The organism is Agrobacterium albertimagni AOL15, from assembly GCF_000300855.1.
In the GTDB taxonomy this organism is placed as follows: domain Bacteria; phylum Pseudomonadota; class Alphaproteobacteria; order Rhizobiales; family Rhizobiaceae; genus Allorhizobium; species Allorhizobium albertimagni.
Genome location: NZ_ALJF01000004.1, coordinates 333,394 through 390,917 on the forward strand (window position 1 = coordinate 333,394; position 57,524 = coordinate 390,917).

Here is a 57,524-nt window from a genome sequence, read left to right on the forward strand (position 1 = left end):
GTCACATCCATGCCCGGCTCGAAGCGGCGATCCCGCTTCCAGGTCGCGGCAAAGCCCTTCTGGTCAGGCCAGAGGCCGGCGCGGGAGCCGGCAAGCCAGGCGGCTCCGAGAACCGTTGTTTCCAGCACGACAGGACGATCGACGGGGGCGGCCAGGATGTCGGCGAGGCGTTGCATCGTCCAGTCGGACGCGACCATGCCGCCATCGACACGGAGCACCGTCTTTGACGCGCTGCCGTTCCAGTCCTTCTTCATCGCTTCCAGGAGATCGTGGGTCTGGTAGGCGACGCTCTCGAGCACGGCGCGGGCAAATTCGGCCGGACCCGTACCACGCGTCAGGCCGAAGATCGCGCCGCGGGCATCGGCATCCCAATGCGGCGCACCAAGACCGGTGAAGGCCGGGACCAGATAGACGCGCTGATGCGGATCGGCCTTGCTGGCGAGCGCATCCGTCTCCGAGGCGACCTTTACGAAGCCCATCTGGTCGCGCAGCCACTGGACGGCGGCACCGGCGATGAAGATCGAGCCTTCGAGGGCGTAGGTGGTCTCACCATTCATGCGGTAGGCGATGGTGGTCAGCAGGCGGTTGGACGAGGCGACGCGATCGCGACCGGTGTTGAGAAGCGCGAAGCAGCCTGTGCCATAGGTCGATTTCATCATCCCCGGCTCAAAGCAGGCATTGCCGATGACGGCAGCCTGCTGGTCGCCGGCAACGCCGAGGATTGGGATTTCGGCGCCGAGCACGGACGCATCGGTGATGCCGAAATCGTCGGCGCAATCCTTGACCTCCGGCAGCATGGCGCGCGGGATTTCCAGGATCGAGAGGAGTTCGTCGTCGAATCTGTTATCGCCGATGTCATAGATCAGCGTGCGAGAGGCATTGGTCGCGTCGGTAGCATGGACCTTGCCGCCGGTCAGCTTGTAGATGAGCCAGCTATCGACCGTGCCGAAGCAGATCTGGCCATTTTCGGCGCGGGCCTTCAGGCCATCAACGTTCTTCAGGAGCCATGAGAGCTTGGTGCCGGAAAAATAGGGGTCGAGCAGCAGGCCGGTCTTCTCGGTGAAGAGCGGTTCCAGGCCCTTATGCTTCAGTTCATCGCAGAAACGGGCCGTGCGGCGGTCCTGCCAGACGATGGCACGGTGAACAGGCTGCCCGGTCTCGCGGTCCCAGACGACGACGGTTTCGCGCTGGTTCGTAATACCGATTGCCGCTACGTCGCCGATCTTGATCTCGGCGGCAGAGACTGCCTTCTCGATGGTCGCCAGCACAGTCTGCCAGATCTCGTCCGCATCATGCTCGACCCAGCCGGAATCCGGGAAATGCTGGGTGAACTCCTGCTGGGCGACGCCGACGATATGCATCTCGTGATCGAAGATCATCGAGCGCGTCGAGGTCGTTCCTTGGTCGATGGCCAGAATGTAACCGCTCATTACGGCGAAACTCCTTAAGTGAAGAAGCCGGGGCGTAGTTGGCGCCCCGGCGATTGTCAATTCAGCGGCGATCGCCGGTCGTTACTGCCAGCTCTTGACGAGCTCGTCGTAGTTGACCGTCATCGGCTGTTCTTTTTCGTTCTCGATCTTCAGCTGCGGGGCGATATTGCCCTTAGCAACAGCATCGGCATTCCACTCTTCGAGGGTCTTTTCCTCGGCAAGCTTCGGACCGATATCGCCCTGAACGCCAGCGCGTTCGAGACGCTCAAGCACCTTTTCCTGCTCGGCGCAGAGCGAGTCCATGGCTTCCTGGGCAGTCTTGGCGCCCGAAGAAGCGTCACCGATCGCCTGCCACCAGAGCTGAGCCAGCTTCGGATAGTCAGGAACGTTGGTGCCAGTCGGCGACCACTGCAGGCGAGCCGGCGAGCGGTAGAATTCGACCAGACCGCCAAGCTTTGGAGCGCGCTCGGTGAATGACTGATGGTCGAGCGTGGACTGACGGATGAAGGTCAGGCCAACATGGCTCTTCTTCACGTCGATGGTCTTGGAGGTGACGAACTGTGCGTAGAGCCAGGCGGCCTTTGCACGGTCTTCCGGAGTGGACTTCATCAGCGTCCAGGAACCTGCGTCCTGATAGCCGAGCTTCATGCCGTCCTTCCAGTAGACGCCATGCGGGCTCGGAGCAAAGCGCCACTTCGGCGTGCCGTCCTCGTTGACAACAGGCAGGCCTTCCTTGACGAAGTCGGCGGTGAAGGCGGTGTAGGTGAACATCTGCTGGGCGATTTCACCCTGAGACGGTACCGGACCGGATTCCGAGAAGGTCATGCCCTGGGCGGCCGGAGGGGCATACTTCTTCATCCACTCGAGATATTTCTCGATGGCATAGACGGAGGCCGGGCCGTTGGTATCACCACCGCGGGCGACGCAGGAGCCGACCGGGCGGGAGTTTTCGTCGACCTTGATGCCCCATTCGTCGACCGGAAGGCCGTTCGGGATGCCCTTGTCGCCGTTGCCGGCCATGGAGAGCCAGGCATCGGTGAAGCGCCAGCCGAGCGACGGGTCCTTCTTGCCGTAGTCCATGTGGCCGAAGACCTTCTTGCCGTCGATTTCGCGACCGGTGAAGAATTCGGCGATATCCTCGTAAGCCGACCAGTTGACCGGAACGCCGAGGTCGTAGCCGTACTTCTCCTTGAAGTCGGCCTTGTTCTTCTCGTCGTTGAACCAGTCGTAGCGGAAGAAGTAGAGGTTCGCGAACTGCTGGGTCGGCAGCTGGTAGAGCTTGCCATCCGGAGCGGTCGTGAACGACTTGCCGATGAAGTCTTCGATGTCGAGACCGGGGTTGGTGACATCCTTGCCTTCGTTCGCCATCCAGTCGGTCAGGTTGCGAACCTGCTGATAGCGCCAGTGGGTGCCGATCAGGTCAGAGTCGTTGATGTAGGCATCGTAGATGTTTTCGCCCGACTGCATCTGCGTCTGCAGCTTTTCAACGACGTCACCTTCACCAATCAGGTCATGGGTGATCTTGATGCCGGTGATGGCGGTGAAGGCCGGAGCGAGGACCTTCGATTCATATTCATGCGTGGTGATGGTCTCAGAAACGACCTTGATCTCCATGCCGGCGAATGGCTTCGCGGCATCGATGAACCACTGCATTTCGGCTTCCTGGCCGGCACGATCGAGTGCCGACATGTCGCCGACCTCGGCGTCCAGGAACTTCTTCGCCGCTTCCATGTCGGCGAAGGCTGCGCCCGTCATGGCCAGAAGCATGGCGGCCGTTGTCGTCAAAAGGTGCTTTCGCATTATGTCCTCCCTAAGGTTGCGATTGCATTCGGTTTGCAGTCTCGAGAATGGCGACCTCCCGCCGCCACCCCGTCTTGTCTGCTCTAGACGTAGCGGAAAACGCCGACGGCGTAGACTACGGAGAGAGCAAGAGCCCACCACAGGTTCGGTCCAACAAGACCGAGCCAAGCGAGATTGATGAAAGCCGACCCGAGCAGCGACACGAAGAGACGGTCGCCACGGGTGGTTTCGAAGCGCAGGATGCCGGTCCGCGGATTGCCGCCCGGGACGAGGTATTCCCAGACCGCCATCGACAGGATCAGACCGAAGATCACAATGAAGAAGACCGCGGTCGGCGTGGTCCATGCCATCCATGAGAAATTCATCACACCCTCCTCAGACGCGGCCCAGGGCAAAGCCCTTGGCGATGTAATTGCGGACGAAATAGATCACGAGCGCCCCGGGGATAATCGTCAGCACGCCGGCGGCTGCGAGCACGCCCCAATCCATGCCGGAGGCCGAGACCGTGCGCGTCATGATGGCGGCGATCGGCTTGGCATCCGTTGTGGTCAGCGTGCGGGCAATCAGAAGCTCGACCCAGGAAAACATGAAGCAGAAGAAGGCGGCGACACCGATGCCGGATGCGATCAGCGGCATGAAGATCTTCACGAAGAACTTCGGGAAGGAATAGCCGTCGATATAGGCGGTCTCGTCGATCTCCTTCGGCACGCCCGACATGAAGCCTTCGAGGATCCACACAGCCAGCGGCACGTTGAACAGGCAGTGTGCGATGGCGACCGCGATATGCGTGTCGATCAGGCCGAAGGCGGAATAGAGCTGGAAGAAGGGCAATGCAAAGACGGCTGGCGGTGCCATACGGTTGGTCAGCAGCCAGAAGAACAGATGCTTGTCACCGAGGAACCTGTAGCGCGAGAAGGCGTAGGCTGCCGGAAGGGCAACAGCAACCGCGATCACGGTGTTCATGCACACATAGATGATCGAGTTGATGTAGCCCTTGTACCACGACGGGTCGGTGAAAATCACCGCATAGTTGGCAAGTGTCGGGTTGACGGGCCAAAGCGAGAAGGCCCCGGTGATCTCCGCATTCGTCTTGAAGCTCATGTTGACGAGCCAGTAGATCGGCAGCAGCAGGAAGATGATATAGATCGTCGGGACCAGAAAGCCGAGGCTGGTACGATTATCAGTGCTTTTCATCGGTATCTCCCTCAGCCCTTCGCGTCACTGTTGGTCATGACGGTGTAGAAAACCCAGGACAGCGCCAGGATGATCAGGAAGTAGATGATCGACATCGCCGCCGCCGGACCAAGGTCGAACTGGCCGACCGCCATCTTGACGAGATCGATCGACAAGAAGGTGGTCGAATTGCCCGGGCCGCCGCCTGTCAGGACGAAGGGCTCGGTGTAGATCATGAAACTGTCCATGAAGCGCAGAAGGACTGCGATCAAAAGGACGCGCTTCATCTTCGGCAGCTGAATGAAGCGGAACACGGACCAGCGCGATGCGCCGTCTATTTTGGCGGCCTGATAATAAGCATCCGGGATCGAGACGAGGCCGGCATAGCAGAGAAGCACGACAAGGCTCGTCCAGTGCCAGACATCCATCACGATGATGGTGACCCAGGCGTGCATCGGGTTCTGCGTGTAATTGTAGTCGAAGCCGAGCGCGTTGAGCGAATAGCCGAGAAGACCGATGTCGACGCGGCCGAAGACCTGCCAGATGGTGCCAACGACGTTCCACGGGATGAGCAGTGGCAGGGCCATCAGAACGAGGCAGACCGGAACGCCGAGTCCGGTTTTCGGCATGTTGAGCGCGATGAAGATGCCAAGCGGCACCTGGATCGCCAGAATGATCATGGAGAAGATCAGGTTGCGGCCGAGTGCGTTCCAGAAACGGTCGGACGACAGGATGTCGGCAAACCAGTCGGTGCCGGCCCAGAAGAACTGGTTGTTGCCGAAGGTGTCCTGAACGGAATAGTTGACGACGGTCATCAGCGGGATGACAGCCGAGAAGGCCACCAGCACCAAGACCGGGACGACCATAAACCAAGCCTTGTTGTTCCAGGTTTTTTCCATCGGTCAGCCCTCCATGCCTACGCGCCAGGAATCGGCAAAAATGCCGAGACCTTCGGGGACGAATGTGATGCGGGGATCGGCAGGAATGTCTGCATCTTCGGACACGACGATCGACAGAGATTGATCGGCAAAGCGAGCGCGCACGATCTTCTGGCGACCGATGTCCTCGACCTTGGCGATGGAGACCGGCATGCCTTCCCGCCCGAGCCGGACAAATTCGGGCCGGACACCGAGCTCAATCTTGCTCTGACCCGAGAGCTTCGGGGCGCCGGGCAGATTGATCGTCTGGTCGCCGATCACGGCGGTTGCGCCGCTCACCTTTGCTGGCATGACATTCATGCCCGGGGAGCCGATGAAATAGCCGACGAATGTGTGGCTGGGACGCTCGAAGAGTTCGGCCGGCGTGCCGATCTGAACGATCTGGCCATCATACATCACGACGACCTTGTCGGCGAAGGTGAGCGCTTCGGTCTGGTCATGGGTGACATAGACCATGGTGAAGCCGGACTGGCGGTGCAGGCGCTTGAGCTGCGAGCGCAGGACCCACTTCATATGGGGGTCGATCACCGTCAGTGGCTCGTCGAAGAGGATCGCATTGACGTCGGAGCGGACGAGGCCACGGCCGAGCGAGATCTTTTGCTTCTGGTCCGCCGTCAGGCCTTGCGCCTGCTTGCGGGCCATGGGCTGCAGGTCGATCATGTCGAGGATCTCGTTGACCCGCTTGTTCACCTGATCTTCCGGGACATGGCGGTTGCGCAGCGGAAAGGCCAGATTGTCGTAGACGGTCATCGTGTCGTAGACGACAGGGAACTGGAAGACCTGGGCAATGTTGCGGGCAGCCGTCGGCAGGTTGGTGACGTCTACGCCGTCGAACTCGATGCGGCCGTCGGACGGGTGCAGCAGGCCCGAGATGATGTTGAGCAAGGTGGTCTTGCCACAGCCGGACGGTCCGAGCAGCGCATAGGCACCGCCATCGTCCCATTCGTGATGGACTTCTTTCAGGGCGTAATCGCCCGCCGCGCGGGCAGCGGGGGAGTAGGCGTGGCGGATGTGGTCGAGGTTGATGCGAGCCATGACGTTCCTCCTCACGCAGCCAGTTCGACGGGGGCGCCGAGCGCTCCGCCATCGGCGCCGAACGCCATCAGGTGACGGGTGTCGATGAAGACATCGATCTCACGATCGGGATCGATATCGTGGATGCCATGGGCCAGGCACACCCAGCGGGCGGTGCCGTATTCGACGTGGATGAAGCTTTCGGAGCCTGCGATTTCGGAGACCAGCGTCCGCGAGCGCATGGGTGTGGCGCCCGGCAGTGCGGCGAGCGACAGGTGATGCGGGTGGAAGGCGACCGTGACCGGACCGTCTGCGATCGTGGCCAGATGAGCCGGCACCGTCAGAACGGGCTGACCGTTCAGTTCGAAGCTTCCACCCCGCTTGACGAGCGCGATGGTGTTGAGCGGCGGATCGGCGAAGGTTTTGGCGGTCAGGAGATCCAGCGGGCGGCGATAGACGTCGATGGTCCGACCAAACTGGGTGATCCGACCTTCTGACAGAGTCGCGGTATTGCCGCCGAGCAGCAAAGCTTCAGAGGGTTCGGTTGTCGCGTAGACGAAAATTGCGCCGGATTCGGCGAAGATCTTCGGGAGTTCTTCGCGCAGTTCCTCGCGCAGCTTGTAGTCGAGGTTGGCGAGCGGTTCATCCAGCAGCACAAGGGTGGCGTTCTTGACGATAGCGCGGGCCAGCGCCGTACGCTGTTGCTGTCCACCGGACAGATTGAGTGGTGTGCGATCGAGATAGGGCGTCAGGCGCAAGAGGTCGGCCGCCTTGCGGACCTCGCGATCGATGGTGGCCGCATCCTTGCCCGCAACCCGCATCGGCGAGGCGATGTTTTCGTAGACGGTCAGTGCCGGGTAATTGATGAACTGCTGGTAGACCATCGCGACATTGCGCTTCTGGACCGGCATGCCGGTGACGTCCTGCCCGTCGAAATGCACGGTACCGGAGGTCGGCTTGTCGAGGCCTGCCATCAGGCGCATCAGGGACGTCTTGCCCGAAAGAGTGGGCCCGAGCAGGACGTTCAGCGTACCCCGCTGCAACGTCAGGTCGGTTGGATGGATGTGATATCCACCGCCCGCCATCTTCGAGACTTTACGCAGTTCCAACATATGTCCTCGGGCCTCCTCCAAACCGTCGGTCTTTTATCCGTGAGATGGGCGATCAGGCCGCCGCCAGCATCCCCAAATAGGCATCCAGCCCCTTCGCCTCCTCCGGCGTCAGGAACAGACCCTGTTTCGTTCGGCGCCACAGCACGTCTTCGGCCGTAACCGCCCATTCCATTTCGACCAGCCAGCGAACCTCCGCCTCGTATAGCGTGCCGCCGAAGTGGCGACCGAGATCTGCTGCCGACCGGGCCTTACCCAGAATCGATTTCGAATCCGTCCCGTAGCAGCGGATCAAACGCTCGGCGTGTCCACGCTCCAGGAAGGGGTAGCCCTTCAGGAGATCGGCGACCGTTGGTTCAAATGCCGTCGCGGCGAAGTCGCCGCCGGGCAGGCGACTGCCCGCCGTCCAGGGCGTGCCCTTCTGCCCGATCGCCTCACCGATTTTTTCAAGCGCATGTTCGGCCAAACGGCGATAGGTCGTCAGCTTGCCACCGAAGACGTTGAGCAACGGGGCCTCTTCACTCGTCCCTTCGATCTTGAGCACGTAGTCGCGGGTCGCTTCCTGGGCCTTTGATGCGCCGTCGTCGAAAAGCGGCCGAACGGCGGAATAGCTCCAGACGATATCCTCGGGGCGGATCGGTTCCTGGAAATACTCGCTCGCGGCACCGCAGAGGTAGTTCACTTCCTCGGGGCTGATCCGGACGTCCTTGGGATCTTCGGTGAAGTCCCGATCCGTAGTGCCGATCAGGGTGAACTCACCCTCGTATGGGATGGCGAAAATGATCCGGTTGTCGGGGTTCTGGAAGAAGTAGGCGCGCGGGTCGGTGAACTTCTTGCGCACCACGATATGGCTGCCCTGGACGAGGCGAACATTGTGCACATTGTTTCGGCCGAAGGCGCCCGCCAGCACTTGGTCGACCCAGGGGCCGGCCGCGTTGACCAGCATGCGGGCCTTGTGGGTTACTGTCGAGCCATCGCGCTGCGACTTCGTCGTGACGACCCAGTGGCCGTCTTCTCGATGGGCCGAGACAACACGGTTACGGCTCAGGATCGTTGCGCCGCGGATCTGTGCATCGCGAGCATTGAGAACGACCATGCGCGCGTCATCGACCCAGCCGTCCGAATATTCGAAGGCCTTGGAGAAGACCGGCTTCAGAGGCTTTCCGGCCGGGTCGCGGCGCAGATCGAGCGTCTTGGTCGGCGGAAGCAGCTTTCGGCCACCGAGATTGTCGTACAGGAAAAGGCCGAGGCGAATGAGCCAGGCCGGACGAATGCCGCCCTTCTGGAAGGGCAGGACAAAGCGCAGGGGCCAGATGACATGCGGGGCCATGGCCCAGAGGACTTCGCGCTCCATCAGCGCTTCGCGCACGAGGCGAAATTCGTAGTGCTCGAGATAACGAAGGCCGCCATGGATGAGCTTGGTAGCGCCCGACGACGTACCGGAGGCGAAATCGTTCATTTCAGCCAAGGCGACCGAGTAACCACGGCCGGCCGCGTCGCGCGCGATCCCAGTCCCGTTGATCCCGCCGCCGATCACAAAAAGATCGTAAATTGGCTGCCCCGACATCGTTCCTCCGCATGTTCGCACCTGCAGCATTTGCTGCTATTGCGAAAGTAGGATTATCTTTTTCGAAATTTAAACGAATGTCAAACGAAAGTTATTCAGCGGCTACATCGCGGTCGACCGGCGCCGTTTCGATGATCCTGACATCGCGCTCGGCGCAGATGTCGCGGATGCTGCTCGAAGGACAGTGATCGGTGATAAAGGTCTGAACCTGCGAGATATGTCCGATACGGACCGGCGCGGTGCGCTCGAATTTCGAAGCGTCGGAAACAAGGATCACATGCCGGGCATTGGCGATGATGGCCTGGGCGACTTTCACTTCGCGAAAATCGAAATCGAGCAGTGCACCATCCTCATCGATCGCGGAGACGCCGATAACAGCGAAATCCACCTTGAACTGCCGGATGAAATCCACGGCTGCCTCGCCGACGATCCCGCCGTCAGAACCACGCACCACACCGCCGGCGATGACCACCTCGATCGAGGGATAGACGCGCAAGCGATTGGCAACGTTGATGTTGTTGGTGATGACCATCAATTCCCTGTGGTCAACAAGCGCTTCGCCCACAGCTTCCGTCGTGGTGCCGATGTTGATGAAGAGGGAGGAATTGTCCGGGATCAGGTTGGCTGCAGCGCGGCCGATCGCCTGCTTTTCGCCGGCCGCCATCGAACGGCGCGCTTCGTATTTGACGTTTTCGTTTCCGCTCGGAAAGACGGCACCGCCGTGGATACGGTTGAGGGCGCGTGCGTCGCACAGGTCGTTGAGGTCCTTGCGAATCGTTTGCGGTGTGACTGCGAAGCGCGCGGCGAGTTCGTCCACCAGAACGCGGCCCTGTTCCTTGGCCAGAGTCATGATCTCGGCCTGTCTCGCGGAGAACATCATGCCGCCCCCTCCCCTTATTTCGTTTTTTCTTCAGTCTAGGCAAAAACGAAACAGGGGCAATAGGCAGGCGCCAACTATCGCCGTCGCAGGAGAAGAATGAAAGCAAGCCCGCCCACAAGCCCGGTAATTACCCCGATCGGGACATCCTCAGGCGCCATGATCGTGCGCGACACGATATCGGCCAGAATGAGGATGACGGCGCCGGCCAATGCCGAAAGGGGAATGACCCTGATATTGTCGCTGCCGGCGGTCAGGCGGACGAAATGCGGAACCAGAAGGCCCACAAAACCGATGGCACCCGAAAAGGCGACCATCACACCTGTCAGCAGCGCGGTGATCACAAAGAGCTCCGCGCGGAATCGGGCGACGGGAATACCAAGCGTTGCTGCCGTTTCGTCGCCCATGGCCATGGCGTTGATTTCCCGGGCGCGAACGACAAGGAAGACGAGGCAAACTGAAAGCACCGCCACCGGATAGAGAAGATGCGACCATTGGGCGAGGCCAAGCCCTCCCAGCATCCAGAAGACCACCGTATGAGCGGCGCGTGGATCTCCGAGGAAGATCGCGAGATTGCCAAGCGAGGTCGCCACGAAAGCGATGGCCACACCGGTCAATACGAGGCGATCGGCACCTGCGCCGGTGAAGCGCGTAACGGTGACGACCGCGAGCGTCGCCATCAGGGAACCCACGAAGGCAAAGAGCGGCACCGTGACCAGGCCGAAGATCAGACCGGTATGGAGAAGCGCGATTATCGCACCGAGGGCACCGCCGGAGGAGACGCCGAGCAGATGCGGATCGGCCAGTGGATTGCGCGTCACCGCTTGCAGGACAGCCCCCACCGTTGCGAGGCCGGCACCCACGAGGCCAGCCAGGATGACGCGCGGGAAGCGAACGTCCCAGACGATGCTCTCGCGACCGGGCGACCATGTCACTTCAAATGTACCGGGTGCGAGTTTGCTGGCCACGATCGACCAGGCAGTGCTGACCGGAATGGGAGCCGAACCCAGGGACACGCCAGCGGTGAGGCAGAGGGCCAGCAGCACGATAGCCAGACCCATCCAGAGAAACATGCGACCGTGCATCATTCTGCCTCGAATTTCGTGCCGGGCGGGACCGGTTCGCGGTCCCGCCTTGCGGATTACATGTTGCGCGGATGGAAGGTGTTTGCGAGCCGCTCGATTGCCTGGACATTGCGCGGCCCCGGTGTTGCCTCAACATATTCCAGCACCACGAAGCGATCCTGCTTGACGGCATCGAGATTCTTGAAGGCCGGGTTTTCCTTCATGAAAGCGATCTTCTGTTCGGCCGTTACATCGCCGTAGTTGACGATGACGACGACTTCCGGATTGCGCTCGATGACCGGCTCCCAGGACACTTCCGTCCAGCTCTTATCGACGTCTTCCATGATGTTCACGCCGCCTGCGGCTTCGATCATCGCGGTCGGAATGCCGAAGCGACCCGAGGTGAAGGGCTTTTCGGTGCCGGAATCATAGACAAAGACGCGGACCGGCTTTTCGATGCCGCCGATGCGGGTGGTGATGTCGTCCAGTTGCTTGCGGTAGCCAGCCACCAGGGCCTCGGCGCGGTCCTCGACGTCAAAGATCTTGCCGAGGTTCAGCAGGTCGACGAACATGTCGTCCATCGTCGGCTTGTTCTTCGCCATGATATGGATGCAGGACTCCGTCAGCTCGTAGACCTTGATCTTGAAGGGCTCGAGCGTTTCGGGCGTCACCTCGCCGCCGACCTTCATGCCGTAGTTCCAGCCGGCGAAGTAGAAATCGGCATCGGCGTTCAGCAGCACTTCCTTCGTCGGGTATTTCGGCGAAAGCTCCGGCAACTCCTTCACACCTTCCCGCAGCCCCTCATCCAGCGTCTTCCAACCGGAGATCCCGGTGTAACCGACCATGCGGTCCTGCAGTTTCAGGGCCAGCATCATCTCGGTCAGGTTGACGTCATTGGAGATCGCACGTGCCGGAGGGGCGTCGAACGTGACCTCGCGATCGCAGCTCTTGACCGTGACAGGATAGGCGAAGGCCGAGGAGGCGGCGAAGACCGAGGCAAAGAGCGTAGCAGACAATAGAAGACGGGAAGCCATATGGGCGGATCCTTTCAAAATCAGGTCAAGGCAAGGGAAAAGGAAAAACGATGGGATCGAGCGCCCTCCGCCTGTTGACGCGCGGCGAGGACACCGAAGGTTCCGGACAGGGCCTGTTCGGTCAGAACAGCTTCCGGTGGGCCGAACTCATTCATCCGGCCGCCCTGCATCAGGGCAATATGCGTTGCAAACTCGGCGGCGAGGTTAATGTCGTGCAGGGTCGTGATGATCGTCAGGTTCAAAGCGCCGAGCAGATCGAGGATCTCGAGCTGGTGGCGGATATCCAGATGGTTGGTCGGCTCGTCGAGAATGAGGATTTCAGGCTTCTGGGCCAGTGCCCGGGCAACGAGAACGCGTTGCTTCTCACCGCCCGACAAGGTCGAGAACTGGCGGGTCGCCAGTGGCAGCAGATCGAGATGGTCGAGCGCGTGCTCTGCTTCTGCCCGGTCTTCGTCGCTCCAGCCCGCAAGGCCTTCTCGCCAGGGGACGCGACCCATCATAACAACGTCGCGGACGGTGAACGGAAAATCGCCCGGCATCTCCTGCAGAACGACGGCCACCCGACGGGCAACCTGACGGGCGCTCAAGCGCCAGATGTCCTGACCGTCGACTTCGACGCGACCCTCCAGCGGGCTCACACCGCGATAGAGACAACGCAGAAGCGTGGTCTTGCCGGCCCCGTTCGGCCCGACGATCGCCAGTCGGTCACCAGCATCCAGGGAAAAGGAAACGCCACGGACCAAATACTGGGATGGCTTTGGCCCCCAACCGATATCGGTGACCCGGATCGGGCAGCCCTTGCTGGTACAACTCATAGGCTGGCCCCCTCGAATGAGGAGGCGCCAAGCCTTACCCTTTCGACAGCAGCAATCGCCGCTCCCTCCGCGTCATGATCTGGAAGATAATGCATGCCGGTCCTCCGCAGGATTTCTCCGGAGGCAAAATGGCATGTGGTCGGCGCGCCAGGAGGCGCAGCGCAAAAGCCAGTTCGTATCCATCGGAACACCCCGTCCGCTTCGTTCTCTTCACTTGACGGCAGGTCTCCTGGCTCACGGATATGCGCTCTCCATTTGCCTTCCCACGGTGACCCGCAGTGGCCCGGCGCTTTCACGCCGCGAGAATGGACAGCAATCCGCTTACAGTTGCGGGGGCAGCCACGGTCTTGGTCCCTATTGGGTCGTCCTCACCGTGTTCCCTATTAATCCCCTCGGAGTCATCCGGCGGGGAACCGTCACTGCTTGCATAGGACCTGCAGCCCCTGGCGGTCAAGCCTCGATCTTCTTAGTTATGTAATATCGTAACATCTATAGATCTGGGATCGGGTTGTCTACCGTGAAACCGCGTCTGCCCTCAGCTGGCCAACGAAAGGCGCTATTTGTCAGGGGCGATGAAGTTTTCGTCGATCAGGCGCGCGCCTCTCTGCCGGGTGGTGTAACGCCAGATCCACTGAACGCTCACCAGCAGGCGTTTCTCGAAATTGACCAGCAGATAGACATGGACGATGGCCCAGAGCAGCCAGGCAAAGCGGCCTTTGAGCTGCCAGGTGCCGAAGTCGAAAATGGCTGCGTTTCTGCCGATGACCGCCGTATTGCCGCGGTTGTGGAAGCGGAAGTTCGGCACTGCCGCACCCTTTAGGAGGCTGGATTTGAGCGCTTTGCCGAGGAATGTGCCCTGCTGTTTGGCCACCTGAGCGAGCGCGGGCAATGCTTCGCCATCCTCGTCCAAAGCCAGCGCGGTATCACCGATGGCGTAGACCCCCTCTAAGCCATCCACCGAAAGGTCCCGCGCCACCGGCAGGCGCCCGCCCGGGCCCGGCGAGATGCCAAGCCAGTCAGCGGCCGGTGATGCCTTCACGCCTGCTCCCCAGACGATGCAGCTTGCCGGCAGGAATCCGTCCTTCACCTGCACGCCCTCGGCGGTGACGTCTTCCACGGGCGTGTTCAGCCTGATATCCACGCCGATGTTCCGGAGATAGTCGGCCGCGTAATTCGAGAGGTTCTCGGGGAAGGTTGCCAGAATGCGCGGACCGGCCTCGACGAGGACAACATGAAGTTGCTCCGGTCGCAGAGTGCGGAAATCGCGCTCGATCATGAAGCGACCGAGTTCTGAAATGGCGCCGGCCATCTCGACGCCGGTCGGCCCACCACCGATGACCACGCTGGTCAAGAGGCGGCGCTGCTCTGCCTCGTCCTGGCTTCGCTCGGCCTGTTCGAAGGCGAGGAGGAGGCGGTGACGGATCTGCCGGGCTTCGTGGATCGATTTCAGCCCCGGCGCATGTTTCTGCCAGTCCTCATTGCCGAAATAGTTGTATTTCGAGCCCGTCGCGAGGACGAGGCGATCGTAGGGAATTGCGGCGCCATCGGCGAGGGAAACCGTGCGAGCGTTCGGATCGATCGATACCACCTCTCCCATCAGCACGTGGATATTGTCCGAGCGTCCCAATGTGCGGCGGATCGGTTCCGAGATATCCGCAGGCGAAAGTGCGGCCGTCGCAACCTGATAGAGCAATGGCTGAAACAGATTGTGGTTGCGCCGGTCGATCACCGTCACATCGACCTCGGTATCGGCCAGAGCCTTTGCGCAGGCAAGGCCTCCGAAACCTGCGCCGACGATCACGACGCGTGGCCGGCTCCCGACATTGGATAGTTCTTCCATCATCACCTCACTGTCTGCGCGAATTGTTCCGGGACAACCAGAAGGCGTCCGAAAATGTTCCTGGGGAACGGTTCGGAGGCGGGACGGTTGGTCAAGGGTAGTCAGTCGAGAGGAGACCCGAGATGGGCATGAACGCACCGCAAGACGGCAAGCCGGGCACGACGGATCAATCACCGCGATGGGAAGGACCGCAGGAAAACCGGCCTACCGGATATCTGCCAGCCAAGGACAATCCCGATGTCGATCGGGATGCCACCGGAGAGAACCTTCAGGATCCGAGAAAACGGGATCTCAGCGATTCGCTGAAGACACGGGACGATATGTAGCCCCGCCAGAGTTGCAAGATCGCGCCGGAACGAGCCGGAACGAGCCGGAACGAGCCGGAACGAGCCGGAACGAGCCGGAAGCGCTCTTGTCAAACAGCCGTCCAACGCGAGGAAAGATGCGATGTTTTACACCGACAACAAACTTCAATACCCCGTTCGAGTGGAGACCCCTGACCCTCTGTTTGCCCGAGCCTTGCAGCAGGCGATCGGAGGCGTGGAAGGGGAAATCCGCGTTGCCATGCAGTATTTCTTCCAGGCCTGCGGCGCCCGGGGCAATCCGAATTTTCGCGACCTGCTGATGAACACAGCGGCGGAGGAACTGGGGCATATCGAGATGCTGGCAACGGCAGTTGCCATGAACCTGGAAGGCGCTCCCCTGTCACTCAAGGAGGAAATCGCAGCCGACCCGGTCGGTGGCGGGGTGCTCGGCGGCATCAACCTCAAGAATCTTCTGTCAGCAGGGCTCTCTGCCATGCCGGTCGATTCAGACGGTGTGCCCTTCGACATGTCGCACATCTATGCGAGCGGCAATATCGCGGCCGACATGACCGCCAATGTTGCAGCCGAGTCGACAGGTCGTGTCCTTGCAACACGTCTCTACACCATGACGAACGATCCGGGCATGAAGGACATGCTGTCCTATCTCATTGCCCGTGACACCATGCACCAGAACCAGTGGATGGCAGCCCTCGAGGAGCTCGGTGGCGCCACCGGCGCATTCCCGATCCCGAACAGTTTTCCGCAGGAAGAGGAAAACCAGGAATTCAGCTACGCCTATCTTGGCTTTCAGCAGGACGGCAGCGCGCCCGCAGCCGGACGGTGGTCCGAAGGGCAGTCGATCGACGGAAAGGGAGAGTTCGTTTCCCAGCCGATGCAGCCGCTCGGCGAGAAGCCGGATCTCGGGCCGGCGAAGCCCAACAGCGGCGCTCAAGCGGAACAGCTCTGATCAGATAATGTCAGGGCAAATATTTCTTTGTTCCATCGTTGGAACAAAGCTTCGCCTTACCGGTTCATGAGAGAGATCATTGTTCCCTCCCCCGAACCTCCCCCGGCCGCCCCAAGGGCGCCTACCTGAACCCCGCTTCGGCGGGGTTCTTTTTCGTTTGATGGACAGACAGACTCATCAGGACGCATCGCCTGCTGGCAAACCTGCCTGTAGCAGCCGAGAAGTGAAGCGAGGCCCCTACTGTTGCAGACTGTGCGGAGGGGGGTTTTTGCTGGCTTCGTTGCTGGGGCCACGAGGGTGTAGAATGCCCCTGCGAGAATGACGAGCAACACGACCAGAGCAAGATTTCGGAACATGGGAGACATGGCAGCACTCCTTCGAATGCGTTGAAATTCTAAGGTCATCGCCGCGAAGCAGCTTGGTGATAGACCATGGGCGGATGCGGTTTCGCGCCCCACATTGTCGGATCACCGGACCGAGTCCGCGACTGGCAAGGCTTCAAAGTGGGACGGTTCGTGAGCGCCCCGCCCAAGTTCCTCAAGGATTGGTTTGGGATTGTGCTCTGACCTTGTGCATACGAACGAGCGGGTAATTGGCAATCGCATAGGTTTTCAGGCTTCCGGCCGGTCCATGATCGGCATAGGCGCCCAGCAGCCTGATGGCCTGGTCACTCGCCTTCATCTGGGAGGACATATAGGCGGCGTCGAACTGGCTCTCCTCGGCCTGCTCCAGCGCAGTGAGGGTCTGCTTCTGCTCCATCGACAGGTCCAAAACGAGCGCGATCGAATCGGCCTCGGCAGCCTCGGTCAACTGTCCCTGGGCACGCTTGTAGTCGTCCAGCATGGTACGTGCGAACTCCCTCACCTGCTCATTCTGGCTTCTCTTCAAAGCGAGTTCCGCGGACAGGATTTCGAACTCGTTGGTCGCGGCGGCCTGCTTTACGAACTCAGCCGGGCCCAATGCCATGGTTTCGGCCGAAGCCTCTGGAGTCGGCAATTGCTGGATTGGCGCTGTCTGCTGGGCCATCGCCGTGGAGCAAAGGCCGAGGGCAGTTGCGGCTGCGAGCGAGATGGAGCGTATCATGATGGTTCTCCTTGAATAACGGGTTGTTAGCTCAACCCGTCAGCCTTCGAACCGTTCCAATGGAGGGACGAGCGCAGAACCCGGATTTGACAGGAGAGGGCAAAATTGGCAGCAGTGTTCCAGACGGAGAGGAGACTGCATGGCACGGCGTGGCGAGGGGCAGACGAGACTGGACGATGCGGCGCGGGCCGGATGGCTCTACTATGTCGCCGGCAAGACTCAGGACGAGATCGCGGCTGCGATGGGCATATCCCGGCAGAGCGCTCAGCGCCTCGTTTCGCTGTCGGTCGCAGAAAAGCTGATCAAGGTCCGGCTCGATCATCCCATCGCGGCATGTCTGGAGCTTGCCGAAGCCGTGAAGCACAAGTTCGGCCTGAAGGCGGTGGAGATCGTTCCCACCGATCCCGGATCCGAGTCCGCGGCAGTGGGAGTTGCGGAAGCCGGCGCAGCACAGCTGGAGCGCTGGCTGAAGCAGTCCGAGCCACTGGTCATTGCGATGGGAACGGGTCGAACGCTCCGCTCGATGATCGATCAGTTGTCTCCGATGGAATGTCCGCAGCACAAGATCGTCTCGCTTACGGGCAATATCAGCCCTGACGGATCTGCTGCCTATTTCAACGTCATCTTCTCCATGGCCGATGCGGTCAAGGCACCCCACTTCCCAATGCCGCTGCCGGTTATCGTCTCGTCTCCCGCCGAGCGGCAGTTGCTCCACGACCAGCCTCTGGTCGCGCCGACAATCGCGCTCGCACAGCGGGCGGACGTCACCTTTGTCGGCATCGGCGAGATGAACATGCGCGCTCCGCTGCTCGTCGATGGCTTTTTGAACGCCGACGAGATGGAAGGTCTCCTTCAGGCCGGCGCGGTTGGAGAGATCTGCGGCTGGATCTTTGGGGACGACGGAAAGTTGCTGACCCATCCGGTCAATGAGCGGGTCGCCAGCCTGCAAATACCTTCCCGGGAAACCTCGACCGTCATCGGTCTCGCACGGGGTCGGCGCAAGCATCCGGCCATCCTGGCGGCCGTCCGGGGCGGGCACATCAATGGCCTGATCACGGATGAAGACGCTGCGCGCCATCTTCTGGCGAGCTAGGCTTCTATAAAATTTCAATTTCAGAACAGGCGTTTAGTCATTTCATGCGGCAGCGCAGCATGAAATGCGGATTGACATTTTTTGCTCTACGATTGAGTAATTGCCCATGAGCAAAGCGAATGCTCATTTTTCTTCTGGGAGGAAGACATGACATTGAAGACGATTTTGCTGGGCGCCTGCTCAGCGCTGGCATTTGCCGGCATGGCCTCGGCTGAAACCCTCACGATCGCGACCGTCAACAACGGCGACATGATCCGCATGCAGGGCCTGACCTCGGAATTCACCTCGGCCAATCCCGATATCCAGGTGGAATGGGTCACACTCGAGGAAAACGTCCTGCGCGAACGCGTGACGACTGATATCGCCACCAAGGGCGGCCAGTACGACATCATGACGATCGGCACCTATGAAGTTCCGATCTGGTCCAAGCAGGGCTGGCTGCTGCCGCTCGAAAACCTCGGCGCGGACTATGATGTCGACGATTTGCTGCCGGCGATCCGTTCGGGTCTGACCGGCGAAGACGGCAAGCTGTATGCCGCGCCGTTCTACGGCGAGTCCTCCTTCATCATGTACCGCAAGGACCTGATGGAAAAGGCCGGGCTTACCATGCCCGACGCTCCGACCTGGGAATTCGTCGCGGATGCCGCCCGCAAGATGACCGACCGCGCCAACGACATCAACGGCATCTGCCTGCGCGGCAAGGCCGGCTGGGGCGAGAACATGGCCTTCCTGACGGCCACCTCCAACGCCTTCGGCGCCCGCTGGTTCGACGAAAACTGGAAGCCCCAGTTCGACCAGCCGGAATGGAAGAACACGCTCGACTTCTACGTCACGCTGATGAACGATGCCGGCCCGCAGGGTGCGTCTTCCAATGGCTTCAACGAAAACCTGGCACTGTTCCAACAGGGCAAGTGCGGTATGTGGATCGACGCCACGGTTGCTGCCTCCTTCGTCACCAATCCGACCGACTCGACGGTTGCCGACAAGGTTGGTTTCGCGCTCGCGCCTGACACCGGTCTCGGCAAGCGCGGCAACTGGCTCTGGGCCTGGAACCTCGCGATCCCGGCTGGCTCACAGAAGGCGGAATCGGCCGAGAAGTTTATCTCCTGGGCAACCAGCAAGGCCTATGCCGAGCTCGTCGCCTCCAAGGAAGGTTGGGCCAATGTTCCTCCGGGCACGCGGACCTCTCTCTATGAGAACCCGGAATATCAGAAGGCAGCGCCGTTCGCGAAAATGACAATCGACTCGATCAACGCGGCCGACCCGAAGGCCCCTACGGTCAAGCCGGTGCCCTATGTCGGCGTGCAGTTCGTGGCGATCCCCGAGTTCCAGAGCCTCGGCACCTCGGTGGGCCAGCTCTTCTCGGCAGCGCTTGCAGGCCAGATGTCGGTCGATGATGCGCTTGCCCAGGCTCAGAGCCTGACCGAGCGCGAAATGACCCGCGGCGGCTACATCAAGTAATCCACCCTCCCGAACCACCTGCCCGGATTGCGATCCGGGCAGGACAGGCTTCGACCGTTTGCGGCCAATGCCGGTCGTCGTCACCCAGCCTCCAACGGGCCTGCGGACCTCGTCTCCGACATGGCCATCAGGCGAGCTTCATCATGGCTACTCAAAACACACGCACCCTGGCCCGTCTGATGATGGCGCCTTCTGTCGGGCTCCTGCTGATCTGGATGATCGTGCCACTGTCGATGACGCTGTGGTTCTCGTTCCAGAACTACAATCTGCTCAATCCTGCCAATGTCAGCTTCGCCGGCCTGTTCAATTACCGCTATTTCTATACGGATCCGGCCTTCTTCCAGTCGATCTGGAACACCATGCTGATCGTCGGTGGCGTGCTGTTCATCACCATTTTCGGCGGCACGCTGCTGGCGCTGCTGCTCGACCAGCCGATCTTCGGCCAGGGAATTGTACGTATCCTCATTATCTCGCCCTTCTTCGTCATGCCGCCGGTCGCTGCATTGATCTGGAAAAACATGATCATGCACCCAGGCTATGGCGTGCTGGCCGACATCAACCGGGCGCTCGGCTTGAGGCCTGTCGACTGGTTCGCGCAATATCCGCTGTTGTCGATCGTTATCATCGTTGCCTGGCAGTGGCTGCCGTTTGCGACGCTCATCCTGCTCACTGCGCTGCAGTCACTCGATGGCGAGCAGCAGGAAGCGGCCGAGATGGACGGTGCGCGCTTCATCGACAAATTCATCTATCTGACGCTTCCGCATCTCGCCCGCGCGATAACCGTGGTCATCCTGATCCAGACCATCTTCCTGCTCGGGGTCTATGCGGAGATCCTGGTTACCACCAATGGCGGCCCGGGCTATGCCTCGACCAATCTCGTCTTCCTGATCTACCGCACGGCCCTCTTGGGTTACGACGTCGGCGGCGCTTCGGCAGGCGGCATCATCGCAATCATTCTCGCCAATATCGTCGCCATCTTCCTGATGCGCGCCGTCGGCAAGAACCTCGACCGGTAAGGACAAGGCCATGGCTCGCAACGTCACAACCCGGCGCAAGATCATCTTTACGGCGATCGCCTGGACGCTCGCCTTCGTGATCTTCTTCCCGATCCTCTACACGCTGATCACCAGCGTGAAGACGGAGACGGAAGCGATCCAGGGCTTCGACCTGATCCCGACCTTTACCCTCGAGAACTACGTCACGGTCCAGACACAGCGCGACTACATGAAACCGTTCATGAACTCGGTCATCCTGTCGGTGGGCTCGACGATCCTGGCACTTTTCGTCGGCATCCCGGCCGCCTGGGCCATGGCGTTTTCGCCGACCAAGCGGACCAAGGACATCCTGATGTGGATGCTCTCGACCAAGATGATGCCGGCGGTCGCCGTGCTCGTGCCGATCTACCTGCTGTTCCGCGATTTCGGCCTCCTCGACACTCGGATTGGTCTGACGATCATGCTGACGCTGATCAACCTGCCGATCGTCATCTGGATGCTCTACACCTATTTCCGCGAGATCCCGGGCGAGATCCTCGAAGCTGCGCGGATGGACGGCGCATCGCTGTTCAACGAGATCGTCTATGTACTCACGCCCATGGCCCTGCCGGGCATCGCTTCGACGCTTCTCCTCAACATCATTCTCGCCTGGAACGAAGCCTTCTGGACCATCCGTCTCACCACCACCAATGCAGCACCGCTGACCGCCTTCATCGCCTCCTTCTCCAGTCCGCAGGGGTTGTTCTGGGCGAAGCTTTCGGCGGCCTCGACGATGGCGATCGCGCCGATCGTGATCCTCGGCTGGTTCAGCCAGAAACAACTCGTGCGCGGCCTCACCTTTGGCGCCGTCAAGTAAGGAAACCCGACCATGGGCAGCATCAAACTCGAACAGCTCTCCAAGTCCTTCGGCGAGCATGCGGTCATCCCGGGGATCGACCTTGAAATCAATGACGGCGAATTTGTCGTCTTCGTCGGACCGTCCGGCTGCGGCAAGTCCACGTTGCTGCGCCTGATCGCAGGCCTCGAAGACGCGACCGGCGGGCGCATCGTGATCGACGGGAAGGATCAAACGCATACGGCGCCGGCACAGCGCGGACTGGCGATGGTGTTCCAGTCCTATGCGCTTTATCCGCATATGAGCGTGCGTTCGAATATCGGCTTTCCGCTGAAGATGGCGAAGGTCGATCCGGCCGAAATCAACCGCAAAGTCGAGGAGGCTGCACGCATCCTGAACCTCACCGACTATCTGGAACGCCGGCCCGGACAACTTTCCGGCGGCCAGCGTCAGCGCGTCGCAATCGGCCGCGCCATCGTGCGCAATCCGCGTTGCTTCCTCTTCGACGAGCCGCTCTCGAACCTTGATGCGGCGCTTCGCGTCGCCATGCGTCTCGAGATCACCGAACTGCATCAGAAGCTCAAGGCAACCTCGATCTATGTGACCCACGACCAGGTGGAAGCCATGACCATGGCCGACAAGATCGTGGTTCTCAACAAGGGCCGTATCGAGCAGGTGGGATCGCCGCTCGACCTCTATCGCAGCCCGGCCAATCTCTTCGTCGCGGGCTTCATCGGTTCGCCGAAGATGAACCTGATTTCCGGCCAGGCTGCTTCCGCCCATGGCGCCCACACGATCGGCATCCGGCCGGAGCATATTACGCTCTCGCTCGACAGCGGCATGTGGCGCGGTCTGGTGACAGTCGCCGAACATCTCGGCTCCGACACCTTCCTGCATGTCGAGGTAGACGGTGTCGGCACGATCACTACGCGCACCGGCGGGGAATTCCCGGTCCGTCACGGCGACACTGTTTATGTGACACCGGATCTTAATCGACTGCACAAATTCAATGACAAGGGACTGGCAGCATGACCGGCAGATTGAGCGGCAAATCGGCAATGATCACGGGTTCGGCCCGCGGCATCGGTCGCGCCTTTGCGGAAGCCTATCTTCGCGAGGGTGCAAAGGCAGTCGCGATCGCCGATATTGATTTCGACCGCGCATCGGTAACGGCAGCGGAGATCGGACCTGCGGCCTATGCCGTCCGGATCGACATCTCCGATCAGGCATCGATCGACGCAGCGATTGCTGCCTGTGTCGAACGCGCCGGCGGCATCGACATCCTCGTCAACAACGCTGCTATCTTCGATCTCGCCCCGATCGTCCAGATTTCCCGCAAGAGCTATCAGCGCGTTTTCGACATCAATGTCGGCGGAACGCTGTTTACGATGCAGGCTGTGGCCAAGCAGATGATCGCGCAAGGGCGTGGTGGCAAGATCATCAACATGGCGAGCCAGGCCGGACGACGCGGCGAACCGCTGGTCGGCGTCTACTGCGCCTCCAAGGCTGCCGTCATTTCGCTCACCCAATCGGCTGGCCTTGACCTCATCAAGCACGGGATCAACGTCAACGGCATCGCGCCCGGCGTGGTCGGCAGCGAGATGTGGGACGAGGTCGACGCGCTCTTTGCAAAATACGAAAACCGTCCGCTTGGCGAAAAGAAGAAACTCGTCGGCGAGGCGGTCCCCTTCGGCCGCATGGGCCGGGCGGAAGATCTGACCGGCATGGCAGTCTTCCTCGCCTCGGCGGAAGCCGACTACATCGTCGCCCAGACTTACAATGTCGACGGCGGAAACTGGATGAGCTGACGGCTCGTTCGGCCCCCAGCCAAGGAATGCACCCATGACGATCAAACTCTCGCTTGCAACTCTGGCAGATATCGGTGACCGGGCGTCCCTGCCCTCCTATCGCCGCGAGGACATCCGTCCCGGGATCCTGCATTTCGGCGTCGGCAATTTCCACCGCGCCCATATGGCGATCTACCTGCACGAACTCTTCAACAGCGGTCGCGATCTCGATTGGGGCATTATCGGCGCGGGTGTCATGGCTTCCGATCAGCGGATGCGTGACACGCTGAAAGCCCAGGATTTCCTGACGACGGTGGTCGAGCAGGACATTGATCGCTCGGCAGCGACGATCACAGGGCCGATGTTGGATGTCATCACGGCACCGGATTTCGACCGGATCATCGCGACGCTCGCCTCCCCCAATATCCGGATCGTTTCGATGACGATCACGGAGGGTGGATATTTCATCGATGCGGCCACCGGCAAGTTCGATCCCACGCACCCGGCGATCGTTGACGACGCGAAGAACCCGGCTGCGCCGAAGACGGTCTTCGGACTGATCATCGCCGGCCTCAAGGCGCGCCGCGCTGCGGGCATTCCACCCTTTACCGTGATGTGCTGCGACAATATCCCCGGCAATGGCGAGGTGACGGAAGCGACGATCTGCGGTCTCGCCCGGCTGTCTGATCCCGAGATCGCAGACTGGATCCACCACAACGTCGCCTTTCCGAATTCCATGGTGGACCGCATCACGCCTGCGACCGGACAGCGCGAAATCGATATCACGCGCGAGAATTACGGGATCGAAGACGGCTGGCCTGTCTTCTGCGAGGGCTTCAAGCAGTGGGTGCTCGAAGACAAGTTCCCGCTGGGACGCCCTGCCCTGGAAGATGTGGGCGTGACCTTTGTTCCGGATGTGGCGCCCTACGAACTGATGAAGCTCAGGATCCTGAATGGCGGCCATGCGGCAATCGCCTATCCGGCGGCGCTGATGGACATTCATTTCGTGCATGAATCCATGGAGAACCCGCTGATCCGGGCCTTCCTGGCGAAGCTCGAAAACGACGAAATCATCCCGGTCGTGCCGCCTGTGCCGAATACCAGCTTGCAGGACTATTTCGCGCTCATCGAGAACCGATTCACCAATCCGAAGATCGGCGACACCATTCCGCGCCTAGCGCAGGACGGCTCGAACCGTCAGCCCAAGTTCATTCTGCCCTCGACGGCCGATCGGTTGGCCCAGGATCTGGACGTGCAAGGCCTCGCACTCGTCTCGGCCCTGTGGTCCCGATACTTCGAAGGCACGAGCGATGGCGGGAAGCCGATCGCTTTCAACGATCCAAGCGCGGATCGGCTGCACGCGGCAGCGCTTGCCTCCCGGAATGATCCCATGGCTTTCATCGGGATCACCGACATTTTCGGTTCCGTTGGAGCCAATCCGCAGTTCCAAAAGCGATTCGGTGAAGCGATCGCCAGCTTGCGGAGCCAAGGTGCTGCCGCTACGCTCCAGCGCTATCTCGACGGAACCCTTGCAAGCTGAGTGACCATGGACCCGCAGCCGATCCGCCTGGTGATCTTCGACTGTGACGGGGTCCTCGTCGACAGCGAAGGCATCGCGCTTGAGGTTCTGGTCGAAGCGCTGGCGAAAAAGGGCGTTCTGCTGACGACCGACGAGGCGGCGGACCGCTTTCTCGGGCGAAGTCTCGGTTCTCTGGCAGAGGCGGTGCGATCCGAATTCGGCGTGGAAATCGACCCTCCTTTTCTGGCGGGCATGCGCGACGAACTCTACGCTCGGTTTCGTGCGGAATTGGAACCTCTCCCGGGGGTCGCGACTGCCATCGAATCGCTGAAGGCCATGCAGGTCTCCTGCTGTGTGGCCTCGTCCAGCCAACGGGAGCGGATCGAACTTTCCCTCTCTGTCACCGGGCTTCTTTCCCGTCTCAGTCCGCATATCTTCAGCGCCACGATGGTCGAACGCGGCAAACCCGCGCCGGACCTTTTTCTGCACGCGGCCGCCGAAATGGGGATCTCGCCGTCACAGTGTCTCGTGATCGAGGACAGCCCTGCGGGGATCCGTGCGGCGCAAGCAGCCGGCATGAAGGTCATCGCCTTTACCGGCGGATCCCACACCGGCCATGCCTGTTATAAAAAAGCTCTCACGCATCTGGCGCCGGACGGGCAGTTTGACGCGATGGAGAATTTGCTCCACTTTGTTCTCGGAGCGAGGAGACCGGAAGATCTGACTGATGCGTGAGCACCTCTTGGCCGTGGATGTCGGCACTGGCAGTGCACGGGCCGGGGTGTTTGATCTCAGCGGTCGGCAACTTGCCCGCTGCGTCGTGCCGATCAGCGTTCACCAGCCTCTGCCCAAACACATGGAGCAAGACAGCGAGGAGATCTGGTCTGCGGTCTGCGGCACTGTGAAGGCAGCCCTTGCCGAAAGCGGAATTACAGCTGCCCAAGTCCTTGCCATCGGGTTCGATGCGACATGCTCGCTCGTCGTGCGTGATCGTCATGGACGCCCGCTTTCCGTCTCCGAGACACGCTCCCCGACCCTCGACACCATCTTGTGGATGGACCATCGCGCGCTCGAGGAAACCGAATACTGCAACGCGATTGCCGATCCGCTGCTTGAACGCTTTGGCGGACGGCTATCGGTCGAAATGCAGATCCCGAAACTTCTCTGGCTCAAAAGGCACAGACCGGAGCTCTGGGCCGAAAGCGCGCACATCTTCGATCTCTGCGATTTCCTGACCTGGCGCGCGACCGGCTCTGAGAAACGCAGCCATTCGGCGCTCGCCTCGAAATGGGGCTATACGCCAGAAGCGCCCGGCGCGCCGCCGATCGACTATTATCGGAAAGTCGGACTCGGCGACGTCACGGATCGAGCAGGGCTGCCGGCGCTTTCGCAGCAGCCAGATCAAGCGATTGGCCGCCTCTCCCGAATTAGTGCCCAGGAACTCGGTCTCGACGAACAATGTCTTGTCGCTCCCGGGCTGATCGATGCCTATGCGGGCACCACCGGCCTGTTTGCAGCCGGGGAACGGCCGAACGTCAAGCTCGATGCCGAAGCCGTTCTGATTGCAGGCACTTCGAGCTGCATCGTGCGGCTTTCGAGCGAGCCTGTGTCCGGGCCCGGCTGCTGGGGCGCTTTCCGTGATGCTGCGATTCCCGGCCTCTGGCTGACGGAGGCAGGGCAGTCCGCATCGGGTGCCTTCCTCGACTATATCGTGACGCAGCATCCGGCCGGCGGAATTCCGATGAAGGCGCGCCATCGGGCAATCCTCGACGGGATCGCCGAGTGTCTGGCGAGTGAAGGACCAGACTTCGGTCTGCCGATCAGCATCCTTCCGGACCTGCACGGTACGCGCTCACCCGTATCCGATCCGATGCTGACCGGCACGATCGCGGGGCTCGATCTCGATCGGAGCGAGCGCTCCCTCCTCAGGCTCTACTGGCGAAGCTGTGTGGCACTCGCCTGCAGTATCCGCCATATCATCGAGCATCCGCCGCGTCGGGCGGGAGCGCCGAAACAACTCCTGTTGGCAGGCGGTCTCGCCGACCACCCGCTTCTGGCGCAACTCTATGCCGATGCGACAGGCTGCGATGTCTTCGTGCCGATCGACTGCGACGCCGTTCTCCTCGGCTGCGCACTGCATGCGGCTGTTGCCGCTGGCGCCTTTTCGACCTCGGCTGAAGCGGGGAGCCAGATGCGGTATGCCATGAAGCATTTTCCGCCATCGCCGAAGCGGCAACAGGCTCTCGCGCGAGATCACGCACTGCTCAAGGCCATGATGCGGCATCGCGAGGAGCTTGCCGCTCTGGCGAGCACCCAGGCCAGAGTGCCGGACGCCATCTCCCTGGCCATCTGATTCCACGCGCTTGTTGGGCCGAGGTCTAGGCCACGTCGAGTGGCCAGAACACCGGATCTGAACGGGAATCGATGCCCCCTTGCGCCAACGCTTGGAACCTGCCATGTTGCCTATACAACTTGCAAAGGTTTCGAGATGAAAGCTTCTCAAACTCTGTTCTGTGAGCGTGCGCTTCTGCCCGAGGGCTGGGCTAACGATGTGACAATCGGGGTCGATCAGAGCGGCTCGATTGCCTCGATCGAATGCGGTACGGTGCTGGGGCAAGATTCAACGTTGCTGGCAGGACCCGTCGTTCCGGCCCTGCCGAACCTGCATTCCCATGGTTTTCAGCGGGCAATGGCCGGCCTCGCCGAGATTGCCGGCTCGACCGTTGACAGCTTCTGGACATGGCGTGACACCATGTATCGGCTGGTCGGACAGATGTCGCTCGACGATGTCGAGGCTGTTACAACGAAGTTGTATAGTGAACTCCTGAAGGGCGGCTTCAGCCAGGTCGTGGAATTTCATTATTTCCACCATGCTCTGGCTGAGGTCGGCAGGTCCGATGGCTTCGAAATGTCGAGCCGTATCCTGCGGTCGGCAGAGACGGCCGGGATCGGCCTGACGCATCTGCCCGTGTTCTACGCTCATGCCGGCTTCGGGGGGCTCGAGCCCAATGCCGGGCAGCGCCCGTTCATCCATAACATCGACAGTTTCCTCGCCCTGCTCGATCGGCTGACACCCGCGTGCAAGGCTGCCGACGTGAAGCTCGGCCTTGCCATCCATTCGCTGCGGGCGGCGACGCCAGACGAGATGCGCGCGGTGCTGTCATCTGAGCAGACCGGCGGACCGATCCATATCCATGTGGCCGAGCAGGAACGGGAGGTGGAGGACTGCCTTGCCTGGAGCGGTAGCCGGCCGGTCAGCTATCTGCTCGATGAATTCGCGGTCGACGAGCGCTGGTGCGCCATCCATGCGACGCACATGACGGCGGAGGAAACGGCGCGGCTAGCTAAATCCGGTGCGGTTGCCGGTCTTTGCCCGGCCACCGAAGCAAATCTCGGCGACGGGATCTATCCTGCATCGGAGTTCCTTGCCCAGGGCGGGCGCTTCGGGATCGGTACGGACAGCCATGTCGCCACCTCCGTGGCGGAGGAACTGCGTGTGCTGGAATATGGACAGCGGCTGCGCGATCGACGCCGCAACCGGCTTGTATCCGGCCCAGGAGCTTCGGTCGGCCGCACGCTGATCGACGCAAGTCTGTCCGGCGGGGCTCAGGCTGCGGGTCTTAAGACGAGCGGCATTCGCGTCGGCGCGCGCGCCGATCTCGTCGTTCTCGACGGTGCCAACCCTTTCATCGTCGCTGCCAAGGACGACCAGATTCTTGACCGCTGGATCTTTGCGCTTGGCAGCGAGGCCGTGCGCGACGTGATGGTTCGCGGAGACGTCGTGGTTCAGGAAGGTCGCCACTGGGCCGAAGAGCGCATCAACAGCGACTTTGCCCGTGCCTTGAAGAGGATCCTGCAATGAGTTTCCTTAGCCGGAAAATTGTATTCCGCACATGGAGCGCCTGATGGAGCAGACGGTCACTCTCGATACGGTTCTGACTTCAGATGCGATCGCTGCCATTGCAGAGGGCGCCAGGCTTGCCTTGAGCGACAAGGCGCGGCAGCGGATTCTCGATGCCCGCGCAATCGTCGATGCGTTGGTCGACCAGGGTATCCGGGGCTATGGCATCAATACCGGTGTTGGCGCACTCTGCGACGTGGTCATCGATCGCGAGGAGCAGGCATCGCTTTCCCGCAATCTGCTGTTCAGCCATTCCTGTGGCGTCGGTGAACCGCTCGGGCGGGTGGAAACACGCGCGATCATGGCAGCCCAGATCGCCAATTTTGCCCATGGTTATTCGGGCATCCGGCTTGAGGTCGTCGAGACGCTCATTGCGCTTCTGAACAGCGATATGCTTCCGGTGATCCCGTCGAGGGGTTCGGTCGGCTACCTGACGCATGGCGCAGCCATCGGGCTCGTGTTGATCGGGTCCGGCGAATGCCGTCATGACGGCAAGCTGATCTCGGGCGCCGAGGCGCTGGCAGCGCTCGGTCGGAAGTCGCTTGTGCTCCAGGCGAAGGAAGGTCTGAGCCTGATCAACGGCACACCTTGTGCCACGGGTCTGGCGTCGCTTGCTGTGACAAGGCTCGCGCATCTCGTCGACTGGGCGGATGCGAGCGCGGCGATGACCTATGAAAACCTCGGCGCGCAGACCGATCCGTTTGCAGAAATGCCGCTTTCTTTGCGGAAGTCCGATGGTCTGCAGCAGGTCGGCAAGAACTTGCGGGCATTGCTGGCTGGGAGCGCGCTTCTGGCGGAATCCGCCGGCAAGCGGACGCAGGATCCGCTCAGCCTCAGGGCCGTGCCACATGTGCATGGCGCGGTGCGGGATGCGCTCGTGGAGGCGCGGGCGGTGGTGGATCGGGAGCTTGCGAGCGTCACCGATAATCCCGCTGTCAGCGGATCGCCAGAAGACCCGAAAGTGCATTCGCAGGCGCATGCCGTGGGTGCCGCCCTTGGGCTTGCCATGGATCATCTGGCGACGGCCGCCGCCGAACTTGCCGCCATTTCCGAGCGGCGGATCGATAGGCTGGTCAACCCGCTGGTGAGCGGCCTGCCGGCCTTCCTCGCATCGGGCAGCGGCGTCGAATCCGGATTCATGATCATCCAGTACACTGCGGCAGCGCTGGTCGCGGAAAACCGGCGGCTCGCGATGCCGGCAAGCCTCGATGGTGGCATCACCTCCGGTCTGCAGGAAGACATTCTCACCCATGCGACGCCGGCTGCGGCCAAGGCTCTCGCCATCCTCGACAATCTCGAGACGGTGCTTGCCATCGAGCTAACTGCTGCCTCGCAGGCCCATGACCTGCAATCCTCCAAGGCGGCCAAGGCTGGGATGACACAACGGATCTATGAGCGGATCCGCCATGTGGTGCCCTTCTACCGGGATGATCGGCCGCTGAACGGCGACATCCAGCAGATCCGGACACTCCTAAAGACGACGGCCGCCTGGTCCGAGAGCGAGGGCGCATGACGACAATCCTCACCAACGCAAGATTGGCGACCATGGCGCCCGACCGGCCCGGGCTCGGCATGATAGAGAATGGCAGGGTGGTGATCGAGGGCGGACGGATCATCGCCGTCGGAGAGGCGGACGAGATCGCGATCCGCGGTAGCGCCGAGGTGATCGACTGCGAGGGTCGCTGGGTGACGCCGGGCCTCATCGATTGCCATACGCATCTGGTACATGCGGGCAATCGCGCGAAGGAATTCGAGATGCGTCTTGCCGGCGCTTCCTATGAGGAAATCGCACGCGCCGGGGGCGGCATTGTCTCATCGGTGCGCCAGGTGCGCGAGGCGAGCGAGGCGGATCTTGTATCGCAAACCCTTCCCCGGCTCGATGCGTTGATTGCCGAGGGGGTGACGACCGTCGAGGTTAAGTCCGGCTATGGGCTCACCATCGAAGACGAGCTCAAGATGCTGCGGGCCGCACGGCAATTGGCAGAGAAACGTCAAGTCGCCATCACCACGACCTATCTCGGGGCGCATGCAACGCCTGCCGACTACAAGGGACGCAATCGCGACTTCATCGAGGACGTCGTACTGCCGGGGCTCAAGGCTGCCCAGGAGCAAGGGCTGGTGGATGCGGTGGACGGCTTTTGCGAAGGCATCGCCTTTTCGCCGGATGAAATGCGGATTGTCTTCGAGGCGGCAAGGTCTCTCGGGCTGCCGGTCAAACTGCACGCTGACCAACTGTCGAACCTGCATGGGGCAGCGCTTGCGGCCGAGTATCAGGGCCTGTCGGCCGACCATCTCGAATACACCGACGAAGACGGCGCCGCCGCAATGACCAAGGCCGGAACGGTCGCGGTGCTCTTGCCCGGCGCCTATTACTTCATTCGCGAAACGAAGAAGCCGCCGGTCGATCTCTTTCGCAAACACGGGACTGCCATGGCGCTCGCGACGGACTGCAATCCGGGCACCTCGCCCCTCACCTCCCTGCTGCTGACCATGAACATGGCCGCCACGCTGTTTCACATGACGGTCGAGGAATGCCTTCTCGGCGTGACCCGCAATGCCGCCCGCGCGCTCGGGCGTCTCGATACGGTCGGGACCATCGAGGTCGGAAAGCAGGCCGATCTTGCCATCTGGTCGGTCGAGAGCCCGGCGGAGCTCGTCTACCGCATCGGGTTCAATCCGCTCCACCTACGCATCTGGAACGGCCACACTACCAAAGGAATTCTGTCGTGACCATTACGCTTCACCCCGGCCGCGTCTCTCTCGCCGAACTGGCGCAGATCTACTGGAGCGGCGAAAGTGCCGTGCTCGACCGCAGCTTCGATGCGGGCATCGAGAAGGCCGCCGCACGGATTGCCGAAATCGTCGCCGGCAACGAGCCGGTCTACGGCATTAATACCGGCTTCGGCAAACTGGCCTCGATCAAGATCGACGCGGCCGATACGGAGACGCTACAGCGCAATCTGATCCTGTCGCATTGCTGCGGCGTGGGCCAGCCGCTGGCGAACAACATCGTCCGCCTGATCATGGCGCTGAAGCTGATCTCTCTCGGTCGCGGCGCATCCGGCGTTCGCCTCGAACTGGTGCGGCTGATCGAGGGCATGCTGGACAAGGGCGTCACTCCGCTCATTCCGGAAAAGGGCTCCGTCGGCGCATCCGGCGATCTGGCACCCCTTGCCCATATGGCAGCGGTGATGATGGGCGAGGCGGAAGCCTTCTTTGAGGGCGAACGGCTGTCCGGCGCCGAGGCGCTGAAGCGCGCGGGGCTGACGCCCGTCGTGCTGGCGGCCAAGGAAGGTCTGGCGTTGATCAACGGCACGCAGGCCTCAACGGCGCTCGCGCTGGCCGGCCTGTTCCGCGCCCATCGTGCAGCCCAGGCAGCACTGATTACAGGCGCGCTCTCGACGGATGCCGCAATGGGCTCGTCGGCACCTTTCACCGCCGACATTCACACGCTGCGTGGCCACAAGGGCCAGATCGATACGGCAGCAGCTCTGCGCGGCCTGCTTTCCGGCTCCGTCATCCGGGAAAGCCATCTGGAAGGCGACGAGCGGGTGCAGGATCCCTATTGCATCCGCTGCCAGCCGCAGGTCGATGGCGCCTGCCTCGACCTGTTGCGCATGACCGGCCGCACGCTCGAAATCGAAGCGAATGCCGTCACCGACAATCCGCTCGTGCTTTCCGATATGAGCGTCGTCTCGGGCGGCAACTTCCACGCCGAGCCTGTGGCCTTCGCCGCCGACCAGATCGCGATCGCCGTCTGCGAGATCGGCGCGATCGCACAACGCCGCATCGCGCTCTTGGTCGATCCGGCCCTCTCCTACGGGCTACCGGCCTTCCTCGCCAAGAAGCCCGGCCTCAACTCCGGTCTGATGATTGCCGAGGTCACGTCGGCGGCGCTGATGAGCGAAAACAAGCAGATGGCGCATCCGGCCTCGGTCGATTCGACGCCGACATCGGCCAACCAGGAAGACCATGTCTCAATGGCCTGCCATGGCGCACGGCGCCTGCTGCAGATGACCGACAACCTCTTCTCGATCATCGGCATCGAGGCGCTGACCGCCGCCCAGGGCGTCGAATTCCGCGCGCCCCTGACGACGAGCCCGGAACTGAGACAAGTGATCGCCACCCTGCGTGCCCATGTCGCCACCCTGGAGGAGGACCGCTACATGGCGGCCGATCTTGAGGCCGCCGGTCGCCTGGTTGCGGATGGCACACTGGTTTCGGCGGTCTCCGCCGGCCTGTTGCCGGGCCTGGAGGGGTGAGATGGCCGTCTTCGAAGTCAAGCAAGGCACCTCCCCCGTCATTCTTGCCTTCCCACATACGGGCACTGACGTGCCGCCCGCGATCTGGGATCGCCTCAATGATAACGGCAAGCTACTTGCCGATACCGACTGGCATATCCATGACCTCTATGCCGGTCTTCTACCGGACGCGACGACGGTCCGGGCGACGTTCCATCGCTACGTGATCGATGCGAACCGCGATCCTGATGGCGTGAGCCTCTATCCGGGGCTAAACACCACCGGTCTCGTGCCGGAAACGGATTTCGATGGCCTCGCCATCTGGAGACAAGGCGAGGAGCCGAGCGGGGACGATATTGCCGATCGGATGGCAGGCTTCCATCGGCCCTATCATGCGGCGCTGAGAGCCGAGATCGAGCGCGTCAAGGCGATCCATGGCGTGGCGGTGCTTTACGACTGCCATTCGATCCGCTCCCTCATCCCCTTCCTGTTCGAAGGGCCTCTGCCGGACTTCAACATCGGCACGGACATGGGCCGCACCTGCGATACCAGGATCGAGAAAGCCGCCGCCGAGATCGCCGGTCGGGCCGAGGAATACAGGTCTGTGGTCAACGGCCGCTTCAAGGGCGGCTGGACGACACGGCATTACGGGCGACCGGAGACCGGCGTGCACGCCATCCAGATGGAACTGGCGCAGGTCACGCATCTGGCCAGCGAGGCACCACCCTTCGCCTATGACGCTGGGAAGGCCGAGGCGCTGCGACACTATCTCAAGGACATTTTGACATCCATCGAAGCCATCGCGCTCGAACTGAAACGCTGAGGAGCGAGGACCATGAGCAATCCCAGACACAATATCCGCGACGTCCGCGCCGCCACCGGAACCGAGCTTTCGGCCAAGAGCTGGATGACGGAAGCGCCGCTTCGCATGTTGATGAACAATCTCGACCCTGATGTCGCCGAGCGGCCGCATGAGCTGGTGGTCTATGGCGGCATCGGCCGGGCGGCGCGCACCTGGGATGATTTCGACCGGATCGTCGAAACGCTGAAGACGCTGACTGACGAAGAGACGCTGATCGTCCAGTCGGGCAAGCCGGTCGGTGTGTTCCGCACCCACAAGGACGCGCCGCGCGTGCTGATCGCCAATTCCAACCTCGTGCCGCACTGGGCGACCTGGGATCACTTCAACGAGCTGGATAAAAAGGGGCTGGCCATGTACGGCCAGATGACCGCCGGTTCGTGGATCTATATCGGCACACAAGGGATCGTGCAGGGCACTTATGAGACCTTCGTGGAGGCCGGCCGCCAACACTACAACGGCAACTTGAAGGGCAAGTGGATCGTGACCGGTGGCTTAGGCGGCATGGGTGGCGCCCAGCCGCTCGCCGCCGTCATGGCCGGCGCCTGCTGCCTTGCCGTCGAATGCGACGAGACCCGCATCGATTTTCGCCTGCGCACCCGTTACGTCGATGCCAAGGCGCATACGCTGGACGAGGCGCTTGCCCTGATCGACCAGTGGACAAAGGTAGGCGAAGCCAAATCCGTCGGCCTCGTCGGCAATGCCGCTGAGATCTTCCCGGAACTTGTGCGCCGCGGCGTGCGCCCCGATATCGTCACCGACCAGACTTCGGCCCATGACCCAATCCACGGCTATCTGCCATCAGGCTGGACGGTTGCCGAATGGCGGGCAAAACAGGAAAGCGACCCGAAGGCCGTGGAAGTCGCTGCCCGCGCCTCGATGAAGACCCATGTGCAGGCGATGGTCGACTTTTGGAACAGGGGCATTCCGACGCTCGACTATGGCAACAACATTCGCCAGGTCGCCAAGGAAGAGGGCTTCGAGAATGCCTTTGCCTTCCCCGGCTTCGTGCCGGCCTATATCCGTCCGCTGTTCTGCCGCGGCATCGGCCCGTTCCGCTGGGCCGCACTGTCCGGCGATCCGGAGGACATTTACAAGACCGATGCCAAGGTGAAGGAGCTGCTGCCCGACAACACGCACTTGCACAACTGGCTGGACATGGCGCGCGAACGCATCGCCTTCCAGGGCCTGCCTGCCCGCATCTGCTGGGTCGGCCTCGGCGATCGCCACAAGCTCGGCCTCGCCTTCAACGAGATGGTGCGCAATGGCGAGCTGAAGGCACCCGTCGTCATCGGTCGTGACCATCTCGATTCCGGCTCGGTCGCCTCGCCGAACCGCGAGACGGAAGCGATGAAGGATGGCTCCGACGCCGTGTCCGACTGGCCGCTTCTGAACGCGCTGCTCAACTGCGCCTCGGGTGCGACCTGGGTCTCGCTGCATCATGGTGGCGGTGTCGGCATGGGCTTTTCTCAGCATTCCGGCATGGTGATCTGCGCCGATGGCACTGATGATGCCGCACGCCGGCTGGAGAGGGTGCTCTGGAACGATCCGGCGACCGGCGTCATGCGCCATGCCGATGCGGGCTATGACATCGCGCTCGACTGCGCCAAGGAAAAAGGCCTTCGTCTGCCCGGCATTCTCGGCAATTGAGGGGACGAAACACCCATGTCCATCCGCATCCAGCGCTTTGACGAGCACCTGAGGATGCCCTGGAAAAACGGGCTGGGGATCACCCGCGAGGTGATCTCCAGGCCTGCTTCGGATGGAGCCGGCGGGTTCGACTGGCGAATCAGTCTTGCGACCGTCGGGACCTCTGGTCCGTTCTCGGTCTTTGCCGGGTTCGACAGGACGATAGCCGTTCTCCAGGGCGACGGCATGCAGTTGACGGTCGATGGGAGGCGGGAGCCACCGCTTCTCATGGCATCGCCTCCCTTCGCCTTTTCCGGCGATTCGGAAGTGCACGCAGATTGCCTCGGGGGAGAAACGCTCGATCTCAATGTCATGAGCCGTCGCGGATTTTTCGTTCATCACATGACGAAGATTGGCGTGTCAGCCGCGCAGACGCTTTCGGTGTCCAAGGACACTGTCGCTGTCGTGTTTCAAGGTGATGCCCGGGTGACGATCGATAGCCTGCGATCAGATGTCGGGCTCGGCGATATCATGATCTCAGAGCAGGTACCGTTTGAGTTCACCGTCGAGCCTCGCGCGGCTGATTGCACGCTCTACAGCATCGAAGTAACTACCGCTCTGGAGCGGGCCTCTGGTCCCGAACCGGTTGCCTAGACAAGCCCTGTGCCGATAAGGGAATGCCCGAAGCGCTGCGGCTAGAAACCCGTAAGATCGCTTCGCCACCATCAGGATCGACCCACCATGTCCGACGATCAGCCAGGCTTTGCACTTCCCGAGGAACGGCAGGATACGCCGCTCTACGAGCAGATGAAAGCCGAGATCAAGGCGCGGATCGAGCGCGGCGATTGGCCGATTAATTTCCGCATTCCCTCCGAGAACGAGCTGGTCGAGATGCTGGGCGTCAGCCGGATGACCGCGCATCGGGCGCTGCGCGAACTCGCCAGCGAAGGCGTCATCGTGCGCGTTCAGGGGCGCGGCTCTTTCGTTGCCCCGAAGAAGCGCCGGGCCAATGTCAGTGACGTGCGCAATATCGCCGAGGAGATTGCCGAGCGCGGCGGCCAGCATTCGGTCGAGATCGTGCTGATGCAGGCGGAAGTCTGCGACCATGATCTGGCGGACAGGCTGGAAGTCGAGACCGGCACATCAGCCCTTCACTCGGTCATCGTGCACAAGGAAGACGACCTGCCGATCCAGCTCGAGGATCGCTTCGTCCATGCGGAACTGGCGCCCGCCTATCTCGATCAGGATTTTCGGGCGATCACGCCGAATGCTTATCTCAGCGGTATCGCGCCGATCTCGCGCGCCGAGCAGTTCGTCGAGGCGGTTCTGCCGCAGCCATGGGAATGCCGGTTGCTGGCCATCGCACGCTCCGAACCCTGCCTTCTGGTTCGGCGTCGAACCTGGTCCGGCGATCGGCTGGTGACGTCAGTTCGGCTTCTCTATCCGGGCAGCCGCTACAGTCTCGAAAGCTCGTATTGAGCCGAGAAGAAAGCCGGCCGCAAACTTTGTCGCGGCCGGTCAAATTCGTCCAGTCGGTCAGGCTGTGACCGAAGGATCCTTGATCCGGAACCAGATCAGATAAAGCGCCGGCAGGAAAAGCAGCGTCAGCACCGTACCGACGACGATGCCGCCCATCATCGCGAAAGCCATCGGTCCCCAGAAGATCTCAGAGGCGATGGGGATGAGCGCGAGACTGGCGGCGGCAGCCGTCAGCATGATCGGTCGCATGCGGTGCTCGGTCGCCTCGCGAACCGCATCCCAGGCATGGCGGCCGTTGCGTTGCAGCGTATCGATCTCGACCACGAGGATGACCGAGTTTCGGATGAGGATACCGATCAGGGCCAAGACGCCGAGAATGGCAACGAAGCCGAGAGGCGCACCGCTGGGCAGAAGGGCTGCGACAACGCCGATCAGTCCAAGCGGAGCCACGATCACAACCATGAATAGCCGCTGGAAGCTTTGCAGCTGGAACATGAGGATCGTCGTCATGGTCAGAAGCATCAGCGGAACGACGGCCGCAATCGGTGCCTGGCTCTTGGCGCTGCTTTCGACCGAGCCACCGACCGCGACATGATAACCCGCAGGAAGATCGGCGGCGTAGGTTTCTACCTTGTCCTTCAAAGCCGCATCAATGGTGGCCGGCTGCGTGGCATCGGAGATGGCAGCCTTGAGCGTGATCGTCGGACTGCGATCACGACGCCAGATCACGGGCTGCTCCATGCCATAGGAGAAGCTGGCGATGGAGGCGAGCGGTACGGACTGGCCGTCACCGCCGGGCAGCTGCAGATTGCGAAGTGTTTCCACGGACTGGCGTTCGTCGCCCGGCGCACGGCCAACAACATTGATCAGATAGATGCTGTCGCGCAGCTGGGTCATGGTCGAGCCGCCGGCCATATTGTTGAGCGCCGTTGCGATATCGCTCGAGCTCACCCCGAGAAGACGGGCCTTGTCCTGAAGCACATCGACCTTCACTGTGCGAGCCGGCTCCATCCAGTCGAAGACGATGCGACCGAGACGCGGCTCCGTGCCGATGACGGCTGCAAGTCCGGTTGCGTATTCGCGCACCTTTTCCGGATCCGGACCGCTGACGCGGTACTGGATCGGCCGGCCGACCGGCGGTCCGAGCTCCATTTCCTTGACCAGAATGTCCGTGCCCGGATAGCCATCCGCGGCAACCGCCATCAGTTTTTCCTTCAGAGCCTCCCGGGCTTCGATGCTCTTGGTGACGATGACCATCTGGCCGAAATAGGGGGCCGACGGCTGTACGTCGAATGAGAGAACGAAGCGCTTGGCGCCTTGCCCGACATAGGATGTCCAGTGTTCGATACTGTCGTCATTGGCGAGGTAGGCGGCCTCGAATTCATCCATGTCGGCCTTGGTCTGGGCCAGCGTGGAGTTCTGCCGCCCGGTCCAGTCGACGATCAGCTCTGGACGATCCGATGCCGGGAAGAAATGCTGCTGGACGAAGCCCATGCCATAGACGGAGAGGAGGAAGACGCCGAATGTGGCGGCGACCGTCATCTTCGGCCAATGCATGCAAGCCGCCAGAATGCGCGAAAACATCTGGGCGACCCTGCCTTTCTGCTCATGATGCCGCTCCATCTTTGCCGGAAGGATCAGCACCCCGAGAACCGGCGCGAAGAGAACGGCGACGATCCAGGAAACGATGAGGGCAACGGCAATGACGACGAAGAGCGAGAAGGTGAATTCGCCAGCGGCACTGTCGTTCAGGCCGACGGGAATGAAACTCGCGACGGTGACCAGGGTGCCGGTAAGCATCGGAAATGCCGTCGAGGTCCAAACCGCTGTCGCTGCCTTGGACAGGGGTTCACCCTGTTCGAGCTTGGACACCATCATTTCGATGGCGATCATGGCATCGTCGACCAAGAGGCCGAGCGCGATGATCAGTGCACCGAGCGAAATGCGCTGGAGGGAGATGCCCAGATATTCCATGGCGACGAAGGTGATGGCGAGAACCAGCGGGATCGACAGAGCAACCACGAGCCCGGCTCTGGCGCCCAGACTTATGAAGCTGACGACGAGAACGATGGCAATCGCCTCGAAGAGGGCCTTGGTGAAGCCGCCGACGGCTTCGTCAACGACGACGGCCTGATCGGCCACATGGTGAATGCCAATGCCGATGGGCAGGCTGGCGGTCACCTTTTCCATCTTCTCAGACAGGGCTTCGCCGAATTCGAGCAGGTTGGAGCCCGGCTTCATGCCAATCGCAAGACCGATCGCCGGCTCGCCATTAACCCGGAACAGCGCCTGCTGCGGGTCGACATAGCCGCGCGTGATGGTCGCGACATCGCTCAATCGGAAGAAGCGGTCGTTGACGCGAAGGTTGACCTTTCTCAGGTCGTCTTCCGTGGAGAACTGACCTGAGACGCGCATGCTGATGCTCTCGGACGCGGTGCGCAGAGTTCCTGATGCGACGACGGCGTTCTGATTCTGCAGTGTCTCGACGATCTGTTGCTGGGTGATGCCTAGCGCAGCCATACGCCGGGTGGAGAACTCCAGATAGATCACCTCGTCCTGAGCGCCGATGAGATCGACCTTGCCGACATTGGGAACGGCGAGGATCTCGGTTCGTGCCGCTTCCAGATAGTCCCGGAGCTGTCGCTGGGTCAGCCCGTCCGCGGTGAAGGCATAGATATTGCCGTAGACATCACCGAAGCTGTCGATGAAGAAGGGACCGACCACACCCTGAGGAAGGTTGGGAACGATGTCATTGATCATGTTCCGGACCTTGACCCAGGTCGGGTTGACGTCCGCCGCCTTCGTGTTCTCGAGAAGGTTGACGTAGATCGTCACCTGTCCCGGGGCATTGATGCTCTTGGTGTAATCGAGGGATTCGAGTTCCTGCAGTTTCTTCTCGATCCGATCGGTGACCTGGCTGGTCATTTCATCGACCGATGCCCCCGGCCATTGGGCCTGGATCAGCATCGTCTTGATCGTGAATTCCGGATCTTCTTCGCGTCCGAGATTGAAATAGGACATGACCCCTGCGACCGTGGCAAGGATCATGAAGTACCAGACGAGCGACTTGTGACGCAGTGCCCATTCGGAAAGATTGAATTTGCTGTTCATCGGGCGATCTCGTCGGTGAAGGAAATGATCTGGTTTTCAGTGAGGGAGTTCACGCCGGCGCTGACCACGCGCTCTCCGGCCTGCAAGCCTGAAACAATGTCATAGCCGCCGCCCTGGGCCTTTTCGGCTTCGACAGGCCTGCGCGCCACGGCACCACTGGCCGGGTCGATGACCCAGACAAATGCGCCGCCGGACTGATCGGCACCTATGGCCGTTTCAGGCAGCCAGATGGCGGTGGCGACGGCCGCGATTGGTCTCGCGACCACGGTGCTGCCCAAGCGAAAGGCCTTGTCCGGGGTGGACAGCGCAAGCTTGGTTCGCCGCGTCCGGGTTGCGCCATCAGCCTCGGGTGCGACTTCCCGCACGCGACCTTGTGCCGTGATTTGCGGGTTCGACAGGAGGGTGACCTCGTATTCCGTATCGGGCAATTGAAGCGCCTTCAACGTGTCGGGGACATCGATGACAGCATCGAGGGCCTCGAGCCGGGCGATCGTCACGGCCGATTGACCGGCTGCAACGACCTGTCCGACTTCCGCGCTCACGGCCGAAACGACACCGTCGGTTTGCGCGACGACAGTGGCATAGGTCGTCTGCTCGCGCGCCTTCGTCAGATCGGCTTCCTTTTGCTTGACGGTTGCCTCTGCGGCTTCCGCGGTCTGCTCGGCTTCTTCCAGTCGCTCCCGCGTGGTTGCCTGGGTTCTCAGGAGCGTCGCCTGACGGCTGGCATTGACCTGCGCCAGATCGAATTTGGCCTTTGCGGATGCGAGATCTGCTTCGGCCTGGCGGACTGCGAGTTGGAGGCTCGTCGTGTCGAGCGTCATCAGAACATCGCCGGCACGAACGACATCGCCGACATCCACCATGCGTGCGGTCACCCGACCGAGCAGGCGGAAGCCGATATCGACATTCAGCTTGGCCTCGACAGTCCCGGTAAAGGTCGATCCGGGCTCACTTTCGCGCGGACCTGCGATGATGGAGAGAGCCGGGCGCACCTGCGGCGTGGCCTGTTCTTCGGCCTCGCTGCAGGCACTCAGCGCGACGACGGCAAGGCACAGAAATGCGATTGCTTTCACTTGCTTCATTGCGCGTCTCCCTGAACCGCACGCACCTTTTGTTTCGGGTAGAGAAACTGCGTTCCGTCGACGACAAGCTGATCACCGGGTTCAAGCCCGTCTGCGACGATGATCCGGTCGGCATCATAGCGCAGCACGTCGATCTGGCGGGTCTCGACGGTCTCCGTGGCCGGATCGACGACGAAGACTGCAGGCTTTCCGTTGGCACTGGTCAAAGACTGGGACGGAATGGATATGCGCCCCACTTCCGAGAGCTTCGCATAGGCCACGATTGCCGAACCCAGCGTGATCTCCGGTGGCGGATCGGTGATCGAAAGCTTCAGACGTACGGTGCCGAGCTTGCGATCAACCGAAGGGCTGATCTCCTGGATTTTGGCAACTGCGCGAATATCCGGCCGATCGACAAGAGCCACTTCCACCGATTCAGGCTGAGCATCCCTGGTCAAGGCACTTTCATCCACGTTGAAGACCGCATCGAGTTCACCATCATGGGCGAGCTCGAATGCGGCCGAGGAAGGCTGCACGACTTCGCCCGGTTCGATGCTCACGGCCGTGATGAGGCCATCGGCATCGGCTTTCAGCTCTGTCTGAGCCAGGCTCTCCTGCACGCTGGCGAGATTGGCCTGAGCCGCATCGAGATCGTTGACGGCCGAATCATATTGCTGGATCGCCTCGTCCAGCTGCTGCTGCGGCAGAGCACCTGTCTGGGTCAGAGTGCGACGGCGGTTGAGATAGGATTCGGCGGTGCGCAAGGTGGCTTGGCGGGCACGGATGGCCGCTTCTGCCGCCGTCAGATCAGCCTTCTGTTCCGTCGGATCAAGGCGGGCAAGCACCTGGCCGACCTTTACCCGATCACCGACCTCGACATCACGGGCAATGACGCGGCCGCTGACCTTGAAGGACAGGACGCTTTCAACCCGCGGCTTCACCTCTCCGGTACCGGAGACGGTGACGACATCGGACACGGTGGCCGCGGTTGCGACCCTGACCGTCGGCACATAGCCGGCCTTCTCCGACGTATCGTCGCTGCAGGAGGCGAGCAGGAGGGGCAAAACTGCCGCGACCAGCAAGGGAAATTTTGTTGACGTCGGGGGCAACCGACCCATCTGGCGCGTTACCAACGGGGTGGGCATCGCAGACTCCTGAAAACGAGGGAGGAATTTATTCATCGTGTGTTGAATATATGCCGGAATGGGGCTAGGCTTGTCAAGCGAACGAATTGAGGGTGGTGTGAAACAGGTTAAGAACGTGACCGAACGGAAACGAGGGAGGCCTCGCCGGGGCGCAGAACAGAATGCCGAAGGCCTTCTGGATGCTGCCATGGAGACCTTTGCGGCAAATGGTTTCGAGCAGACATCACTGCGTGCGATCGCAACGACCGCAGGCGTGGACGTAGCGCTAATCTCCTATCGCTACGGATCGAAGATGGGCCTTTGGCAGGCGATCGTGACCGAAGTTGCGCGCGAAACCGTCGAGTTGCTCGAGTCTGCGATTGATCGGGCCCGAGAGCGCCCGCAGGCAGAACGCGTCGATTTCATCAGTTCCGAAGTCGTGGACGTGATCTGGCGCCGCACGCATTTTTCGAGAATTCTGTTTTCGGAAATCATTCACAGCCGGGACGAGGAACGAAAGGACTTCATCGAGGAGGCCCTGGCGAAGCCATTTCTCGAAGTGCTTTATCCGTTCGTGCAGTCAAGCCTCGATGCTGCGGGGCAGCAGCGACCGTTCGACACCAAGCTGGGTATGATGGCGTCGATCGCGCTTGCGGGTCTCTTGAGTTCCACGCGCGAGTTCACCGGCCGCTTCGTGGAAGTGGCAAGACAGGACGATATTCTGCAAAACCAGGTAAAACAGCTGATCAAGAGCATGTGGACCGCACCCGCTGACAACGCGGTGCCCACGCCCCGGGCAGCTGGATCGAAGAGGTCCTGACCAACCCGTCGCAAAGCGCGCTATCAGCGGTCTGGTTCGCCGGGTCCCGTGGCGCGGTACAGCAGATAGGCAAAGACGGCAGCCAGACCGAACCAGGTGATGGCATAGCCAAAATGCTTGTTCGGGAAGGAGACGACGGTCAGTCCGCCGATCGGGAGGGCGTCGCCGCGTGCGTCAGCATCGATGAAATAGGGCGCGACGTCGCGGAGGCCGAGCGTATCGGCCATCGCAACGGTGTCGCGCGAGAACCAGCGGCCATTGGCGGAATCATTGTCTCGTAAAAAGGCGCCGCCGGGCTGGGTGAGCCGCAAAAGCCCCGTCACCTCCTGCTCGTCGTCTGGCCGCGGACGGTCCGCTTGTGACCGGCGATCATCAGGAACGAAGCCTCTGTTGACGAAGAGCCGCCATCCTTCCCGCGTTTCAAATGGCGACATGACCCAGAAGCCCGACCCGCGGGCCGTCACGGCCTTGACGAGGATATCGTCGCCGGGAAGATAGCGGCCCCGGACCTCGACGCGGCGATATTCCGCGGTGTCGACGGAGACGGCAGCCCAGTCAGCCGGACCGGGTGCAGAGACCGGTGGAGCAAGAAGCCCCGTCTCGACGCGTTCGATGAGGGCCGTCTTCCACTGCAGACGCTGCAATTGCCAGACGCCCAGACCGAGGAGCAGGGCGATGGCGAGCGTGCCGAGCCCGATGATCCACCAAGGTCGGCCCGCTCGCGTCATGTCGCCTCGCTGTTTCAGGAGCCGAAGCCCTGGAAGCTCTCGTGGTCCATTGACGGCATCATGTTGGTGTTCAGATTAAACATGACCCAGACGGAGCCTGCGATCATGATCACCACCACGATGATGGTGAAGATCATCGACAGCATGGTCCAGCCCTCGTCCGAACGCGTGTTCATGTGCAGGAAATAGACCATGTGAACGAGGACCTGGACGACAGCGAAGCCGATCACCGTCACCGCCGTCAGAACGCGGCTGTCGAAGCCGCCGCTCATCACGACCGCAAAGGGTATGATCGTCAGAATAGCGGCAACAACGAAGCCCGTCAGGTAGGAACGATAGCTGCCATGGTCATGGCCGGTGCTGTCGTGGCTCTGTTCATTGTGGCCATGGGGCTTGATGGAGTGTTGTGACATCAGATCATCCCCAGAAGATAAACGAAGGTGAAGACGCCGATCCAGATGACGTCGAGGAAGTGCCAGAACATGCTCAAGCATTCCATGCGTCGGGTGTTCGCCGGGATCAGGCCCTTTTGATTGATCTGCACCATCAGCGTGACGAGCCAGATGCAGCCGAACAACACGTGCAGGCCGTGGGTCCCGACCAGCGCGAAGAAGGCCGAGAGGAAGGCCGAACGCTGGGGACCGGCGCCGAGCTCGATCAGGTGATGGAACTCGTAGATCTCAAGCGCCAGGAAGGCGAGGCCAAGCAGCAGGGTGACGGCAAGCCAGATCTGCATGCGAGCCTGCCTGCCCTCGTACATGGCGAGCATGGCGAAGCCGAAGGTGATCGAGGAGACCAGCAGGAAGCCGGTGTTGATCGCAATCAGGTTCAGATCGAAGAGAGCCTTTGGGCCGGGACCGGCCGCATAGCTCTGGCCGACCACGGCAAAGACCGCAAAGAGGACTGCGAACATCAGGCAGTCGCTCATCAGGTAGATCCAGAAGCCGAGCCGCGTGGACCCGCCTTCCGGATGGTGATGCGGCTCGGTTTCCCAATAGACGGCGGGCGTATCAGTGTGGGTGACGGTACTCACGATCTTTACGCTCCTACGCTTGCCAGTTCGCGGTCACGCGCCTTTTCGACACGCTCGACCTCATCGACGGGGACGTAATAGTCCCGGTCGTAATTGAAGGTATGGGCGATCGAGACGGCGATGATCGCGAGGAAGGCCAGGGCCGCCAGCCACCAGATGTACCAGACCAGCGCAAAGCCGCAGACCGTGGCGAGGCCTGAGATGATCACACCCGTGCCGGTGTAACGCGGCATGTGGATCGGAAGATAGAGTGCTTTCGGACGCTTCTGACCGACCTGCTTCATGTCATGCCAGGCGTCGAGATCGTGGACCACAGGCGTGAAGGCGAAGTTGTAGGCCGGCGGCGGGGAGGATGTCGCCCATTCCAGCGTGCGACCATCCCAGGGGTCGCCGGTGACGTCCATGTTGTCCTTCCGGTTCCAGATCGACACTGCGATCTGGATGAAGAAGGCGGCGATGCCGACGGCGATCAGGAGCGCGCCGAGGGCAGCCAGAATGAACCAGATCCTGAGATCCGGATCATCGAAGACGCGCATGCGGCGGGTGACACCCATCAGGCCGAGCACATAGAGCGGCATGAAGGCGAGCCAGAAGCCGCTGACCCAGCTCCAGAAGGAGACCTTGCCCCAGAAGACATTGAGCTGGAAGCCAAAGGCCTTTGGCCACCAGTAGGCGATCGCGGCAAAGCAGCCGAAGAGCACGCCACCGATGATGACGTTGTGGAAGTGCGCCACCAGGAAGAGCGAGTTGTGCAGGACGAAGTCTGCCGGCGGGACGGCCAGGAGAACGCCGGTCATGCCCCCAATGGTGAAGGTCAGCATGAAGGCGACCGTCCACATCATCGGCAATTCGAAGCGCACCCTCCCCTTGTACATGGTGAAGAGCCAGTTGAAGATCTTGGCTCCCGTGGGCACCGAGATGATCATGGTTGTGATGCCGAAGAAGGCGTTCACCGAGGCGCCGGAACCCATTGTGAAGAAGTGGTGCAGCCAGACGATGTAGCTCAGGATCGTGATGCAGACGGTCGCATAGACCATCGAGCTGTAGCCGAAGAGGCGCTTGCCCGAAAAGGTCGAGGTGATCTCCGAGAACACACCGAAGAGCGGCAGGATCAGGATGTAGACTTCGGGGTGGCCCCAGATCCAGATGAGGTTGATGTACATCATCGGGTTGCCGCCGAGATCATTCGTGAAGAAGTTCGTTCCCACGTAGCGATCGAGCGTCAGCAGGATCAGCGTCATCGTCAGCACCGGGAAGGAGGCAACGATGAGGACATTGGTACAGAGCGCTGTCCAGGTGAAGATCGGCATGCGCATCAGGGTCATGCCCGGGGCGCGCATCTTGACGATAGTGACGAGCAGGTTGATGCCCGATAGCGTCGTTCCGACGCCGGCGATCTGGAGACCCCAGATGTAATAGTCGACCCCGACCCACGGACTGTAACCGATCCCCGACAGTGGCGGGAAGGCAAGCCAGCCCGTTTGTGCGAACTCGCCGACAAAGAGCGAGGCCATGACCAGCACGGCGCCGCCGACGGTCATCCAGAAGGAGAAGTTGTTGAGGAAGGGGAAAGAGACGTCGCGCGCGCCGATCTGCAGCGGCACGACATAGTTCATCAGTCCCGTGACGAAGGGCATCGCCACGAAGAAGATCATGATCACACCATGGGCGGTGAAGATCTGGTCATAGTGGTGGGCGTTCAGATAGCCCTCGGATCCGTTGAAGGCGAGTACCTGCTGCAGGCGCATCATGATCGCGTCGGCAAAGCCGCGCACCAGCATGATCAACGCCAGGATGATGTACATGATGCCGATCTTCTTGTGATCGACGGAGGTCAACCATTCGCGCCACAGGTATCCCCAGAGGCGGTAATAAGTGAGCGCGCCCACTGTGGCTGCGCCGCCGACCACGACGACTGCGAAAGTCGCCAGAACGATCGGATCCGTCGGGATCGCACTCCAGTTGAGGCGACCAAGAAGAAGCGTGGTGGAATGGTCTATCGTAGCCATGCCAAATTCCTGTCAGAGTTGCGGCGCATTGCCGGATGCCTGCCGGACGAGCGTGAGAAAACGTTCGGCCTCACCGCCGAAGGGCGACACCGGCTGCGGCATGTTGTGTCCCATCAGGGGACCGGAAACGACGGGCTGGTCGTTGTAGGAAGCGGGCTTTGCGGCCAGCATCTGCTCCAGTTCCTCGACCGAGCAGAAGCCAAGAACCTTGAAGGGCTCCCAACCGAAGACCGGCTCGCGCGTGCCGCGGCGTTCGTGCTTGTCGTAGATGAGAGCGCTCATGTTGACCGTGCCGGCGAGACCCGTGCCGCCCTGGGCGTCGAGCGCCATCATCTCGGCCATGCAGATCTTGCCGTCTTCGACACACATGTTGACCACGCGCGGAAAGAGCTGCGGATCGACACTGGCAAACGTGATCGGCGTGACGTTCTCGGTGGGACGTTCGAGTTCGAGATATTTCGCCCGGTCCAGCTTCTCACTGCCCGCACGGGCCTGTTCAACCCATGCCTCGAAGGCTGCGGCATCGGTCGCCTTCGCCTTGAAACGCATGCCGGAGAAGCCGGCGCCCGAATAATGCGAGGCAAGACCCTGGAAGGTGCCTTCCTCGTTGAAGACCCCGTGCAGCGTCGTCTGCATGCCGGGCATTGCGTAGATCATGCCGGCCATGTGCGGAATGTAGAAGGCATTCATCACCGAAGAGGAAGTCAGCGAGAAACGGATCGGTCGATCGGTTGGAACCGGAAGCTCATTGACGGCCGCGACGCCGTATTGCGGGTAGATGAAGAGCCATTTCCAGTCGAGTGCCACGACTTGCACATCGAGCGGCTCCTGCTGCGGATCGAGCGGCTGCGCCGCAGACACGCGCGCCAGTGGCCGATAGGGATCGAGAAGGTGGGTGCCGACCCAGGTCAGCGCTCCCAGGCAGATGATGATCATCAAGGGGATCGCCCAGATGATCAGCTCGAGCTTGGTCGAGTGGGACCAGTTCGGCTTGTAAATCGCCTGGCTGTTGGATGCCCGATAGTGCCAGGCGAACCAGCAGGTGAGCGCCATCACCGGAATGATGATGACCAGCATCAGAAGCGTAGAGATGACGAGAAGGTCACGCTGCTGGGCGGCTACGTCGCCGGTCGGAGCAAGGACTTCGGCCTTGCAGGCGGACAGGAAAAGGACCGCCATCACGGCGGCCAGTATTTTCGGGAGGCGAAGCTCTTGCATCTCTTACCCTGATACACTGACGGGTCACAGAGCAGGGGTCCCCCCGAACACCACTCGACGACCATTGACATTCATCAAGGTAGTTAGTTGGGTTTTGCGGTGCAGCACATACGACAATTTGTCACCTGTCAATTTGGCCGCACCTGCGGCATTTCAATTTCAGCATGTTAGACTAAGGCTGGCGCTGCATCTCCCATCTGCGCCCGCCCAGTACAATCGAGAAAGTGATCCCGCGACATGGCGAGCATGACCGGTTCTGCACCTCCGGCCGCACAGAACGGCCGCACAACTTCAGAAGATGACCATCACGTTTCCCCGTCCGATATCGCTGTCGGCGTCATCATCGGGCGCACGTCGGAGTTCTTCGACTTCTTCGTGTTCGCGATCGCGTCGGTCATCGTCTTTCCGGCGCGCATCTTTCCGTTCCTCGATCCGCTGACCGGGACACTCTGGTCCTTCGTGCTTGTGGCTCTCGCTTTCGTGGCACGACCGCTGGGCACGGTGATCTTCACGGCCCTCGACCGCCGGCATGGCCGCGTGACCAAGCTTACGGTGGCGCTTTTCCTGCTGGGAACCTCGACCGTCGCCATGGGTCTGGTGCCCTCCTATGAAACCGCCGGGTGGTGGGCGATCGCCATGCTGGCGCTCCTGCGCATCGGCCAGGGTCTGGCGCTTGGCGGCACCTGGGATGGCCTTGCACCGCTGCTGGCCATCACTGCGTCGAAGGACAAGCGTGGCTTCTATGCCATGATCCCTCAGCTCGGCGCTGTGGTTGGCCTTGCCGTCGCCGCCGTGCTGTTCGCCTACCTCGTCATGACGCTTTCGGCCGCCGACTTCCTCGACTGGGGCTGGCGCTATCCGTTCTTCGTCGCCTTCGCGATCAATGTCGTGGCACTCTTTGCGCGTCTGCGCATCGTCGACACGCCTGAGTTCAAGGAGCTCTTCGAGACGAACGAACTGACACCGACGAGGTTGCGCTCCACCTTGTCGCAAGACGGACGCACGGTTCTGCTCGGCGTCTTCGTGCCGCTTGCAACCTTTGCCATGTTCCACATGGTCACGGTTTTCCCGCTATCGTGGATCTTCCTCTATACGGATGAAGCACCGGGCACCTTCCTTCTGATCGAAGCGGCCGGTGCTGCCGTCGGTATCCTTGCCATGCTGTTCTCCGGCTGGCTTTCGGACCGGATCGGCCGCGACAGGATCCTCGTCTGGGGGGCCTGGGCCATCGGCGCCTTCGCGCTGACGGCGCCTCTGCTCCTCAACGGCGGCCAGGCCGGTGTCGTCGCCTACATGATGGTTGGTTTCGTCATTCTCGGCTTCAATTTCGCCCAGTCCTCCGGAACCATCGCTTCGCTGTTCGACCGCCGAAACCGCTACACGGCCTCCGCGATTGTATCGGCACTCTCCTGGATGTTCGGGGCGGGGTTTGCGCCGCTCGCGGCACTGTTGCTGTCCACCTGGTTCGGTCTGTTTGCAGCCGGCCTCTACCTTCTGTCGGGTGCCGTCTGCACGCTGATCGCGCTTGCGCTGGCACGGCAGATATCGCTGCAGCCCAAGGGCCAGGACTGAGCACCAACGAATACCGACGAATCCTACGCTTTTCCGCCAGCCCCTGGAGTTGACCACTCCGGGGGCTTCGTTTTTCTGCGTCACTGGTCAGGACGGCGCGCCAAACTGCTCAAAAATTAGTTGCCATTGCAGCAAGCTCAAAATTTAGGCCATAAGCTTGCCAACTTTGTTGCATTGCGTCATCAATCGTACATGAACCATCTCGACCTCACCATCCTCGTGATCGATGAGAACGCTGTTCGCGCAGCGATCATCGAGGACGGTTTGCGCGAGGCAGGTCACCGGCACGTGACCGTCGCTCTCGGGGTGCAGGGAATTGCCAAGACGGTGGAGACGCTGGCGCCTGATGTGATCATCATCGACATCGAGAACCCGAACCGTGACATGATGGAGCATCTCTTCCAGCTCACCCGCTCGGTCAGCAGGCCGATCGCCATGTTCGTCGATCGCTCCGACAGCGCCTCCATCGAGGCCGCCGTGGATGCCGGCGTCTCGGCCTATATCGTCGATGGGTTGCGCAAGGAACGGGTGAAGCCGATCCTCGATATGGCGGTCAGCCGCTTCAACGCGTTCAGCCGTCTGCAACGCGAACTGGCCGAAGCGAAGAACGCGCTCGAAGAGCGCAAGATCATCGAGCGCGCCAAGGGCATCCTGATGAAGATGCGCGGCATGAGCGAGGAGGAAGCTTTCGCGCTGATGCGTCAAACCGCCATGAACGAGAAAAAGAAACTGGTCGACATAGCCCAGAGCGTGGTGACCGCTGCGGGATTGCTGCTGTGATGACGAGCCCGCGGGGACAGTGAAGTGAGCGACATGATGAGCAGGCAGCGAGACATCGACACGGGCGCTCCGGCGGTTCATGTGTCCGGGCGGGAGCAGCGTATCCTGCGCGCCGGCTTCATTCCGCTGATGGATGCATCGATCCTGATCGCGGCTGCGGAGATGGGATTTGCCGACAAGGAAGGACTGACACTCGACCTCGTGCGCGACGTCTCCTGGGCCAATGTCCGAGATCGCCTGGCTTTCCGGCAGTTCGACATCGCCCATATGCTGTCGCCCATGCCGGTCGCCTCGATGCTGGAGCTCGGCTCCAATCCCTCCCCGACCATCACCCCGTTTTCTCTCGGCCGTGGTGGCAATGCGATCACGCTTTCTTTGCGGCTGTTCGAACGGATGAAGGTGCGCGCCGATCTGGCAGAGGATGCGAGCGCGCTGCAGCTGGCAAGAGCGCTGGCGAGCGTATTGTATGACATGCGGCAGAACGGCGAACAGCCCCCTACCCTCGGCATGACCTATCCCTTCTCGTCACACAATTACGAGTTCCGCTACTGGCTGGCCGCTGGCGGCGTCGATCCGGATCGTGACGTGAAGCTCGTGGTTGTGCCGCCACCCCTCACCTCCGATGCGCTGGCGGCCGGAGCGATCGACGGCTTTTGTGTCGGCGCGCCCTGGAACATGGTTGCTTCCGAACGGGGTGTCGGTCGGATCGTCGCGGCCAAGCAGGATATCTGGCCCTCGGCGCCGGAGAAGGTGGTCGGCATGCGGCCGGATTGGGCGGAAGCCAATGCCGATACGGTCGGCCGGCTGATCGTGGCTCTCGACAAGGCCGCCCGCTGGTGCGACCAGCCTGACAATCATGATCATCTTTCCGAGATGCTGGCCTCCCCTCGCTACATCACCGCATCACGGGACATCATTCGCCGCGTCCTGGCCGGCGAGTTCAGCCTGGATGCGCAAGGCAATCGTCGACTGATCCGCGATTACTTCGTTTTCCATCGCCACGCGGCGAACTTTCCGCAGGTCAATCAGGCGCTCTGGATCTATAGCCAGATGATCCGCTGGGGGCAGGTCGATCACAGCGCCGACAATCTGAAGCGGGCGAAGAGCGCCTACCGCGCCGACCTCTATCGCGCAGCACTCGGATCCGGAGCCCAAATGCCAGACGATGCATCCCCTCTGCCAGGCAGTTCGGAAGATGACCGTTTCATGGATGGACGGATTTTCGACCCCAATCGAATGACCGACTATGTCTCTGGTTTCGAGGTCCGTTCCGGGGCGAAGCGGCCGCCAATGGCCACGGACGACTGATCGAATGCACGAAAGGGCGGCCTCAATTCTGGACACCCTTGTGCAGTTGCACAAATTTTGAACCCCGGTCATCCATTGTCTTGTACAGGCGTAGTCGTGGCCGCAGAGATTTTTCCAATTTGAATTCAGCAACTTGGGCCTTCCCATTGAAATTGGCACGGCCTTTGCTTCCTTGAAAAACATCCGGTCAACGGCGACCGGACGAAAGAGCGCCTGAAGCGCGCTCACCAGAGACACCGACGTCGCTTGGTTTGCACGCGGGATCCTTCGATCCCGCAGATGCAGTCACCGAGCGGCGTTTTTTGTTTTTCCGGATCTCCGTCACACCAGAGGGGCACAAAAAATGACGAAGACTACAGGAATGAGCACCACCCGCCGCCAGCTTCTGAAGCTCACATCGGCAGCTGCTGTCGTCAGTGCCGCAAAGCTGGCCTTTCCGTTCGGTGCCTTTGCGGCTGGCTCCGGGCCGGAGGTGAAGGGGGCGAAGCTCGGCTTCATCGCGCTGACCGATGCCGCACCGTTGGTGATCGCCCAGGAAAAGGGGCTGTTCGCGAAGTTCGGCCTGCCCGAGGTCGAAGTGCTGAAGCAGGCGTCCTGGGGTGCCACGCGCGACAATCTGGTGCTCGGCGGAGCCTCGAACGGCATCGACGGCGCTCATATCCTGACGCCGATGCCGTACCTGATCTCGGCCGGCAAGGTGACGCAGAACAATGTGCCGGTGCCGATGTCTATCCTCGCACGCCTCAACCTCGACAGCCAGGGCATTTCGGTCGCCAAGGAATATGCCGAGACCGGCGTCGGCCTCGACGCCTCCAAGCTGCGGGATGTCTTTGCCGCCAAGAAGGCGGCCGGCGGCGAGGTGAAGGTGGCCATGACCTTCCCGGGCGGCACACACGACCTTTGGCTTCGCTACTGGCTGGCCGCCGGCGGCATCGACCCGGACAAGGACGTGTCAACGATCGTCGTTCCGCCGCCGCAGATGGTCGCCAACATGAAGGTCGGCAACATGGATGCCTTCTGTGTGGGCGAGCCCTGGAACGAGCAGCTGGTCAACCAGGATATCGGCTTCACCGCCTGTACGACCGGCGAACTCTGGAAGGGGCATCCCGAAAAGGCGCTCGGCCTCCGGTCCGACTGGGTGGAACAGAACCCCATTGCCGCGAAGGCACTTCTCATGGCCGTGATGGAAGCCCAGATGTGGGCCGACAGCATGGAAAACAAGGACGAGATGTCCGACATCCTCGGCAAGCGGCAATGGTTCAACGTTCCGCCGAAGGACGTTGTGGGTCGCCTGAGAGGCACGATCAACTACGGCAACGGCCGGGTGGTCGAGAACTCCGGGCTTGAGATGAAGTTCTGGAAGGATCATGCCTCCTACCCCTTCAAGAGCCACGATGCCTGGTTCCTCACCGAGAACGTCCGCTGGGGCAAATTCGCACCCGACACCGACATCAAGGCCCTCGTCGACAAGGTGAACCGCGAGGACATCTGGCGCGAGGCCGCCAAGGACCTCGGCGTCGCGGCTGCCGACATTCCGTCCTCCGCCTCGCGCGGCCCGGAAACCTTCTTCGACGGCAAGGTCTTCGATCCGGACAATCCGCAGGCCTACCTCGACAGTCTCGCCATCAAGGCGAGCGCCTGACGCGCGCCATTTCCGAAGACCCTGCAGTAGTCGCTGGGCCTTCGGAGGCAAGAACAACTCCCATTCGACACGCGCAGAGGAAAAACCCCATGACCGCAACCGCCCGAAAAGCAGAGACAGAGGCGATCGCCGTCTCCCCGGACCGGACCGGAACCGTCGTTCACCTGGCCAGGCGCGCGACGCCGAAAATCGATCTGAAGCGGGCCGGCGCCGATGTCTTGCGCAATGTACTGCCGCCGCTCGTGGTCACGCTGGTGCTTCTCGCCATCTGGCAGATCGCCTGTTCGCAGCCCGGTGCGACATTGCCGTCGCCATCTCAGGTCTGGTCCGACAGTTACGATCTGATTGCCTATCCATTTTTCGAATACGGCTCGCAGGATATCGGGCTTGCCTGGCGGGTCCTGACATCGCTGGAACGTGTCGCCATAGGCTTTGGCCTTGCCGCCGTTGTCGGCGTCTTTCTCGGTGCCGTCGTCGGGCAGTCCATCTGGGCCATGCGGGGTCTTGATCCGATCTTCCAGATCCTGCGCACCGTACCACCGCTCGCCTGGCTGCCGCTTTCGCTTGCGGCCTTTCAGGACAGCAACCCGTCGGCCATCTTCGTCATCTTCATCACCTCGATCTGGCCTGTCATCATCAACACCGCGGTCGGCGTGCGCAACATTCCTGACGACTATCGCAACATCGCCCGCGTGTTGCGCCTCAATCCGCTGGAATTCTTCGTGCGGATCATGGTGCCGGCTGCAGCGCCATACATCTTCACCGGTCTCAGGATCGGCGTCGGGCTCTCGTGGCTTGCGATCGTCGCCGCCGAAATGCTTACAGGCGGCGTCGGTATCGGCTTCTTCATCTGGGATGCGTGGAATTCCTCGCGCCTGTCCGACATCATCGTGGCGCTCGTCTATATCGGCGTGACCGGCTTTGTCCTCGACAAGCTCGTCGCCCTGCTCGGCAGCGTCGTTACCCGTGGCACAGCTAAGAACTGAGGGAGACGCCATCATGTCCAGCTATCTGAGAATAGACCACATCGACAAAAGTTTCGAACGCGGCGGGGTGCGCACGGAGGTTCTCAAAGACATCACGCTCACCATCGACAAGGGCGAGTTCGTCTCGATCATCGGCCATTCCGGCTGCGGAAAGTCGACGCTGCTGAACCTCATTGCCGGGCTGACGCGGGTGAGTGCAGGTGCGGTTCTCCTTGAAAACCTGGAGGTCAACGCGCCGGGGCCAGACCGTGCCGTGGTCTTCCAAAACCATTCTCTGTTGCCCTGGCTCACCGTCTACGAGAACGTCGATCTGGCTGTTTCGAAGGTGTTTTCCGGTCGCAAGACGAAGGCCGAAAAGCACGACTGGGTCATGCACAATCTCGATCTGGTGCAGATGGCACATGCCAAGGACAAGCGCCCGGCCGAAATCTCCGGGGGCATGAAACAGCGTGTCGGCATTGCCCGCGCCCTGTCGATGGAACCCAAGGTGCTGCTGCTCGACGAGCCCTTCGGTGCGCTCGACGCGCTCACACGCGCGCATCTGCAAGACGCCGTCATGGAGATCCATGGCCGGCTCGGCAATACGATGATCATGATCACGCATGATGTCGATGAGGCGGTGCTGTTGTCCGACCGGATCGTGATGATGACAAACGGACCGGCCGCCCGGATCGGCGAGATCCTCGAGGTGCCGATTGCGCGCCCCCGCAACCGGATCGAGCTCGCTTCCGACCGGACCTATCTCAAGTGCCGCGAGGCCGTGTTGAAATTCCTCTACGAGCGCCATCGCTTCGTGGAAGCTGCGGAGTGACATCAATGGCAGAGAAACTGGTTATCATCGGCAATGGCATGGCGCCCGGCCGCATGCTGGAAGAACTGTTCGAAAGGGCCCCTGGCCTCTACGACGTGACGATCTTCAATGCCGAGCCGCGGGTCAATTACGACCGTATCATGCTCTCACCGGTGCTGTCGGGCGAGAAGGCCTATGAGGACATCGTCATCCACGATGACGCCTGGTATGCGGCGCATGGCGTGACGCTGCACAAGGGCGCCAAGGTCACCGAGATCGACCGGCAGGCAAAGACGGTGACCTCGGCAAACGGGATCACTGTCTCCTATGACAAGCTGGTCATAGCGACGGGATCTCTGCCTTTCATCATCCCGGTCCCCGGCCATCAATTGCCCGGCGTCCTTGCCTATCGCGATCTCGACGATGTCGAGAAGATGCTGGAGATCGCCAAGGGCAAGGGTCGGGCAATCGTCATCGGCGCTGGTCTGCTGGGGCTGGAAGCGGCCTATGGCATGAAGCGTCAGGGCATGGAGGTGACCGTCATCCACCTGATGCCGACGATCATGGAGCGCCAGCTCGATCCGGCTGCCGCCTATCTCCTCGAAAAGGCGCTCGCGGAGCGCGGCATCGAGATCATCACCAAGGCAAATACGAAACAGATCCTCGGAAGCAACAGGGTAGAAGGGATCGAACTCGAAGACGGCAGGGTGATATCCGGCGACATGGTGATCATGGCGGTCGGCATCCGTCCGGCGTCCCATCTTGCCAAGGATGCGGGGCTCGCGGTCAACAGGGGCATTGTGGTCGATGACAGCATGATGACCTCGGATGCCTCGATCTACTCAATCGGGGAATGCGCCGAACATCGCGGCGTCTGCTACGGCCTCGTCGCGCCGCTTTACGAAAGCGCCCGCGTTCTCGCGGATCGCCTAATAGGCGGAAATGCCGAGTATCAGGGTTCGGTGGTCAACACGAAGCTCAAGGTCACCGGTATCAACCTGTTTTCGGCCGGCGACTTCGCCGAGGCGCCCGACCGCGAGGAAATCGTGCTGCGCGATGCCTCGGCCGGCGTCTACAAGCGTCTCGTTCTGAAGGACAACCGGATCATTGGTGCCGTTCTCTACGGCGAAACCTCCGACGGTTCCTGGTTCTTCGATCTGCTGAAGAAGCAGACCGATATTTCCGCCATGCGGGAGACACTGATTTTTGGCCAGTCCTACCAGGGAGGGTCTCCGCTGGACCCTATGGCGGCCGTTGCAGCCTTGCCGGATGATGCGGAAATCTGCGGCTGCAACGGCGTTTGCAAGGGCAAGATCACAGGCGCCATCACGGGCAAGGGTCTGACGACGCTGGACGGCGTCAGGGCGCATACCAAGGCATCCGCCTCCTGCGGCAACTGCACGGGTCTCGTCGAGCAGCTCATGGCGCTCACCCTTGGGGATGCGTACAACCCCGCCGCCGTCACGCCGATGTGCACCTGCACCGAGCTTGGCCATGACGACGTGCGCCGTCTGATCAAGGCCAAGGGATTGAAAACGATCCCGGCCGTGATGCAGGAGCTGGAATGGAAAACCTCCTGCGGCTGCGCCAAATGTCGCCCGGCGCTGAACTACTATCTCGTCTGCGATTGGCCGGATGAATATGCCGACGACTATCAGTCGCGCTTCATCAATGAGCGCGTGCACGCCAATATCCAGAAGGACGGCACCTATTCCGTCGTGCCGCGCATGTGGGGCGGCGTGACCAATTCTGCCGAGCTGCGCGCGATTGCCGATGTCGTCGATAAGTTTGAGATCCCGATGGTGAAGGTGACCGGCGGCCAGCGCATCGACCTGCTCGGCATCGAGAAGGAAGACCTGCCCGCCGTCTGGGCCGATCTCGGCAGGGCCGGCTTTGTCTCCGGCCAGGCCTATGCCAAGGGCCTCAGAACCGTGAAAACCTGCGTCGGGTCGGACTGGTGCCGCTTCGGCACGCAGGATTCGACAGGCCTCGGTATTCGTCTCGAGAAGTTCATGTGGGGCTCCTGGACGCCGGCCAAGCTCAAGCTCGCCGTCTCGGGGTGTCCGCGCAACTGCGCGGAGGCGACCTGCAAGGATATCGGCGTGATCTGTGTCGACTCCGGTTTCGAGATCCACTTCGCAGGCGCTGCCGGCCTCGACATCAAGGGCACCGATATCCTGGGTCAAGTGAAGACCGGGGACGAAGCACTCGAGCATATCGTGGCGCTCACCCAGATGTATCGCGAGCAGGGGCGCTATCTCGAGCGGATCTACAAATGGGCGAAACGCATCGGCCATGACGAGATCCGCCGCCAGATCATGGAGGACCATGACAAGCGCCGCGCCTATTACGAGCGCTTCGTGTTCTCCCAGAAGTTCGCCCAGGTCGACCCGTGGTCGGAGCGTGTCTCCGGCAAGGACAAACACGAGTTCGAGCCCATGGCAACCGTAGGATTTTCGGCGGCAGCAGAGTGAGCAACTCTCCCTAGAGGGAGAGGTCGTGCGGAACGCGTGGGTTGGGGGGCCAT

At 61.4% G+C, this 57,524-nt stretch carries 49 protein-coding genes and 1 riboswitch (1 of these 50 running past the window's edge); of the genes, 27 read left to right on the forward strand and 22 right to left on the reverse strand.

Going from position 1 to position 57,524, the window contains the following annotated elements:
• The 13 genes from glpK to QWE_RS06510 form a co-directional block, all read right to left on the reverse strand.
• Positions 1 to 1,430: the 5' portion of a glycerol kinase GlpK gene (glpK, locus tag QWE_RS06450; RefSeq protein ID WP_006725290.1), read on the reverse strand. Its footprint begins 64 nt before the window's first position; the window shows 1,430 of its 1,494 coding nt (coding positions 1-1,430); its start codon is at positions 1,428 to 1,430; the stop codon falls past the left edge of the window.
• A gap of 81 nt (positions 1,431 to 1,511) precedes the next feature.
• A complete protein-coding gene (locus QWE_RS06455; RefSeq protein ID WP_006725291.1) occupies positions 1,512 to 3,230 on the reverse strand; it encodes an ABC transporter substrate-binding protein in 1,719 nt (572 codons plus the stop codon).
• 83 nt (positions 3,231 to 3,313) lie between these two features.
• Positions 3,314 to 3,595, reverse strand: coding sequence for a DUF2160 domain-containing protein (locus QWE_RS06460; protein WP_006725292.1), 282 nt, complete (start codon positions 3,593 to 3,595; stop codon positions 3,314 to 3,316).
• 10 nt (positions 3,596 to 3,605) lie between these two features.
• On the reverse strand, positions 3,606 to 4,424 hold the full coding sequence (locus tag QWE_RS06465; RefSeq protein WP_006725293.1) for a carbohydrate ABC transporter permease: 819 nt from the start codon (positions 4,422 to 4,424) through the stop codon (positions 3,606 to 3,608).
• Between the two features lie 11 nt (positions 4,425 to 4,435).
• Positions 4,436 to 5,302: a carbohydrate ABC transporter permease gene (locus QWE_RS06470; protein ID WP_006725294.1), complete on the reverse strand. Its 867-nt coding sequence runs from the start codon at positions 5,300 to 5,302 to the stop codon at positions 4,436 to 4,438.
• Between the two features lie 3 nt (positions 5,303 to 5,305).
• Positions 5,306 to 6,376: an ABC transporter ATP-binding protein gene (locus QWE_RS06475; RefSeq protein WP_006725295.1), complete on the reverse strand. Its 1,071-nt coding sequence runs from the start codon at positions 6,374 to 6,376 to the stop codon at positions 5,306 to 5,308.
• 11 nt (positions 6,377 to 6,387) lie between these two features.
• Positions 6,388 to 7,467 (reverse strand): ABC transporter ATP-binding protein, encoded by a 1,080-nt coding sequence (locus QWE_RS06480; protein ID WP_006725296.1) that lies wholly within the window; start codon positions 7,465 to 7,467, stop codon positions 6,388 to 6,390.
• A gap of 52 nt (positions 7,468 to 7,519) precedes the next feature.
• Positions 7,520 to 9,031 carry a glycerol-3-phosphate dehydrogenase gene (glpD, locus tag QWE_RS06485; protein WP_006725297.1) on the reverse strand — a complete coding sequence of 504 codons (1,512 nt, stop codon included), beginning with the start codon at positions 9,029 to 9,031 and terminating at the stop codon, positions 7,520 to 7,522.
• Between the two features lie 91 nt (positions 9,032 to 9,122).
• Complete coding sequence (locus QWE_RS06490) at positions 9,123 to 9,911, reverse strand: DeoR/GlpR family DNA-binding transcription regulator (protein ID WP_006725298.1); 789 nt, start codon at positions 9,909 to 9,911, stop codon at positions 9,123 to 9,125.
• Between the two features lie 74 nt (positions 9,912 to 9,985).
• The gene (locus tag QWE_RS06495) at positions 9,986 to 10,981 is read right to left on the reverse strand and encodes a FecCD family ABC transporter permease (protein WP_240532506.1); all 996 of its coding nucleotides are present in this window, start codon (positions 10,979 to 10,981) and stop codon (positions 9,986 to 9,988) included.
• A 68-nt stretch (positions 10,982 to 11,049) separates the two neighbouring features.
• Positions 11,050 to 12,006: an ABC transporter substrate-binding protein gene (locus tag QWE_RS06500; RefSeq protein WP_006725300.1), complete on the reverse strand. Its 957-nt coding sequence runs from the start codon at positions 12,004 to 12,006 to the stop codon at positions 11,050 to 11,052.
• 20 nt (positions 12,007 to 12,026) lie between these two features.
• The gene (locus tag QWE_RS06505) at positions 12,027 to 12,821 is read right to left on the reverse strand and encodes an ABC transporter ATP-binding protein (protein WP_040299592.1); all 795 of its coding nucleotides are present in this window, start codon (positions 12,819 to 12,821) and stop codon (positions 12,027 to 12,029) included.
• Positions 12,822 to 13,023: 202 nt separating this feature from the next.
• Positions 13,024 to 13,254: riboswitch (cobalamin riboswitch) on the reverse strand.
• A 123-nt stretch (positions 13,255 to 13,377) separates the two neighbouring features.
• Positions 13,378 to 14,661 (reverse strand): NAD(P)/FAD-dependent oxidoreductase, encoded by a 1,284-nt coding sequence (locus QWE_RS06510; protein WP_006725302.1) that lies wholly within the window; start codon positions 14,659 to 14,661, stop codon positions 13,378 to 13,380.
• Between the two features lie 122 nt (positions 14,662 to 14,783).
• On the opposite strand from QWE_RS06510, the gene QWE_RS06515 reads away from it, so the two are divergent.
• Both QWE_RS06515 and QWE_RS06520 read left to right on the forward strand, forming a co-directional pair.
• The gene (locus QWE_RS06515; RefSeq protein ID WP_006725303.1) at positions 14,784 to 14,987 is read left to right on the forward strand and encodes a hypothetical protein; all 204 of its coding nucleotides are present in this window, start codon (positions 14,784 to 14,786) and stop codon (positions 14,985 to 14,987) included.
• A gap of 121 nt (positions 14,988 to 15,108) precedes the next feature.
• Positions 15,109 to 15,933, forward strand: a complete 825-nt coding sequence (locus QWE_RS06520) for a manganese catalase family protein (RefSeq protein WP_006725304.1) — start codon at positions 15,109 to 15,111, stop codon at positions 15,931 to 15,933.
• A 537-nt stretch (positions 15,934 to 16,470) separates the two neighbouring features.
• Here the strand turns inward: QWE_RS06520 and QWE_RS06530 are convergent.
• Positions 16,471 to 17,016: a DUF4142 domain-containing protein gene (locus QWE_RS06530; RefSeq protein WP_006725306.1), complete on the reverse strand. Its 546-nt coding sequence runs from the start codon at positions 17,014 to 17,016 to the stop codon at positions 16,471 to 16,473.
• Between the two features lie 139 nt (positions 17,017 to 17,155).
• Here QWE_RS06530 and QWE_RS06535 point away from each other — a divergent pair, with 139 nt between their 5' ends.
• The 17 genes from QWE_RS06535 (at position 17,156) to hutC (ending at position 36,815) form a co-directional block, all read left to right on the forward strand.
• Complete coding sequence (locus tag QWE_RS06535) at positions 17,156 to 18,109, forward strand: sugar-binding transcriptional regulator (RefSeq protein WP_006725307.1); 954 nt, start codon at positions 17,156 to 17,158, stop codon at positions 18,107 to 18,109.
• Positions 18,110 to 18,256: 147 nt separating this feature from the next.
• Positions 18,257 to 19,570, forward strand: a complete 1,314-nt coding sequence (locus QWE_RS06540; protein ID WP_006725308.1) for an ABC transporter substrate-binding protein — start codon at positions 18,257 to 18,259, stop codon at positions 19,568 to 19,570.
• Positions 19,571 to 19,713: 143 nt separating this feature from the next.
• The gene (locus QWE_RS06545; protein WP_006725309.1) at positions 19,714 to 20,586 is read left to right on the forward strand and encodes a carbohydrate ABC transporter permease; all 873 of its coding nucleotides are present in this window, start codon (positions 19,714 to 19,716) and stop codon (positions 20,584 to 20,586) included.
• Positions 20,587 to 20,596: 10 nt separating this feature from the next.
• Positions 20,597 to 21,421 carry a carbohydrate ABC transporter permease gene (locus QWE_RS06550; protein WP_006725310.1) on the forward strand — a complete coding sequence of 275 codons (825 nt, stop codon included), beginning with the start codon at positions 20,597 to 20,599 and terminating at the stop codon, positions 21,419 to 21,421.
• Positions 21,422 to 21,433: 12 nt separating this feature from the next.
• Positions 21,434 to 22,432, forward strand: a complete 999-nt coding sequence (locus QWE_RS06555; protein ID WP_006725311.1) for an ABC transporter ATP-binding protein — start codon at positions 21,434 to 21,436, stop codon at positions 22,430 to 22,432.
• A complete protein-coding gene (locus QWE_RS06560) occupies positions 22,429 to 23,208 on the forward strand; it encodes an L-iditol 2-dehydrogenase (protein ID WP_006725312.1) in 780 nt (259 codons plus the stop codon). Before QWE_RS06555 ends, QWE_RS06560 begins: the two co-directional genes overlap by 4 nt.
• 34 nt (positions 23,209 to 23,242) lie before the next feature.
• Entirely contained in the window at positions 23,243 to 24,727 is a 1,485-nt protein-coding gene (locus QWE_RS06565) for a mannitol dehydrogenase family protein (RefSeq protein WP_006725313.1), read from the forward strand.
• 6 nt (positions 24,728 to 24,733) lie between these two features.
• Complete coding sequence (locus QWE_RS06570) at positions 24,734 to 25,441, forward strand: HAD family hydrolase (RefSeq protein WP_006725314.1); 708 nt, start codon at positions 24,734 to 24,736, stop codon at positions 25,439 to 25,441.
• Positions 25,434 to 27,059 (forward strand): FGGY family pentulose kinase, encoded by a 1,626-nt coding sequence (locus QWE_RS06575; protein ID WP_006725315.1) that lies wholly within the window; start codon positions 25,434 to 25,436, stop codon positions 27,057 to 27,059. Before QWE_RS06570 ends, QWE_RS06575 begins: the two co-directional genes overlap by 8 nt.
• 135 nt (positions 27,060 to 27,194) lie before the next feature.
• The gene (gene hutF / locus QWE_RS06580) at positions 27,195 to 28,568 is read left to right on the forward strand and encodes a formimidoylglutamate deiminase (RefSeq protein ID WP_006725316.1); all 1,374 of its coding nucleotides are present in this window, start codon (positions 27,195 to 27,197) and stop codon (positions 28,566 to 28,568) included.
• Positions 28,569 to 28,611: 43 nt separating this feature from the next.
• The gene (locus QWE_RS06585; RefSeq protein WP_006725317.1) at positions 28,612 to 30,120 is read left to right on the forward strand and encodes an HAL/PAL/TAL family ammonia-lyase; all 1,509 of its coding nucleotides are present in this window, start codon (positions 28,612 to 28,614) and stop codon (positions 30,118 to 30,120) included.
• Complete coding sequence (hutI, locus tag QWE_RS06590; RefSeq protein ID WP_006725318.1) at positions 30,117 to 31,337, forward strand: imidazolonepropionase; 1,221 nt, start codon at positions 30,117 to 30,119, stop codon at positions 31,335 to 31,337. The genes QWE_RS06585 and hutI overlap by 4 nt, the downstream gene beginning before the upstream one ends.
• Positions 31,334 to 32,869 (forward strand): histidine ammonia-lyase, encoded by a 1,536-nt coding sequence (hutH, locus tag QWE_RS06595; protein WP_006725319.1) that lies wholly within the window; start codon positions 31,334 to 31,336, stop codon positions 32,867 to 32,869. Before hutI ends, hutH begins: the two co-directional genes overlap by 4 nt.
• A gap of 1 nt (position 32,870) precedes the next feature.
• Positions 32,871 to 33,671 (forward strand): N-formylglutamate deformylase, encoded by an 801-nt coding sequence (gene hutG, locus QWE_RS06600; protein ID WP_006725320.1) that lies wholly within the window; start codon positions 32,871 to 32,873, stop codon positions 33,669 to 33,671.
• Positions 33,672 to 33,683: 12 nt separating this feature from the next.
• Positions 33,684 to 35,357, forward strand: a complete 1,674-nt coding sequence (hutU, locus tag QWE_RS06605; protein ID WP_006725321.1) for a urocanate hydratase — start codon at positions 33,684 to 33,686, stop codon at positions 35,355 to 35,357.
• 15 nt (positions 35,358 to 35,372) lie between these two features.
• Positions 35,373 to 35,990, forward strand: a complete 618-nt coding sequence (locus QWE_RS06610; RefSeq protein WP_006725322.1) for a HutD/Ves family protein — start codon at positions 35,373 to 35,375, stop codon at positions 35,988 to 35,990.
• 87 nt (positions 35,991 to 36,077) lie between these two features.
• The gene (hutC, locus tag QWE_RS06615; RefSeq protein ID WP_006725323.1) at positions 36,078 to 36,815 is read left to right on the forward strand and encodes a histidine utilization repressor; all 738 of its coding nucleotides are present in this window, start codon (positions 36,078 to 36,080) and stop codon (positions 36,813 to 36,815) included.
• Positions 36,816 to 36,872: 57 nt separating this feature from the next.
• Here hutC and QWE_RS06620 read toward each other — a convergent pair whose 3' ends face one another.
• The 3 genes from QWE_RS06620 to QWE_RS06630 are packed head-to-tail and all read right to left on the reverse strand — an operon-like array spanning position 36,873 to position 42,132.
• Complete coding sequence (locus QWE_RS06620) at positions 36,873 to 39,926, reverse strand: efflux RND transporter permease subunit (RefSeq protein WP_006725324.1); 3,054 nt, start codon at positions 39,924 to 39,926, stop codon at positions 36,873 to 36,875.
• Entirely contained in the window at positions 39,923 to 41,008 is a 1,086-nt protein-coding gene (locus QWE_RS06625) for an efflux RND transporter periplasmic adaptor subunit (RefSeq protein WP_006725325.1), read from the reverse strand. Before QWE_RS06625 ends, QWE_RS06620 begins: the two co-directional genes overlap by 4 nt.
• Positions 41,005 to 42,132 carry an efflux RND transporter periplasmic adaptor subunit gene (locus tag QWE_RS06630; protein ID WP_157790681.1) on the reverse strand — a complete coding sequence of 376 codons (1,128 nt, stop codon included), beginning with the start codon at positions 42,130 to 42,132 and terminating at the stop codon, positions 41,005 to 41,007. Before QWE_RS06630 ends, QWE_RS06625 begins: the two co-directional genes overlap by 4 nt.
• Positions 42,133 to 42,190: 58 nt before the next feature.
• On the opposite strand from QWE_RS06630, the gene QWE_RS24340 reads away from it, so the two are divergent.
• Positions 42,191 to 42,931, forward strand: coding sequence for a TetR/AcrR family transcriptional regulator (locus tag QWE_RS24340; RefSeq protein ID WP_083872853.1), 741 nt, complete (start codon positions 42,191 to 42,193; stop codon positions 42,929 to 42,931).
• Between the two features lie 23 nt (positions 42,932 to 42,954).
• Here QWE_RS24340 and QWE_RS06640 read toward each other — a convergent pair whose 3' ends face one another.
• Genes QWE_RS06640 through cyoA form a run of 5 tightly spaced genes read right to left on the reverse strand, consistent with a single transcriptional unit; the run spans position 42,955 to position 47,919 of the window.
• Positions 42,955 to 43,659, reverse strand: coding sequence for an SURF1 family protein (locus tag QWE_RS06640; protein WP_006725328.1), 705 nt, complete (start codon positions 43,657 to 43,659; stop codon positions 42,955 to 42,957).
• A 14-nt stretch (positions 43,660 to 43,673) separates the two neighbouring features.
• Entirely contained in the window at positions 43,674 to 44,072 is a 399-nt protein-coding gene (gene cyoD / locus QWE_RS06645) for a cytochrome o ubiquinol oxidase subunit IV (RefSeq protein ID WP_006725329.1), read from the reverse strand.
• On the reverse strand, positions 44,072 to 44,695 hold the full coding sequence (gene cyoC, locus QWE_RS06650) for a cytochrome o ubiquinol oxidase subunit III (RefSeq protein ID WP_100220855.1): 624 nt from the start codon (positions 44,693 to 44,695) through the stop codon (positions 44,072 to 44,074). The genes cyoD and cyoC overlap by 1 nt, the downstream gene beginning before the upstream one ends.
• A gap of 2 nt (positions 44,696 to 44,697) precedes the next feature.
• Positions 44,698 to 46,701, reverse strand: a complete 2,004-nt coding sequence (cyoB, locus tag QWE_RS06655; protein WP_006725331.1) for a cytochrome o ubiquinol oxidase subunit I — start codon at positions 46,699 to 46,701, stop codon at positions 44,698 to 44,700.
• A gap of 12 nt (positions 46,702 to 46,713) precedes the next feature.
• Positions 46,714 to 47,919, reverse strand: a complete 1,206-nt coding sequence (gene cyoA, locus QWE_RS06660) for a ubiquinol oxidase subunit II (RefSeq protein ID WP_006725332.1) — start codon at positions 47,917 to 47,919, stop codon at positions 46,714 to 46,716.
• 237 nt (positions 47,920 to 48,156) lie between these two features.
• On the opposite strand from cyoA, the gene QWE_RS06665 reads away from it, so the two are divergent.
• From QWE_RS06665 to nirB, 7 genes are all read left to right on the forward strand, one after another.
• Positions 48,157 to 49,491 (forward strand): MFS transporter, encoded by a 1,335-nt coding sequence (locus QWE_RS06665; protein ID WP_006725333.1) that lies wholly within the window; start codon positions 48,157 to 48,159, stop codon positions 49,489 to 49,491.
• Between the two features lie 192 nt (positions 49,492 to 49,683).
• Entirely contained in the window at positions 49,684 to 50,271 is a 588-nt protein-coding gene (locus QWE_RS06670; protein ID WP_006725334.1) for an ANTAR domain-containing response regulator, read from the forward strand.
• Positions 50,272 to 50,304: 33 nt separating this feature from the next.
• The gene (locus tag QWE_RS06675) at positions 50,305 to 51,579 is read left to right on the forward strand and encodes a CmpA/NrtA family ABC transporter substrate-binding protein (RefSeq protein WP_006725335.1); all 1,275 of its coding nucleotides are present in this window, start codon (positions 50,305 to 50,307) and stop codon (positions 51,577 to 51,579) included.
• A 343-nt stretch (positions 51,580 to 51,922) separates the two neighbouring features.
• Positions 51,923 to 53,221 (forward strand): CmpA/NrtA family ABC transporter substrate-binding protein, encoded by a 1,299-nt coding sequence (locus tag QWE_RS06680; protein ID WP_040299597.1) that lies wholly within the window; start codon positions 51,923 to 51,925, stop codon positions 53,219 to 53,221.
• An 89-nt stretch (positions 53,222 to 53,310) separates the two neighbouring features.
• A complete protein-coding gene (gene ntrB / locus QWE_RS06685) occupies positions 53,311 to 54,207 on the forward strand; it encodes a nitrate ABC transporter permease (protein ID WP_006725337.1) in 897 nt (298 codons plus the stop codon).
• Between the two features lie 13 nt (positions 54,208 to 54,220).
• A complete protein-coding gene (locus QWE_RS06690) occupies positions 54,221 to 55,018 on the forward strand; it encodes an ABC transporter ATP-binding protein (RefSeq protein ID WP_006725338.1) in 798 nt (265 codons plus the stop codon).
• Between the two features lie 5 nt (positions 55,019 to 55,023).
• The gene (gene nirB, locus QWE_RS06695; protein ID WP_006725339.1) at positions 55,024 to 57,471 is read left to right on the forward strand and encodes a nitrite reductase large subunit NirB; all 2,448 of its coding nucleotides are present in this window, start codon (positions 55,024 to 55,026) and stop codon (positions 57,469 to 57,471) included.
• Positions 57,472 to 57,524: the final 53 nt, after the last annotated feature.

What these genes read in the sequence shown, in the direction of transcription:
- QWE_RS06455 (WP_006725291.1), bottom strand. Translation starts at nt 3,230, where the DNA reads ATGCGAAAGCACCTTTTGACGACAACGGCCGCCATGCTTCTGGCCATG.
- QWE_RS06460 (WP_006725292.1), bottom strand. Translation starts at nt 3,595, where the DNA reads ATGAATTTCTCATGGATGGCATGGACCACGCCGACCGCGGTCTTCTTC.
- QWE_RS06465 (WP_006725293.1), bottom strand. Translation starts at nt 4,424, where the DNA reads ATGAAAAGCACTGATAATCGTACCAGCCTCGGCTTTCTGGTCCCGACG.
- QWE_RS06470 (WP_006725294.1), bottom strand. Translation starts at nt 5,302, where the DNA reads ATGGAAAAAACCTGGAACAACAAGGCTTGGTTTATGGTCGTCCCGGTC.
- QWE_RS06475 (WP_006725295.1), bottom strand. Translation starts at nt 6,376, where the DNA reads ATGGCTCGCATCAACCTCGACCACATCCGCCACGCCTACTCCCCCGCT.
- QWE_RS06480 (WP_006725296.1), bottom strand. Translation starts at nt 7,467, where the DNA reads ATGTTGGAACTGCGTAAAGTCTCGAAGATGGCGGGCGGTGGATATCAC.
- glpD (WP_006725297.1), bottom strand. Translation starts at nt 9,031, where the DNA reads ATGTCGGGGCAGCCAATTTACGATCTTTTTGTGATCGGCGGCGGGATC.
- QWE_RS06490 (WP_006725298.1), bottom strand. Translation starts at nt 9,911, where the DNA reads ATGATGTTCTCCGCGAGACAGGCCGAGATCATGACTCTGGCCAAGGAA.
- QWE_RS06495 (WP_240532506.1), bottom strand. Translation starts at nt 10,981, where the DNA reads ATGTTTCTCTGGATGGGTCTGGCTATCGTGCTGCTGGCCCTCTGCCTC.
- QWE_RS06500 (WP_006725300.1), bottom strand. Translation starts at nt 12,006, where the DNA reads ATGGCTTCCCGTCTTCTATTGTCTGCTACGCTCTTTGCCTCGGTCTTC.
- QWE_RS06505 (WP_040299592.1), bottom strand. Translation starts at nt 12,821, where the DNA reads ATGAGTTGTACCAGCAAGGGCTGCCCGATCCGGGTCACCGATATCGGT.
- QWE_RS06510 (WP_006725302.1), bottom strand. Translation starts at nt 14,661, where the DNA reads ATGGAAGAACTATCCAATGTCGGGAGCCGGCCACGCGTCGTGATCGTC.
- QWE_RS06515 (WP_006725303.1), top strand. Translation starts at nt 14,784, where the DNA reads ATGGGCATGAACGCACCGCAAGACGGCAAGCCGGGCACGACGGATCAA.
- QWE_RS06520 (WP_006725304.1), top strand. Translation starts at nt 15,109, where the DNA reads ATGTTTTACACCGACAACAAACTTCAATACCCCGTTCGAGTGGAGACC.
- QWE_RS06530 (WP_006725306.1), bottom strand. Translation starts at nt 17,016, where the DNA reads ATGATACGCTCCATCTCGCTCGCAGCCGCAACTGCCCTCGGCCTTTGC.
- QWE_RS06535 (WP_006725307.1), top strand. Translation starts at nt 17,156, where the DNA reads ATGGCACGGCGTGGCGAGGGGCAGACGAGACTGGACGATGCGGCGCGG.
- QWE_RS06540 (WP_006725308.1), top strand. Translation starts at nt 18,257, where the DNA reads ATGACATTGAAGACGATTTTGCTGGGCGCCTGCTCAGCGCTGGCATTT.
- QWE_RS06545 (WP_006725309.1), top strand. Translation starts at nt 19,714, where the DNA reads ATGGCTACTCAAAACACACGCACCCTGGCCCGTCTGATGATGGCGCCT.
- QWE_RS06550 (WP_006725310.1), top strand. Translation starts at nt 20,597, where the DNA reads ATGGCTCGCAACGTCACAACCCGGCGCAAGATCATCTTTACGGCGATC.
- QWE_RS06555 (WP_006725311.1), top strand. Translation starts at nt 21,434, where the DNA reads ATGGGCAGCATCAAACTCGAACAGCTCTCCAAGTCCTTCGGCGAGCAT.
- QWE_RS06560 (WP_006725312.1), top strand. Translation starts at nt 22,429, where the DNA reads ATGACCGGCAGATTGAGCGGCAAATCGGCAATGATCACGGGTTCGGCC.
- QWE_RS06565 (WP_006725313.1), top strand. Translation starts at nt 23,243, where the DNA reads ATGACGATCAAACTCTCGCTTGCAACTCTGGCAGATATCGGTGACCGG.
- QWE_RS06570 (WP_006725314.1), top strand. Translation starts at nt 24,734, where the DNA reads ATGGACCCGCAGCCGATCCGCCTGGTGATCTTCGACTGTGACGGGGTC.
- QWE_RS06575 (WP_006725315.1), top strand. Translation starts at nt 25,434, where the DNA reads ATGCGTGAGCACCTCTTGGCCGTGGATGTCGGCACTGGCAGTGCACGG.
- hutF (WP_006725316.1), top strand. Translation starts at nt 27,195, where the DNA reads ATGAAAGCTTCTCAAACTCTGTTCTGTGAGCGTGCGCTTCTGCCCGAG.
- QWE_RS06585 (WP_006725317.1), top strand. Translation starts at nt 28,612, where the DNA reads ATGGAGCAGACGGTCACTCTCGATACGGTTCTGACTTCAGATGCGATC.
- hutI (WP_006725318.1), top strand. Translation starts at nt 30,117, where the DNA reads ATGACGACAATCCTCACCAACGCAAGATTGGCGACCATGGCGCCCGAC.
- hutG (WP_006725320.1), top strand. Translation starts at nt 32,871, where the DNA reads ATGGCCGTCTTCGAAGTCAAGCAAGGCACCTCCCCCGTCATTCTTGCC.
- hutU (WP_006725321.1), top strand. Translation starts at nt 33,684, where the DNA reads ATGAGCAATCCCAGACACAATATCCGCGACGTCCGCGCCGCCACCGGA.
- QWE_RS06610 (WP_006725322.1), top strand. Translation starts at nt 35,373, where the DNA reads ATGTCCATCCGCATCCAGCGCTTTGACGAGCACCTGAGGATGCCCTGG.
- hutC (WP_006725323.1), top strand. Translation starts at nt 36,078, where the DNA reads ATGTCCGACGATCAGCCAGGCTTTGCACTTCCCGAGGAACGGCAGGAT.
- QWE_RS06620 (WP_006725324.1), bottom strand. Translation starts at nt 39,926, where the DNA reads ATGAACAGCAAATTCAATCTTTCCGAATGGGCACTGCGTCACAAGTCG.
- QWE_RS06625 (WP_006725325.1), bottom strand. Translation starts at nt 41,008, where the DNA reads ATGAAGCAAGTGAAAGCAATCGCATTTCTGTGCCTTGCCGTCGTCGCG.
- QWE_RS06630 (WP_157790681.1), bottom strand. Translation starts at nt 42,132, where the DNA reads ATGCCCACCCCGTTGGTAACGCGCCAGATGGGTCGGTTGCCCCCGACG.
- QWE_RS24340 (WP_083872853.1), top strand. Translation starts at nt 42,191, where the DNA reads ATGGGGCTAGGCTTGTCAAGCGAACGAATTGAGGGTGGTGTGAAACAG.
- QWE_RS06640 (WP_006725328.1), bottom strand. Translation starts at nt 43,659, where the DNA reads ATGACGCGAGCGGGCCGACCTTGGTGGATCATCGGGCTCGGCACGCTC.
- cyoD (WP_006725329.1), bottom strand. Translation starts at nt 44,072, where the DNA reads ATGTCACAACACTCCATCAAGCCCCATGGCCACAATGAACAGAGCCAC.
- cyoB (WP_006725331.1), bottom strand. Translation starts at nt 46,701, where the DNA reads ATGGCTACGATAGACCATTCCACCACGCTTCTTCTTGGTCGCCTCAAC.
- cyoA (WP_006725332.1), bottom strand. Translation starts at nt 47,919, where the DNA reads ATGCAAGAGCTTCGCCTCCCGAAAATACTGGCCGCCGTGATGGCGGTC.
- QWE_RS06665 (WP_006725333.1), top strand. Translation starts at nt 48,157, where the DNA reads ATGGCGAGCATGACCGGTTCTGCACCTCCGGCCGCACAGAACGGCCGC.
- QWE_RS06670 (WP_006725334.1), top strand. Translation starts at nt 49,684, where the DNA reads ATGAACCATCTCGACCTCACCATCCTCGTGATCGATGAGAACGCTGTT.
- QWE_RS06675 (WP_006725335.1), top strand. Translation starts at nt 50,305, where the DNA reads ATGATGAGCAGGCAGCGAGACATCGACACGGGCGCTCCGGCGGTTCAT.
- QWE_RS06680 (WP_040299597.1), top strand. Translation starts at nt 51,923, where the DNA reads ATGACGAAGACTACAGGAATGAGCACCACCCGCCGCCAGCTTCTGAAG.
- ntrB (WP_006725337.1), top strand. Translation starts at nt 53,311, where the DNA reads ATGACCGCAACCGCCCGAAAAGCAGAGACAGAGGCGATCGCCGTCTCC.
- QWE_RS06690 (WP_006725338.1), top strand. Translation starts at nt 54,221, where the DNA reads ATGTCCAGCTATCTGAGAATAGACCACATCGACAAAAGTTTCGAACGC.
- nirB (WP_006725339.1), top strand. Translation starts at nt 55,024, where the DNA reads ATGGCAGAGAAACTGGTTATCATCGGCAATGGCATGGCGCCCGGCCGC.